The sequence below is a fragment of the Paraburkholderia jirisanensis genome (assembly GCF_054782355.1).
Window position 1 is genome coordinate 1 of the sequence record NZ_BAAGSQ010000001.1, and the last position, 56212, is coordinate 56212.

Here is a 56212-nt window from a genome sequence, read left to right on the forward strand (position 1 = left end):
TCGGATGGCAAGGTCATTCTCAATGCGGCTAAGGAAGTCTGGATTGGCGCGGGCGGCTCCTATATCCAGATCAACGCGAACGGGATCATCAACGGGTCGTCGGGCCCGATCGTAGAGAAGACGCCGCAGTGGAGTAAATCCACTGCCACCACGGCACGTTTGCCGCTGCCTGTCATGCCACTGGCACCGATGGATCAGCAGCCGAACCATCTGTATAGCCAAACCTTTGACGTAAGTACGGTGATTGGAAACAGGGCGACGGGCGCGGTACTGGACGGTCGGCCGTACCGGATATATCTGCCTGACGGTTCGATCCACCAACAAGGCATGCTGGCTGACGGAGCGACGGTTCCTGTCCACACGGAACAATCAGTCAAGGCCAGGTGCGAAATTGGGGATGGCGACTGGAGCGCCATGGAAGACGCGTTTGATCACGATGAAGTTGATCAAGACGATGCGATACATGAATTAGCTGCAACCCCAGAGAACTTAGCCATTAACGAAGAGCGAACATGAACGCCTCCTCCAAGCATTCACCACCAGCGCCGAAAAATCCTTTCGTAAAAGCAACCTTCCTTTTTCGAGATGTGCTGCAGAAGCCTATCGAAGGACTCGCTGTTCAAATAAAGCCGAGTGCTGGGACGCAGGCTGCCGTCGCGTGGATCATCACAGATGTGAACCCTTCAGACATCGCAGATCCGGGCGCTGTAGTGCGGGTGTCTGATAACGCGTCTCCTTCCAATCAGAATATCGTTGAGGTCACCACCGACAAGGATGGTGTCGCGACGACGATTCAGAATGCCGCACGTGGCCAGCCTGTTGATGTGCTGGTGAAGAATCGGCGCGGAGAATACGTCTGGAAGGCGACGGTCACGCCGCAAAAGGATATTAGTGCGTTCACGATCGTCAGCCCGGAATACCACATTGAAGCAACGACAAGGCTCGATTCAAAGGAAGCGCTGGAGCAGAACCTTGATCTTCCTTTGGTAAAGCACGGGGAGGTGATGACGATTGAGCGGTTTTTAAAGGACTTTGGTCCTTATGTGGGATGGTCACATAAGGTGACCGAGCAAGGTCAGGTTATAAAGGACTTTCCTGTCAAGCGCAAAGAAACAATTGAGAATCCACAAAACCATAAAAAGAAAACTCACATCACGGTTGAGCATCATTACCGGGTGATCGACCAAGGGAAGCCCAGAACTATTTTATTCAATATACTTGGCTCCCGGTTGAACTACCCATCGTCCGAGAGTTTTTCAGAAGACCAATTTAAAAATATGGCAAAGCAACTTGATGTCGAAGTTGCAGCCATCAAAGCTATCGTTCAGCAAGAATCGAAAGGACATCCCTTTCTAGAAAATGGTCTACCTCCAATTCTCTACGAGAGAACACACTTTTACGACCTTGCAATGAAAAAGCAGGTTGCCTTGAACAAGTCAGCTGCTCACCAACACGTAGGAAAAAACGAAAAACTCCCAAAGGCGCACGGTATTGAGAACCCATATCCAGGACATCCCGATCTGTGTTTCCCGAAACCGGGAACCTATGGTCCAGCCGGGCTGCATCAATACGAGAAATTAATTCATGCAACGAAACTCGATTCTGAGGTCGCTTTGCAGGCGTGCTCATGGGGAGGATTTCAAATCCTCGGTGAGTATTTTTCGCAATGCAACTGCTCAACAATCCATGAATTCGTCAACAAATCCATGTCAGGTACACCAGGACAGATTGAGATATTTATCGAATTCATGAGGAATATGAAACCGGAGGCAGTTCGTGCATTGAGAAATCGAGAATGGGAGGCTGTGGCAGGATCCTATAACGGACAAAATTGGAGGAATGCAAATCCCAATTACGCTATCAATCTGAGAAAATATTATGACAAATTTAACTAAACTATGCGCAGCAGCGATGATTTTTCACTGCACGTGGGCATGGGCCGGGGAGGCCATTATTTTCGATAGGCCTGGCTTGACTGGATATAGAGAGAATAATGAAATTTCTGGTATGCATGCAATGGAAAATGGAAGATTTTCATGCATATTCTTCTTTTTTGAAGATAAATCTGTACCAAGCACAATACACGAAGATGGATTTTCCGAAACAAAAATAATGACATTTGGCCCAAATGAAAAGTCGTTTTTATTTGAGGATAGAGACAAAATATTTGATATACCCGGAAAGTTGTATGATAAAGACAGGCATTGGATTATAAAGACCGCAACCGCACAGGCGGGCTGCGAGACGTCGGCGGGAGTGTTCACGTTCGACCGCCATAGTCTCAGTGCTAGGACCTATACAATCGCCGACGAGATTCCGGCGATTGGTATTCGACTTGTAAAGAAAAAATCATCTCTTTACAACTATAAAAATGGAAAATATGTGATCAGAAGAGACTACCTAACAAAATGGGATGGCGTTATTCAAATAAAAATCCAAGGTAATTTTTCTTACGTGCGCTTTGTAGATGCGCGCGCAGACGCAAAGACATTTGGAAGGGTTACCACCGGTTGGATTCATTCAACTGATCTCGTCAATCCATTTCCAATGTTCTCGAAAAAATGAAATGCGATCTTACCATTAATCTCCAGGAGGTCTTACCCTAGCACCACAGGTCATAATCCATAAAATATTAATTACTCGGCATATTGATTAACTTTATTTTCAAACGCATTAATTGTATTTAAAGACACTTAAAGTCAAAATTAAATAAATTGTCAAAATCCAGCAAGGTCAGAAAATTTCTCAAGGAGGGAGATTTAATGAAAAATGTAACTTCAATCTGTCTCATATTTTTTATTTTTTTATGGAAAGACACACGCGGAGGTGAAAAATCACCAAGCCCACGATTTGCAATTGAATAATATGCTTCTCGAAAATCAATGTGGATATTCGTTGGATAAAAATTTACTCATGCGAGCGTCGAAGTCATTTTCCGAAATTGACGACAATTCAATATTTGTGAATTTCTATATCAGCCTCACACCCATTCGTAGGGCTATTCAAGGCAAGCTCTCGTTCAGTTGCCTGAAGCGCGGGCTGACTGACCTGCCGCAGGACGCCGCTGAGAAAACAACCGCCGCGGACGAAATCACACTCGAAGACTCAGGAGGTAGATATGCTCGCAATATCGTGTGGCAAAAAAGATATCAAGGGAATGGATGGACGGGAACTATCGCGTACGTAAATTCAGTTTCATGTGATCAGACAAAACTGGTAATTCCAGATTACTTTTTTGTGTGCCCCAATATGAATGGATTAGCATGCTTTTCTTACGAGATCGAAAAAATTCGGCTCAAAAGAAAGGAAAGCGATCAAATTCCGAGCTTATTGCACGAGATCTCACTCATCGCCCCCCAGCACGGCGCCCAATGACTCACAGGTTAGAGATTTAAAATATTTCTTTAGCCGAAAAAATACATACTTCAGCTAACACAAGCAATCACGGCGCCTGAAAGATCGCTTTCACGATGATTTTTCTGCAATGGTACTTATCCGACTTTGTTTGAAAAGTTATATTGCGCGGCCAAAACCGCCACAACCACAAAATGAATTTTGGATTCCACTAAAATGACCAAAGCACCAGTCTGCCACGACGACCCAACCACCACAGGTGGCAAGGTGATCGCAGCTGCATCAACCATGTTCGACGATGGTCGCCGCATCGCGCTCGATCAGGAAACAGCGACGTGTGGAAATTGCCCTGGCGAGCATCCAATCCACGGAACGGGAACGGACATGAACGAAGATGGCCGCGCCTGTGTACTGGATGGCGATCCCGTACAGTGCCCCTGCGGCAGGAACCATGTTCAGGCTAGCCCTGACGCCGGATGCTCGGTGGGTTGACATCAAACGGCCCCCAAATGTCCCCCCGACTTCAAAATCCCCCCGTTCTCGCGCGCTTGTTCGACGAACCGTACCGCTTTGGCTTCTTCCAGGCGGTGCGACTGCTCGAAAACTGGTTCGCTACGCATGGAGGCGCGCGGCCGCGCAATGCCGTACCTCATCACATCGATTTCCGCACTACGCTGGCCACAGCCTTCCCTCCGAGCGAAATCGAGCACGCGTCGCCGATCGATAAAGAAGGCAAGGACCTTAACGATAAAGCGGCCCAATTGCATGCCATCGTAGCAAGCGAGATTTCACGAGCCACCGTAACACCAGCGCTCTTCGGCTTGCTTGGCAGTCAGGGAGCCTTGCCGCTGCGATACACTGAGCAGGTCGCCACCGATGTGCACCTTTACCGCGACCGCGCATCGCAAGCTTTCTTCGATATCTTTTCGAATCGCGCGACCGCGCTGTTTTACGCAGCGTGGAAGAAGTACCGTCTGCCCTTGCATTACGAGCTCGATCGCAACAACCGGTATCGCCCAATACTCCATGCGTTGGCTGGCGTCGCAGACCATAGCTCGAACAAGGCGCTGCACGAGGAACCCGGCGCGCTCGCGGATGACGCAGTGGCCGGGTATAGCGCAGCGGTCCGTCATCGCGCGATGTCAGCCGTGTACCTGCAGCGAGTCTTGTCCGATTACTTTGGCGTGCCCATCCGCGTCGAGCAGTTCATCAGCAAGAAGTACGTGGTTCCGCCGAGCCAGCAATCCAGCACCGGAAGTGCCCATATGGCGCTGGGTTCGACGGCAATCGTCGGTGCGCATGTCTGGCTGCGTCATGCTCGCGTCCGTCTTGTCATTGGCCCACTGTCGGCAGACGAGTACGAAGAATTTTTGCCCAGGTCCAGACGCTCGTCTGCGCTGACCCGTCTTTTGCAGCTACTCGTAGGCGTAACACTTGAATTTGAAGTGCAGCCGGTACTGAGGCGAGAGGAAGTCAAATCGTTTGAGTTGGGCTTGAACGGCCGACTCAACTGCAACGCCTTCCTTGCGACACGTCCGTCCCGGACGGATCGCTCAGACTTGCGTTACACGCTGAACAAACTGTCGATCATCGGATCGGAACAAGACCTTGGTTCTCGCTAAACATAGGTCGCAGCGCTGATACGCTGCGACCTGCTTGAGGGAATGACGCTTCACAGCCCTTGCGCATCGCGTCGCCGTTTCGCTTCTGCAACGAGTTGCCCCCACTCAACTTCACTCGCCCGCTCCTTAACGACCTCGACAATTACATCGGCCAGATTGCCATATCGCTTGGCAACGCTCATTCTTCCTTTGATCGCACGCAGTTCATTCTGAAGACGCGTCACACGCGCTTTACTTCTCTCATGCTCGTACGATCCTGCGCGGAACGTTCTGACAGACCGCTCGGCTGCCGCGAGCGCGCAAACGAGACCTTCGCGCTCGGATTCAAGCGGCCCCGCTTCGCGCGAAGCGGGCGAGGCCTTATCAGCACAAGGAAATGGTGTTTGCTCTGGACGAGCCGAAATAGAACGCATGGTGCAGCCTCCTGTATCAGCGATTCAGTCTCGCTCCCATCGCCAAATGGGTGAGCGGGACGCATAGCAGGGTTGGCGAACCGGAGATACAGGAACCCGGCATACCCGAAGGTATCCCCACCAGCGCCCGCCCATTGAAGACGTACACCAGCAAACGGACAAAAAAAAGCCGCCAAATCGGCGGATGTCCGCCTGTATCTCATCGAGTCGCCAAACCCGGTCCCGGTGTTTCCGGGACCTCGAAAGTATATCGAAAGCAGGGAATCAAATCGAGTCGCCCTCGAAAAAATTCGAGGGCGACTCGTCATCTCCGAGCGTAACCAATGAGATAGAACAGAAACACCAAAACGCTCACAGCAAAGAAGCGCGAAGTGCAACGCCCCACGTCATCGCAACCCTAATCCGCTTCACCTGACCTCCCAGAACAAGATTTGCTCTGACGTGCCAAGATCAGAGTAAAGATTGTCCGACCGCCCTCTGAGCCACGACAACGGGTGGGAAATCTCTGAAAAGCCGAGACGAAAGCGCAAGAACGACTCCGTCGACGGCATAAGAATGTCCTTGTTCCAAAGATCAATATGACCGCCGCTGGCATTGCCTCGGCTTTCGCCGTCACTCGTCCAATAGCTCGAGAATTGAATGATCCCAGTACGTCCCTGAATCTTGCTCTGCCAATCCGCACCGGTGACGTTCTCCGGCGTCGGCAACCCGGCGAACGGTTGCAGTTTCAACCATTGCCCCATTTCGTCGGCACGCGTTGCTGTCGCCTTCCCGTCGAGCAAGATACGTCCAATGCCTGGTTGACCCGACATGGGCTTGATCAGTCTTGCCGAAAATGACGTCATCTCAATCCCGACACGATGAAGCGTCACGCTCATCCGGATTGCGCATTGATTTTCGTAGCCGGGGTTGTCGTATGGATTGCCACGCGGATATTTGGCCCAAAGCTCCGCGAAGGTGACGGCCTTTAGCGCCGCCCTCTTTGTCGAGCGTCGCGTATTGTTCCTCATGACACTGCCCGGCACGGACGTGTCGATTCGATGCCGGCGATCACCGTGCCATGTTCATCAACGGGAACGAACAGCGTCGAACTGCGCGGTTCGCGGTGTGGACTATCGGTGATGACATCCCCGTTATCCAGCCGGCTGCCAACGATCGCGTACGCGACTTTTGGGTTGTCCGCCATGCCTATGCCGGTGACGATGCGCGCGCGACTGCCGTCACGGTATTGCACGAAATCGCCTACGCTTGCCGCATTGCGATTCGCTCCCGGCACAATCCAGTTGCCGGTAGATTTGAGAAGAACTCCGCCCCGCGCAGTTGTTGCCCCGAACACTGCAAGGCGGAAATCCGGATCACATGGAGTCGGTGCAACCCAATTTGCGTCGAATAGCCCTGGAATGCTTTGGCCTTCAACGACAGGGATGCCAAAGAGTAAATTGGACCACGGAGTGCGGATGATCTTGTCGCCATTGCTCAGGCGACTTCCAACGAGTGCGGCGGGCCGATTCTTCAAAAGCGACGCAGCACCCGCGCCGTCCGTGATGACGGCCTCGCTTCCATCCGCATAGGTGACGATATCGCCAACGCACGCAACCGGCAGACCGCAGATCACGAAGCCTGAGCCACTTGTCACGCGACCACCGTATTCGGTGCGCGCACCGACCGTGGCGAAAGGATGGAAGTTTTTGCTTTCTGGTTGTTTCGACATTTTCCGGTTCCTGAGGTAGCGAAAACTGCCGGCCAGTAACGCGACCAGCAACGCGATGGGCGAGATAAATATCGCCCGGATCGCAATCCTCTGTGAACACGGAAACGTGCCGCTATAAGCAAATTCTGAAAAACGCTGATGAGCGAGCTAAGTGCCGTTGACGTGTGAGCATGGGCGCTACACGGCAGTCAGCCTCGCTATTTGATAGGCCGATATCGCTACGATCCAGTGCGGAACGCTCTGACAGAACTGTTCATCAGCCGCAAAAGCACTCAGCGAGCGGCGCCTCCCGAATGTTCTCACCTTGAACGCACGAAAGCGCCTTTGAGAAGCGCGGCCTGATCGAGATCCCAATCCAAACAAAGCGGGAACCTACTGGAAAACAAGGTAGATTCGCCCATCCTTCACATTCCCACTGCAGCACCAATCGCACGCTCAAACAAAAAACGGGAGCCTAAGCCCCCGTTCCCGAAAACCCTCACCTTACCCTTCACAGGGCAAGTGAAACCCTCAAACCTTCCGCTTGCTCCGCCGGAACTGATCGAACAGCACCGCCAGCAACAGAATCCCACCACGAATCAGATACTGATAAAACGTCGGCACATTCAGCAGGCTCATCGCATCCTGCACCGAGCCCATGATCAGCACACCAACCAGCACACCGGAGATCGTCGCCACACCGCCGGTCAGCGACACACCACCCAGCACGCAAGCCGAAATAACACCAAGCTCAAGCCCCACCGACGTCTTCGGATCGCCAAGGCTCATCCGCGATGCGAGCATCACACCCGCAAAGCCAGTCACCAACCCTTGCAGCACGAACACCGTAATCTTGATACGCGTCACCGGCAAACCCGCCAGCAGCGCCGCCTCACCATTACCGCCAACGGCCAGCACATTCTTGCCAAACACCGTCTTACGCAGCAGAAACCCGAACAACACAAACCCAACAATGTTGCTCCAGATCGGAAACGAAATCCCGAGGAACGAGCCACCACCAAGATCAAAGAAGCTCTCTTCCGAGATCATCACCGCGTCGCCATTCGACGTGATATACGCAAGCCCGCGCACCACTTCCATCATCGCCAGCGTAACGATCAGCGAGTTGATCTTGTAGCGCGCCACCAGCACACCATTCACCAGCCCAACAAACCCACCCGCCAGCACACCGGTCGCAACCCCAAGCGTCACACTATGCGTCGCCGTAATCACCGTCGAAGCCGCAACCCCAGCAAACGCGACAATCGACGCCACCGAAAGGTCAACTTCCCCCAACGCCAGCACGAACATCATCGTCACCGAGATCGACCCGATCAACGTAACCGACAGCAACAACCCCTGCATATTTCGGCTAGTCAGAAAATCCGGCACGGCAAACGACAGCACCGCGAACAGGATCACGAACACCATCACGATGCCGGACTTGTTGATCAGATCCCAGGTCCGCGCCGCGTGCGACGCAGCGACCGGCGATGCGGCACGCTGAGCAGAAGTGGTTGGAGTTTGCATGGTCTTTCTCATCCAGTGCGCGCTTAACCGCGCGCGATTGCTTGTCGGCGGCTCACTGCGGCAGAGCCAGTTTGATCAGTTGGTCGGGGGTGGCCTGCGCCTTCGGCAAATCGCCGACGATGCGTCCTTCCTTCATCACCAATATGCGGTCGGCGATGCCGATCACCTCGGCCAGATCGCTCGATACGACCACCACCGTGCGTCCCGCTTCCGCGAGCTCGTACAGCAGTTCGTAAATTTCCGAACGCGCACCGACGTCAATGCCGCGAGTCGGTTCGTCGAGCAGGAACACGTCAATGCGTTCGGCCAGCCAGCGCGACAGGATCACCTTCTGCTGGTTGCCGCCCGACAGCGTGCCGATCGCCGTTTCGGTGTTGCGCGTCTTGATCGACAGCTTGTCGATGTACTCGCGCGCGAGGTCGCGCTCGCGCCGCGCGTTCAACAGAAAGCGCGCCGCGCTGAAATGGCGCCGCGCGCTGATATTCAGATTGTCGGCAACCGAGGCGATCGCCACGATGCCTTCCTGCTTGCGGTCTTCCGGGCATAGCGCAATGCCGGCGCGCACTGCATCGCGCGGCGTCGTGAACTTCATGCGCTTGCCGTTCAGTTCGATATGGCCTTCGCTTGGCATCACCGCGCCGTAGATCAGCTTCATCAGCTCCGAGCGCCCCGCGCCCACCAGCCCGAAGAAGCCAACGATCTCGCCTTTGCGCGCAGCAAACGACACCGGCGCGGACAGCCCCGGACCGAGCAGCCCCTTCACTTCGAGCTGCACGTCGCCGGTCTGCCGCGTGCGATAGCCATACACATCCCGAATCGACCGGCCGACCATGCAACTGATCAGCCGGTCGCGGTCGAGGTCGGCAACCGAGTCGAACGTTTCGATGCGCCGCCCGTCACGGAACACCGTCACGCGGTCGCATAGTTCGTACACTTCATCCATCCGGTGCGTCACGTAAATCACCGCGCGGCCCTGCGCGCGCAACGCATTGATGATCTTGAACAGCTGTTCCGTCTCGCGCGCGGACAATGAACTGGTCGGCTCGTCGAACGCAATCACGCGCGCATCGCGCATCAGCGCCTTGCCGATTTCGATCATCTGCCGCTGTCCGATCGACAGCCGCTTCACCTGCATGTTCGGGTCGATCGATTCGCCAAGCCGCTCGAGCTCGTCGATCGCCCGTTTCACCATTGCCTTTTCGTCGAGCACGCCGAAACGGTTCGGCAATTGCCCGAGCATCAGATTCTCGGCAACCGTCAGTTCCGGGACGAGATGCAACTCCTGGTAGATGATCGCGATGCCGGCCTCGATCGCCGCCTTGGTGGTCGTGAACTTGTGTTCCACACCGGCGAGGCGCAACGCGCCCGAAGCCGGCTGGTTCACGCCCGACAGCACCTTCAGCAGCGTCGATTTGCCCGCGCCGTTCTCGCCCATCAGGCCGTGCACTTCACCGCCGCGCACTTCGAACGACACGTTATCGAGCGCCAGCACGCCCGGAAACGCGACGGAAATCCCGTCGAGTTCCAGGCGCGTGCCGGACCCGGCGCGCGCCGTCTGCGCTTGCGTTTGCGTCGCTTGGGCGGCACTCATTTCATTGACCGTCATCGTGCATGTTTCCCGTGTTGCATCCCGATCCTGCTAAACACCTGCTATAGGTACCGCCCTACCGCTTAAATACCGAGTTCGGTACGCACGTCCTTCCAGTTGTCGCGCGTCATCAGCTTGCCGGTGGTCTGCGTATCGGCGGCCGGCTGCTTGCCGCTCTTGATCCAGTCGACCAGGTTCTGCGTGCTCTGCTTGCCGTGGTTCGTCGAGCTCACCGCGATCGTGCCGTAGAAGCCGGTCGGTTCCTTCTTCTGGAACTCGGCGAACGCTTCGCCCGCGCCGTTGATGCCGACGCCGATCACGTCCGAACCCGGGATATGCAGCTGCTCGGTAGCCCGCACGCCGCCCAGCACGGTTTCTTCGTTCAGCGCGAAGATCACCCACTTCTTGATGTTCGGGTGCTTCGACAGCACCGGCGAAGCTGCGTTGAAGCCGCCTTCGTCGTCGGTGGTCTTTTGCGGCGCGTCGAAAATGTTGTCCTTCTTGAAGCCGTTGGCGAGCAGCGATTCCGTCGCGCCGTCGGTGCGCAGCTTGGCGGTCGGCAGTTCGTAGTCGGTGATGCGGATCGCGCCCACTTCTTCCGGCTTCCAGCCGCGCTTCTTCATTTCATCGGTAATCGCCGTGCCAACCTGGTTGCCGATCTTCAACGCCGACATGCCAAGGTGCGGCACGCCTGCGAGCGGCTTGCCGGTCGAATCGACCAGTTGATCGTCGACCGTCACGAACTTCATGTTGTAGCGCTTGGCGCGTGCCTGAATGGCCGGTCCGAGACGCACGTCCGGCGGGCAGATCACGAAGCCCTGCGCGCCTTGCGCGCCGAGATTGTCGATTGCGGCCAGCACTTTCTCGCCGTCCGGCGTGCCGATGTTGACCACCGAGAAGCCTTCCTTCGCGCCGAGCGCGGTCGCGGCTTTCTGCTCGTTGATGAACCATGCCTGCTCGGGCATCTTCACGAGCATGCCGATTTTCAGCGGCGTGTCGGCGCGTGCGGTCATCTGCAGCGCGAACGGCGCGGCGCACAGCGTCGCGACGAGTGCCGACAAAGTCAGACGACGAAACTGGTTGGTCATGCGTGTCTCCATGGATAAGTCGTTGCCGACCCGGTAGGTGCGGTTACTATCTTGCGGGCTCAAGCGCGCCCAGCGGCGCGCTTTGCCTTCGCGTGGTTTAAGAGTTACATCCCCTGTTGCGCTTTGATATTTCGCTTTGCTGCGTGCATTGAACCGAGCGGCTCAATCCTCGAAGGGCTCGACCGCTTGATGGCTGCCCAGCAGGAACGCATCGGCCACGAGGCGCAGCGGCCGCACGTCGACGTCCTGCTCGCCGTGCTCGATCAGCCACTGGAAGCGCTCGTAAAGCGCCGGATATTCGCGCTCCGGCCCGAGATCCACCGGCTTGCCGGCGAGACTCAGTTTCTTGCCGCCTTCGGTCAGCAGCAGCGTGCCATCCGCGGTCGTCACTTCGATTTCCCACTGTTCGACCGGGCCATAGCGCCAGTCGAACGATGCGTGCACCGGTACGCCGATTTCATCGTTGAAGTCGAGTTCGGCGGCAATCGGCGTTTGCCGGTTGGCCGGCACCGACAGCGTCGCGGACTTCAGCACGACTTCGCGCGGCAGCATGCGCGTGACGATCGACAGCGCATTGATGCCCGGATCGAACACGCCAAGGCCACCCGGCGTCCAGATCCATTCCTGGCCCGGATGCCAGCGGCGCACGTCTTCTTTCCAGCGCACTTCGACATTCTTGATGGCGCGATTCGCGAGCCATTCGCGCGCCGGTTCGACGGCCGGCGAATAGCGCGAATGCCACGTCGCGAACAGCGTGCGGCCGGCAGCGCGGGCCATCTCGCGCAGCACTTCCACTTCGTGCACGCTGGCGCCCGGCGGCTTCTCGAGCATTACGTGCTTGCCGGCGGCGAGTGCCGCGCGCGCCTGATCGAAGCGCACGTGCGGCGTCGCGCACAGCGAGATCGCATCGAGTTCGGGCTCGGCTTCGAGCATCGCTTCGATGGTCGTGTAGTTGCGTACGCCGTCCACTTGCGCGTTGCGGCTTGCGCAAGCGATCAGCTCGAAGCGATCGAGACCGGCGATAGCCGGCAGATGCTGGTCGCGCGCGATCTTGCCGACGCCGACGATACCGATAGTCAGTTTCTTGTTCATATAGGTTGCGTGCTCAACGGCTTGCCGGTTCGCTAGTAGCTTTGCTTAGTGGCCCCAGCGCAGTGCAAGCGGATTCGCTTCGCGCGCCAGTTCCAGCAGTTCGGCGCGCGTCGCGCCCGACAGCGCCTCGAGCGGATGACGCACCGCGTCGCTCTTGATCACCCCGCCTTCCATCATCACGGTCTTGGTCGCGCGCAGGCCGCACTGGCGGTTTTCGTAGTTGATCAGCGGCAGGATCTTCGCGTAGCCGGCGCGCGCTTCGTCGCGTCGTCCAGCGCGGAATGCGTCGAATACCGGACGGATCAGGTCCGGCAGCAGCGCGCTCGACATCGTGCCGGTTGCGCCGGCATCGAGATCGGGCATCAGCGTGATCGCTTCTTCGCCGTCGAACGGGCCTTCGATCGCGTCGCCGCCGGCTGCGATCAATGCGCGCAGCTTGGCCGCGGCGCCCGGCACTTCAATCTTGAAGTAGCGCACCAGCGGCAGTTCGCGCGCGATGCGCGCAAGGAACGGCACGCTCAAACCAACGCCGCTCAACGGCGCGTCCTGGATCATCACCGGCACGCCAGCCGCTTCCGCCACGCGCGCGAAATGCTCGAACATCGCGTTCTCGTCGACCCGCAGCGTCGCGCCGTGATACGGCGGCATCAGCATCACGATGCCGGCACCGGCCGCCACCGCGCGCTTCGCGCGCTCGCTCGCGATCTGCGTGCTGAAGTGGCTGCAGGTTGCCATCACCGGCACGCGGCCTGCGGTGTGCGACAGGCACAGGTCGACCAGCGTGTCGCGCTCCGCGTCGGTCAGCACGAACTGCTCGGAGTAGTTCGCAAGAATGCAGATGCCATCTACCTTCTGATCGACCATGCAGTCGATCACGCGGCGCTGGCCGTCGAGGTCGAGCTCGCCCGACGCGGTGAACGGCGTCGGCGCAACCGGAAACAAACCGGAAAAACGGGGCGAAGTAGCCACTATTTGAGACTCCTTGATCCTGTGCAGCGCGCAACCGCGCATTTTTTGAATAGCCAAACTATATGCGTAGGCAATCCGTCTAGTGATTGGTGTTTTCCCCCATTCTCGGCGCATAAAAAGTCATTCTATTTGTTCGCCACTCCGGGTAAATTCTCGTTATGCGTCCCGTAGCATTGCTGTCATCGTCGTGTGCCTCCTGTATTGGCTCCGACCAAAAGTCTTGCTACAAGTCCCTATAGCGCAGCAAATCGATCCCCCATATAGTCTTACTATATTGACCAAATTCGAACGGAACAACATGACTGACCAACCTCGCAAGCTTCGCTCCGCACAGTGGTTCGGCACCGCCGACAAGAACGGCTTTATGTACCGCAGCTGGATGAAGAATCAGGGCATCCCCGATCACGAATTCGCCGGCAAGCCGATCATCGGTATCTGCAATACGTTCTCGGAGCTCACGCCGTGCAACGCGCACTTCCGCAAGCTCGCCGAGCACGTGAAGCGCGGGGTGTTCGAAGCAGGTGGCTTTCCGGTTGAGTTTCCGGTGTTCTCGAACGGCGAGTCGAACCTGCGCCCGACGGCGATGTTCACGCGCAACCTCGCCAGCATGGACGTCGAGGAATCGATCCGCGGCAATCCGCTCGACGCCGTCGTGCTGCTGGCCGGCTGCGACAAGACCACGCCCGCGTTGCTGATGGGCGCGGCGAGCTGCGACGTGCCCGCCATCATGGTCAGCGGCGGGCCGATGCTGAACGGCAAGCATCACGGGCGCGACATCGGTTCGGGCACCGTCGTGTGGCAGCTGAGCGAGCAGGTGAAGGCCGGCAAGATTTCGATTCATGAGTTCATGTCCGCCGAAGCGGGCATGTCGCGTTCGGCGGGAACCTGCAACACGATGGGCACCGCGTCGACGATGGCTTGCATGGCCGAAGCACTCGGCGTCACGCTGCCGCACAACGCGGCGATTCCGGCGGTCGACTCGCGCCGTTATGTGCTCGCGCATTTGTCCGGCATGCGCATCGTCGAGATGGCGTTGCAGGACGTGCGTCTGTCGAAACTGCTGACGCGCGAAGCATTTGAAAACGCGATCCGTGCGAATGCGGCGATCGGCGGCTCGACCAATGCGGCGATTCACCTGAAGGCGATCGCAGGCCGCATCGGCGTCGACCTCGCACTCGACGACTGGACCCGCGTCGGCCGCGGCACGCCGACGCTGGTCGACCTGCAGCCGTCCGGCCGCTTCCTGATGGAAGAGTTCTATTACGCGGGCGGTCTGCCTGCGGTGCTGCGCCGCCTCGGCGAAGCCGGCCTGCTGCCGCATCCGGACGCGCTGACCGCAAACGGCCACTCGCTGTGGGACAACGTAAAGGAAGCGCCGAACTACAACGACGAAGTGATTCGCCCGCTCGACAAGCCGCTGGTCGCGGACGGTGGCCTGTGTGTGCTGCGCGGCAACCTCGCCCCGAACGGCGCGGTGCTCAAGCCATCAGCGGCCACGCCTGCGTTGCTCAAGCATCGCGGCCGCGCGGTGGTGTTCGAGAATTTCGACGACTACAAGGCACGCATCGCCGATCCGGATCTGGATGTGACCGCCGATTCCGTGCTGGTGCTGAAGAACGCCGGCCCGAAGGGTTACCCCGGCATGGCTGAGGTCGGCAACATGGGCCTGCCGCCGAAGCTGCTGGCGCAAGGCGTGACCGATATGGTGCGCGTGTCCGATGCGCGGATGAGCGGCACCGCGTACGGCACGGTGGTGCTGCACGTCGCGCCGGAAGCGCGCGCCGGCGGCCCGCTCGCGGTGGTGCGCAACGGCGACTGGATCGAGCTCGATTGCGACGCAGGCCGGTTGCACGTGGACATCGACGAGAAGGAAATGACCGCGCGCCTCGCCGTGTGGAAGGAAACGCAGAAGCACAATCCGGCCGATGCAAGCGGTTATCGGAACCTGTATATCGAGCACGTGCTGCAGGCCGACGAAGGTTGCGACTTCGACTTCCTCGTCGGCTGCCGCGGCGCCGAAGTGCCGCCGCATTCACATTGAGGCACTGAGGCACTGAGACGCTGAGCGGTTGCTGGACTGCTCAGCAGGAAAGCCGGCGCGAAGGTTGCGCCGGCAAGCGGTTGCGCGAAACGCGCGGGTTACCGAAAAAGCGGCGGCAGCATGTTGCTGCCGTGACGCCGCTCACTCCAATCCGCGCGCCGCCAGCCCCAAAATCGAATCCGCATCCGCGCGCGCATGTTCCAGTTGCACGAGGCTAGCCTGACGCGCGCCCAACGCGTCCCGACTCTGAATCGCCGTGAGAATCGCCTTATGCCGCGGCAGCGACAGCGCATGCGTATCCGGATGCCGGCTCGTCAGCTTGATCGATTCGGATAACGCCAGCGACAGCATGTTACCGATAAAGGCCAGCATATCGTTATGCGTGGCCGCCATGATCGCGCGGTGAAATTCGAGGTCCGGCGCCAGCAGCCCAGCGGAATTCGTCGCGTGCGCCATCTGGTCGTAAGCGCTGCCGATGCGCGCAAGGTCTTCTTCGGTGGCTGCGCTCGCGGCCAGCGCAGCCGCGGCCGGTTCGATGATGCGCCGCACCGTCATCAGCGAGTTGAAGAATTCGCCTTCGGGAATGCTGTTGAGCGTCCAGTACAGCACGTCCGGATCGAGCATGTGCCACTCTTCGCGCGGCCGCACCACGCTGCCCACACGCGGCTTCGACACCACCAGCCCTTTTGCGACCAGCACGCGCGTCGCTTCGCGCAGCACCGGGCGGCTCACTCCATATGATTCGCACAGCGTGGCTTCGGCCGGTAGCCGTGCACCTGGAGCCAGCCGGCCACTGACGATCTCGATGCCGAGTTCCTGCACGATGCGGGCGTGCAGGCTTTTGCGTTGCTGGAGGTGCCGATAGTCCATTGCCGTCTAATGTTCGAAACCGCGTCTCCCGCGGTGCCCGCGTGTGCCGCGGTGTATTTGCGCGTCGAAACCCGCGGCTGGCTGCCCGCCGGGGCTGTGCAAGCATAGCATGTAGAAAGGCTCGCGCAGACACGCTACTGTGCGTCTGCACGCGTTACCTGCCCATCGGGTTCGGTTCTTGCTGAGCGCAATTCGACGGCGGATCCGCCATTCATTTGCGAGGTCACGAAGATGAAACGCCAATCCTGCGCCCTCCTGCTGATGTTGCTCGCCGCAGCAAGTAGCGCTGCCTTTGCCGATACGCAAGACGATCAGGAAAAGGCCTGCAAAAGCGATGCGTTCCGGCTCTGCTCATCCGACATTCCGAACAAGCAGAAAATCGAAGCGTGCATGAAGCAGCACTACGATCAGCTGTCGCCGCCGTGCAAGAAGATGTTCAAGTCCGGCAACAGCAAGTAGCCGCAGTCGCCGCAGCGCGGCGCGTACCCCGGCACCGCCGGCTGGCCGCGCCCACTTGTTATCTGCTCATTTGACCGAGTTGCGGCAAGATATCGATGGCCGGCGCACCGGGACGCGGGCGGTACAGCACGCGTCCCGGCGCAACGGGTCACGCCGGCGCAGTTCACGAAACCGACCTGGGCTTGTCACGCGGCCGTGCAAACGGTGCGTACGGACCAGGCCCGGCCGGCCGGCGCTATAACCAGCCTTTTAACAACAGCGTTCCACAGGAGAAAGTACATGAAGCTCTCGACCATCCGCCATCTCGCCGCCCTGCTCACCTGCGCTGCCTTCGCAGCCGGCGCCGCCGCGCCTGCGCTGGCACAGAACAATGCGGCAGCCACCGACCCGGGCGCCGCCGCAACCCAGCCGAATGCCGCACCGGCCCCGGCCAGCCAGACCAAGGCGCAAAAGAAGGCCGCACGCAAGCAGGCGCGCAAGGAAGCACGCGCCAAGCGCAATGCGGAACTGAAGAAGCTGGAAGACGCGGGCTACTCGCCGTCGCGCAACGACCCGAACTACCCGACCGACCTGCAAAACGCGCAGAAGAAGGCCGGCATCGGCCAGTAACGGACGCGGGCAGGCAGCCACCGGATAGCGGTCGCGCTGGCCCGTACCGTTGCGTCAGACTCGGCGGCAGCCCGCTTGGCGGGCTGCCGCCGAGCGCATTTGAAGGGTGTCGAAAAGCCACGTGTAAAACACGGTGCGTAAAGCGGCGCGCAACGCGAACCGGCGTGGGCATCGACCGAACCACCTGCCGAACGCCACGCCAGACAACCGCACCCTTGCCTCGCAACGGCCCGCTCGCGCAGCACCAGACGCCCGCCGCGCACACACAGGCAAGGCGTCTATGTGATACTTCGGACGCTTGGCGCCGCGGGCCGGCAGTTCACGCGGATTGCGGCCGCCTGCCGCAAGCGGCGACAATTGCGTGAAACCTCAAGCGCATGCCAGTCAAAAATGCCGACTCGACTAGAACAAATGGACGGGAAGACCGAAAACATGACACCAGTCGCCACCATCGACCAGGCGAACTTCCGGCGCATCATCCGGCGCAACATCGCGCTGCCGCTTTCGGTCGGACTGGCCACGGTCGCGGTGTTCGTCGCGCTGATCGCCTACCTCGTCTCGACGATGAACTGGGTCGAGCATTCGGAACGGGTGATCGGCGATGCGAACGAAATGCTGCGCCTTGCCGTCGACCGCGAAACGGCGTTGCGCGGCTTCCTGATCACCGGCAACGAGACCTTTCTCGCGCCCTACCAGCTGGGCGAGCCGCGCTTCCAGGCCGAACTGTCCGACCTGATCGGCCAGGTAGCCGACAACCCGCCGCAGGTCGAGCAGCTCAAGCGCATCCAGGCCGTGCAGGAACGCTGGAATGCGTTTGCCCAGCAGATGATCGACCTGAAGCGCCGGCAGCTGGACGTCGCAACCGTGATTGCGAGCGGCCGCGGCAAGACCGAGTTCGACGAAACGCGGCGCCTGTTCACGCAGTTTCTCGATGTCGAGCAAGGCCTGCGGCAGCAGCGCTCGAGCGCCGCGCGCAGCCTGACGGGCACCGTCGTCGGCATCTTCATCGCATTCAGCCTGTGCATCAGCGCGCTGCTCGCGTTCCGCGGCCGGCGCGATCTGATGAATCTGTCCGAGAACTACGATTCGGTGCTCAAGCGGCAGGTCGAGCATACGGAGGCGCTGCAGCGCCAGGTATGGCTGCGCTCGGGTCAGCGCCTGCTGGCCGAGAAAGTGGTCGGGCAGTCGACGGCGCCGCTGGTCGGGCGCGCGATTCTCGAATCGGTTGCGCAGTACATCGACGTGGTGGTCGGCGCCCTGTACGTGCGCGACAAGATCAATGGCGAGTTGCGCCGCATCGCAACCTACGGTTTCAGCGCCGAAAGCGAACAGGGCACGCGCAATTTTCACGACGCCGAGAGTCTGGTCGGCCAGGCCGCCGCGTCGCATCGGCCGATCGTGCTGCGCGAAGTGCCGGACAACTATGTGAAGGTCGTATCGGGCACCGGTATCAGCCCGCCGCGCAGCGTGATCGTGCAGCCGATCGAAAACGACGGCGTCGTGAACGGCATCATCGAACTGGGCTTCATGCGGCCGGTCACCCCGCGCGACGAAGAACTGCTGCAGCTGGTGCAGAACAGCATCGGCGATTTCATCGAAGCGGCCCTGTACCGCGAGCGGCTGCAGGACGCGCTCGCTGAAACGCAGCAGCTGAACGAAGAATTGCAGGTGCAGCAGGAAGAGCTGCGCGTGTCGAACGAGGGGCTCGAGGAACGCGGCCGCGCGCTGGTCGAATCGGCGGCGCGGCTTGAAGAACAACAGGCCGAGCTCGAACAGACCAATGTGCAGCTCGAAGAGTACGCGCAGCGCCTCGAACGCCAGAAATCGGATCTGCTCGGCGCGCAGCAGGAACTGTCCGCCAATGCAGCGCGCCTCGAACAGTCGAGCCGCTACAAGTCCGAGTTCCTCGCCAACATGTCGCACGAACTGCGCACGCCGCTGAACAGTTCACTGATTCTCGCGCGGCTGTTGCAGGAGAACCGCACCGGCAACCTGAGCGACGAACAGGTGCGCTATGCGGAAACCATCCACGCGTCGAACAGCGACCTGCTGGTGCTGATCAACGACATTCTCGATCTGTCGAAGGTCGAGGCCGGCCAGATCACGATCGAATCGAGCGTCGTATCGATCGACGCGCTGCTGCAGTCGCTGCGCGAAACCTTCGAGCCGATGGCCGCCGCGAAGCATCTGCAATTCTCGACGGCGCGCGCGCCGGGTGTTCCACAGACGATCGTGTCGGACAGCCAGCGCGTCACGCAGATCCTGCGCAATCTGCTGTCGAATGCGCTGAAGTTCACCGAACACGGCGAAGTCGCGCTCGACGTCGCGCTCGCCGAGCCGGGCACGCTGCGTATCGACGTGCGCGACTCGGGCATCGGCATCGCCGCCGACAAGCTCGAAATGATCTTCGAAGCGTTCCAGCAGGCGGACGGTTCGACCAGCCGGCAATACGGCGGTAGCGGCCTGGGGCTATCGATCTCGCGCGAGTTCGCGCGGCTGTTGGGCGGGCGCATTAGCGTGGTCAGCGAGCCGGGGCGCGGCAGCGTATTCACGCTGTGGCTGCCGAGCGAGTTCTCGGCGCAAGCCGGCGCCGCGCCGGCTTCCATGCAGGCGGACGGCATCGGCGCGCAAGGGCTGCAGGTGCCGGCACAAGGCGCGAGCGCATCTGCCCCGTCTGGCACGTCTGACGTGAGCGCAAGCACGACCGGCACGCTCGTGCCGCGCACCGCACTGCATGCCGCGGACAGCGGCTCCGGTCGCGCCACACTGCCGCCGCGACCGTTGTCGGCACTGACTGGCGCCGCCACAGACGCCAACCCGATCGACGACGACCGCCATCAGCGCAAGCACGAAAACCGCCTGATCCTGGCCATCGAAGACGACCTCGCGTTCGCCGAGATCCTGCGCGACCTCGCGCACGAACTGCAATTCGACTTCGTGCACGCCACCGATGGCGCGAGCGGCGTCACCCTGGTGCGCGACCTGCAGCCGACCGCGGTGCTGCTCGACGTCGGCCTGCCGGACCGCTCCGGCCTGACCGTGCTCGAATGGCTGAAGAACGACCCGGCTACGCGGCACATTCCGATCCACATCGTGTCGGCCACCGATCACGCGGAAAAAGCGCTGCATCTGGGCGCCGTCGGCTACACGCTGAAGCCGACCGCGCGCACCACGCTCGAAGCCGCGATCCGCCGCCTCGAGACGCGTCTGCAGCAGCAGATGAAGCGCGTGCTGGTGATCGAAGACGACCACGCGATGCGCGAAAGCATTCGCGCGCTGTTGCGCAGCAACAGCACCGAGATCGTCGCGGTCGCCACGCTCGCCGAAGCGCTCGAGCAACTGGCCGCGCACCGCTTCGACTGTGTGGTGACCGATCTCGCGCTGCCCGACGGCACGGGCTACGACCTGCTCGAACAGATGGCGGCCAACCCGACGCACCAGACGCTGCCGGTGATCGTCTACACCGGCCGCATGCTGTCCGGCGACGAAGAACACCGGCTACGCCGCTATTCGAAGTCGATCATCATCAAGGGCGCGAAGTCGCCTGAGCGGCTGCTCGACGAAGTGACGCTGTTTCTGCACAGCGTCGAATCGTCGCTCGCGCCGGAGCAGCAGCGCATGCTGCGCACGGTGCGTCAACGCGACAACGCCTTCGAAGGCCGCTCGATCCTTTTGGCCGAAGACGACGTGCGCAACATCTTCGCGTTGTCGCACGTGATCGAACCGCTCGGCGCGCGCCTCGAAATCGCGCGCAACGGCCGCGAAGCACTCGATCTGCTGGAGAGCGGCGTGCATGTCGACCTCGTGCTGATGGACGTGATGATGCCGGAGATGGATGGCCTGACCGCCACCGCGCGGATTCGCGCGAATCCGCGCTTCGCGCACCTGCCGGTCATCGCACTAACCGCGAAGGCAATGGCACACGACCGGGAACGCTGTCTTGAAGCCGGCGCCGACGACTATATTTCGAAGCCGATCGACGTCGACAAGCTGATCTCGCTGTGCCGCGTATGGCTGCATCAGCGATAGCAGGAGGGAGCGCCCCAGCATGAGCCGTCACCCGTCCGACATGTCGCCGCAGCGGCTGCAGGATTTCGACATCGAGCTGAAGCTGCTGCTCGAAGCGATCTACCTGAAATACCAGCACGATTTTCGCCACTACGCGATGACGTCGCTGCGGCGCCGGCTCGCGCAGGCGCTGGAGGAATTCGGACTGCCGACGCTGTCGCAGCTGCAAGACCGCATTCTGCGCAGCGAGACGGATTTTGCGCGGCTGTTCGAGTATCTGACGGTGCAAGTCAGCGACATGTTTCGCGACCCGCAGTACTATCTCGCGCTGCGCGAGCATGTGCTGCCGCTGCTGCAGACCTACCCGTCGATCAAGGTGTGGGTCGCGGGCTGCAGCACCGGCGAGGAATTATGGTCGCTGAAAATCCTGTTCGACGAAGCCGGTTTGACCGAACGCACGCTGTTCTATGCGACCGATATCAACCCGGATGCGCTCGAGCGCGCCGAAGCCGGCATTTATGCGCTCGAACGCATTGCCGGCTTTACGCGCAATTATCTGGCGGCCGGCGGCAAGCATTCGCTGTCTGACTACTATCATGCGGCGTATGGCGGCGCGCGTTTTGCAAGCTCGCTGAAAGATCGTGTGGTGTTCGCGGACCACAGCCTGTCGACCGACGAGGTGTTTCTCGAAGCGCATCTGGTGTCGTGCCGCAACGTGCTGATCTATTTCGACCGCGGCCTGCAGGAACGCGCGCTCGGGCTGTTCGAGCATTCGCTGGTTCGGCGCGGTTTTCTCGGCCTCGGCAGCAAGGAGAGCCTGCGCTTTTCGAAGCATTACGATGGGTTCGAGGAATTCCGCGAACGCGAACGGATTTACCAGAAGCGCTAACCGGCCGCACGATGCCAGCCGGATCGCGCTGTTTTTAACCGGATTTCAACCAGATTTGCAACCGCAGGCGCCCGCCACCTGAGTGCCACGAACCTGACATGCAACCCAGCCACGCTACCGATATCCCGCCCAACGTGCCGCACGTCACGCGCACGTTCGACGCTGTCGCGCTCGGCGGCTCGGCGGGCGGCATCGAGGTGCTCAACGTGCTGCTCGCCGCGCTGCCGTCCACCTTCGCACCGGCACTGCTGGTGGTCACGCATCTGCCGGCCGATATTCCGAGCTATCTGCTCGAAACCTTGCGCTACCGCTGCGCGCTGCCGGTCATCGAGCCGGACGCGGGCGAGCGCATCGCGCCCGGACGCGTGCACGTCGCGCCGCCCAACTATCACATGATGGTGGCCGACGACGGCACGATCGCGCTGTCGGTGGATTCGTCGGTACGCTACTCGCGGCCGTCGATCGACGTGTTGTTCGAATCGGCCGCGTACGCGTACCGCGCGCGGCTGCTCGGCATCCTGCTGTCGGGCGCCAACGAGGACGGCGCGGCAGGACTCGCAACGATCCGCGCGATGGACGGCGTCGCGTGGGTGCAGGAACCGGCCACCGCGCTGTCCGCGACGATGCCGCGCGCCGCGATCGAGCGCGGCGCCGCCGACGATATTCTTTCTCCAACCCTGATGGCGCAGCGGCTCGCCGCGTTGCCCTCTTTCTGATTCGACGCCATGGCGAATCCCTCAGTCAATATCCTGATCGTCGACGACATCGCGCACAACATCACTGCATTGCAGGCGTTGCTGGCGCGGCCGGGGGTCGAACTGCTGGTCGCGAACTCGGGCACTGCGGCGCTCGATCTGCTGCTCAAGCACGAAGCCGCGCTGGCGATTCTCGACGTCAACATGCCGGGCATGAACGGCTTCGAGCTCGCTTCGCTGATGCGCGGCAGCCCGCGCACGTCGCACGTGCCGATCATCTTTCTGACCGCCACCGCCGAAGACGTGTCGCGCACGTTCCGCGGCTATGAAGCAGGCGCGGTCGATTTCCTGCACAAACCGTTCGATCCGCGCATCCTGCGCTCGAAAGTCGACGTGTTCGTGCAGCTCGAACAACACAAGCGGCAGCTCGCCGACCAGTTGCTGACCACGCGGCAATTGCTCGAAGCCAACGAAATGCTGATGGCCGTGCTCGGCCACGACCTGCGCACGCCTCTGGGCACCGTGCTGGCGTCGGCCGAATATCTGGTGCGCAATGCGGCCGACGAGCAGGCGGGCGTGGTGGCGAACCGCATCAAGAACAGTTCGCTGCGCATGGCGCGGATGGTGCATCAGTTGCTGAACCTCGCGCGGCTGCAGGGTGGACGGATCCGGCTCGCGCCGCGCACCACCGATCTGGGCATGCTGTGCCGCGCGGTGATCGAGGAGTTCGCGACTCATGAAGGCGTCGAGCGGATCGCGCTCGACGTGCGCGGCGCCTGCAGCGGCGAGTGGGACCATGACCTGCTGTGGCAGGCGATCTCGAACCTGATCAGCAATGCGCTGCATCACGGCGAGCCGGACGGCAAGGTGACGCTCGGCATCGACGGCAGTCAGGCCACGCGCGTGACGCTGGCGATCGGCAATCGCGGCACGATCGCGCCGGACGTGCTGCCGCATCTGTTCGAAGCGTTCAGTGCGAACAGCGCGCGCCAGCAAGCGCGCGAAGGGCTCGGCCTCGGCCTGCATATCGTGCGCACGATCGCGCAGATGCATGGCGGCACGGTGTGCGCGCAATCCGACCCGCAACAGGGCACCGTTTTCACGATCGAACTGCCCCGCGCCGGCCGCTAACGCTGAAACTGAAGCCAAAGCCACAGCTTTTACCTCGCGGGAGCGAACCGCACTACAATGCTTGCCGTCCGACGTCCGGTATTTCGTCACGTGTCGCGTAGCCTGTTCGCTTCCACCATGCTTATCCGCTCATCCCGAATCGCGCTCGCGCTGCTGCTGCCCGGCCTCGTCGCACTCGCCGCGTGCACCTCGACGACGCCGAAAACCCGGTTCCAGGACGAGCTGTTCAGCAACGAAGCCAGCCCCTACATGCACAACTTCGACGTGCCCAGCACCGAAGCGTGCGAATCGGCACGGCGCGCGCTGTTGAGCCAGGGCTACATGACGACGCTTGCGCGGCCCGATACGATCGATGCGTCGAAGAATTTTCAACCGGCGAGCGATTCGCACTTCGTGGTCGAATTTCACGTGGTGTGCACCGCCGGCGACGATGTCACCAATACCAGCGTCGTGTATGCCAATGCGGTGCAAAACGGCTATGCGCTGAAGAAGAGCGATACGTCGGCCAGCGTGGGCTTAAGCGTGCTCGGCTCGCTATCGCTGCCGATCCGCTCGAACAGCGATGCGATGGTAAAGATTTCGAGCGAAACGATCCAGGCCGGCAAGTTTTATGACCGCTTCTTCGAGCTCGTCGGGCGCTATCTGCAGACCTCCGTGCGCAGCGTGCCGGTGCCGGGCGACACGGTCGACGTGAAGCCGCTGCCGGTCGCGCCGCTGGCGCCCGCCCAGGTGGTGGCGCCGGTGCCCGTGCCGGCCACGGCGCAGGCTCGTGCGGCGGCCGGGCCCGCGCCGGTGGCGATCATGCCCGCCGCTGCGCCGATGCCGACGCCGACGCCGGTGACAATGCCCACACCCGCGGCCCAGCCAACCAACCCGGCAGCAGCCCCCACACCGGATGACGCGCTGGACGCACTCGCGCAACGCGCCGCCGCGGCAACGCCGGCTTCGGCACCAGCGGCGGGTCCCGCACAGCCTTAAGCGCAGGCTCGCTTCGGTTGACCGCACCTCCGCCGCAATTCCGCTGCCCCTGCAACACGCCGCTACGCACCGCCAGCCATCTCTCGCAACAGTTCGATCAACGCACGCAACGCCGGCGGCACATGTCGCCGGCCCGGATAGTAGAGGCACAGCCCCGGAAACGCCGGCGTCCAGTCGGCCAGCACGCGCTGCAGCGTGCCGGCCTGCAGATCGGGATTGACAGTCCACTCGCTCAGATAGGTCAAGCCGATCCCGGCGCGCGCGGCGTTGAGCATCAGCGACGATTCGTCGAGCGTCAGCGGGCCCTGCACGTCCACGCTCAGCGACTCGCCGTGCCGCGCAAACTCCCATTGATACAGCATGCCGCTCGGCATCCGCGTGCGAATGCATCGATGCGCCTTCAGATCGCCTGGCGTGCGCGGCACCGGATGCTGTGCGAAATACGCGGGGCTGCCCACCACCGCAAAGCGCGACGAACCGCCGAACGGCACCGCAATCATGTCTTGCGGCACGCTTTCGGCCAGCCGGATCCCGGCATCGAAGCCTTCGACGACGATGTCGATCAGCCGCCCTTCGGTGACGATGTCGAGCTTGACGTCCGGATAGCGCTGCGCGAATTCGATGAAGACCGGCATCGCGTTGCGCGCGGCGCCCACCGACGTATTGATGCGCAGCGTGCCTGACGGTTTGTCGCGATAGCTGCCCGCCTGTTCGAGCGCGGCACGGATCGACGACAGCGCCGGCGCAATGCTGTCGACGAACTGTGCGCCGGCTTCGGTCAGCGCGACGCTGCGCGTCGTGCGATTGAACAGCCGCACGCCGATGCGCGCCTCGAGCGCAGCGATCGCGTGGCTCAACGCCGACTTCGATACGCCCAGCTCGGTTGCCGCGGCGCGAAAGCTGCGCTGCCGCGCGACCGCCAGCACGGCTTCAAGCTCGCTCAGACCGGAAGTTTCCATTGTCCCAAATTGCTCACCAAGTCGTCTTGGATTATACGGCTAGTCAATCCAACACCCGACGGCTAAGGTGGCAGGCAATGCAGTTTTCAGGAGCAACGATGCAACGAATCGACCAGATTTACATCGACGGCGCGTTTGCGACGCCGCACGGCACGGAAATGTTCGACCTGTTCAATCCCGCCACCGAGCAGGTGATCGGCCAGGTTCGGCTCGCCGACGAGCAGGACGCGCAGCGAGCCATCGCCGCTGCAAAGCGCGCGTTCGCGTCGTATGCGCGCACCGGCAAGAGCGAACGGCTCGATCTGCTGGAGAGCATGGCGAGCGCAGTCGAAGCGCGCGAAGACGACCTGTACGAAGCGATCATCGACGAATATGGTTCGCCGGTTTCGCGCGCGCGCTGGATGGCGAAATATGCTTCGAGCTCGATCCGGGAAGCCGCGAAAGTGCTGCGGCAATACGAGTTCACGCGCCGCATCAACAGCAGCGAGGTGGTGATGCAGCCGATCGGCGTGGCCGGACTGATCACGCCGTGGAACGCGAACGCGCATTTCATCAGCAACAAGCTCGCGACGGCGATGGCCGCCGGCTGCACGGCGGTGATCAAACCCAGTGAGATGAGCGCGATCCAGACGCAGATCATGACCGAGGCGCTGCACGCGGCCGGCGTGCCGAACGGCGTGTTCAACATCGTGACCGGGCGCGGCGATCCGGTTGGCGCCATGATCAGCGCGCATCCGGATGTCGCGAAGATCTCGTTCACGGGATCGACTGCGGTCGGCAAGTCGATCCTGCGCGCGGGCGCGGAGACGCTCAAGCGCATCACGCTGGAACTCGGTGGCAAGTCGCCGTTCATCGTGCTCGACGACGCGGATTTCGCGGAAGCGGTGCCGCTTGCGCTGCAGGCCGGCTTCATGAATAACGGTCAGGCGTGTATCGCGGGCACGCGGATTCTGGTGCCGCAGACGCGGCTTGCCGAATTCGAAGCCCGCATGCGCGAACTGGTCGAGCGCACGCAGTCGGGCGCGCCGCGCGATCCGGCCACCGTGATCGGGCCGATGGTCAGCGAAAAACAATGGCAACGCGTGCAGCGCTACATCCGCATCGGCATCGACGAAGGCGCGCGGCTGTTGACCGGCGGCGAAGGCCGGCCGGATGGCCTGGCGTCCGGCTGGTTCGTGCGGCCGACCGTGTTCAGCGACGTGCGCAACGACATGACGATCGCGCGCGAAGAAATCTTCGGGCCGGTGCTGTCGATCATCGCGTACCGCGATCTGGAAGAAGCGATCGCGATCGCGAACGACACGTCGTATGGGCTGCAAGCCTATGTGGTGTCGGCGAACTATGCACGGGCGCGTGAGGTGGCATCGCGCATCGATGCGGGCCGCGTGATGATCAACGGGCTCACGCACGATCCGGCGGTGCCGTTCGGCGGGTTCAAGCAGTCGGGAATCGGACGGGAGTACGGCACGCAGGGGCTCGAGGCTTATCTGGAGCCGAAGGCGGTGATGGGGGTGGTTTGAGGCGTTGTTTTGAGAAGCGCTGACGGGGAGATCCCACGTGCTTGCTGCAAATTTCGCAATTCGGACTTGAGCCGTTTCAATCATCGTGACAGTGCGGGAGCACTGCCAGCCTTTACAGGATCTGATCAGAACCGCACTGCGTCGATGTGGCCGTCGCTGTACATAACAGCGACGGCTGCACAGCATACGGCGAGCAGGAGGTGAAGGCGAGCGGGTGATTGTGAGCGCTATTTGAGCAAATGCGGCTCTGTTTGCTCGAGCCACGCACCCGTCGCCTCCATATATTTTCGGGCGGTCTCGACAGCATCAGCTACATCGCGCTCACTAGCCGTAAAAAACCCTTGGTACTTGCGGTTACGCCATTCGCGCAGTGCGTCCGCCTCATCGGCCAACGATACCGGCAGAGACATCAGCGCAGCAGTCGCTTCAAGCGCAACCTCATGGTGCCCAGGACGCGAAGTCACACGGACTCCCTGGCTGGCTAGCACGGCAAGAAACTCATCGAGCAATTTCAGCATCAAGATCTCCCAGCAATGTCAAACGCGGTTGCGCCATGACTTCGCTGGCAAAGCCGTCGCCTTGCTCGATCAGATGCCGAAATTGTTCGACCGGGAAGACCGATGCGTTAAACGCCCGGCCATACTTTCGCGACAGTGGGCGGAGCAACGCGTTGGCCTTCAACTCCGACACGTCGCCGAGAATCAGCACATCGATATCGCTATCTGCCTTTTCTTCGTTGCGAGCGAACGAGCCGAAAATAATGGCCGTAGTGACGCCCTCGATCGCGGCCAGCGTATCGTGCAGTTCCGCGACCAGATCGCTGCTTTGCCGGAACAGGGCGACTAGTGGAGCCAAAGCCGGATCGCCGGCGGCGACAAAGTTTGTGGCAGACACCGCGCCTTTCACAACCAGGCCGGCTTCTTCCCAGCGCTTGAGCCAGCGATGCGTGTTGCCACGATCGGTGTGCGCCGCAGCAGCGAGCTCCCGCGAGCTGAACTCCTCGCCGGCGTGCTCGAACAGGTAGCGAAGTGCTCTGTAGCGCCCCCCGCCGCCGAACAATTCCGCGAACATTCTGTCGTTCATGACGGATACGGGCAAACCATTCGGTCTACGCTCGCCCTATGAGCCAGAGAAATCGTGGTGCTGTGCATTGTACAGCGGGCGCTGTCTAATAAACAGCAAACTCTATCGCACGGCAAACTCCAAACCTCCAAAAGCAATCAAAATGGGTAACCATGGTGTTGCTGTATATTAAACAGCAGCCGCTGTCTAATATACAGCAACGGCCGCCATCCTCAAAACCGGTAAGTCACCCCGACCTTGACGATCGGATAAAACCGCAGCTTATCCGCCTTGTCCTGCAATTGCTTCTCTTCCGCGTCGACGTTTTCCTGCCCCGCTTCGGCGACGATGTTCGCCGGCACGTCGAAGTCCACCTTCGGCCGGCCGTACGCCACGCCCGCGTCGAAGAACATCGAGAAGCCCTTCGTCGCGACCGGCGTATGCCCGAAGCCGATGCCGATATACGGCCGCACCGCCGGGAAACGCGCCTTCGCGTGGATCGATTCTCCAAGCGTCGACACCTGCACGCCGTTGATCGTATACGTGCCGCTGGCGCTGGTCGCGTCGGCGTCGATCGTGTCGCTGCCGAGCAGCACCCCAGCCGTCAGCCGGAACGGCACGCTTTGCGGCGCCGGAAAGAAGTCGAAATAAATGCCGCCGTGCAGCAGCTTGGCCTTCGCGTCGTAATTCAGATCGTCGGTCGAAAAGCTATGCGAAAACGCAATCCCGTTGACTTCGCCACGCCCCGTGAAGTGCGTGCCGAGCGGCTCCCCGAAACCCATGCCGACGCCTTCCGTACCCACCTGCCCGTAAATTTCATGCGCCTGTGCCAACGCGGGCGCCGACAACGCGGCCAGCCCTGCGAGGCAGGCGGCCAACAGCCTGTTCATTTTGAGATTCCCTGTGATGAAGCGCGATGGTGTGTAACGCAATCAAGCCGGCTCATTTGCCCGTTTTCCGTCGCATGCGCTGTGCATCGCACGCTGGCCGGCCTTGCTCGTTTACGTCGCGCTCCTCGGAATCTTTAATCGCATAAACTATTTTTCTTCTTAAAAATTAGTGTCATACACGCGCAAACGTTTCAATCAGGTGATGCTGCGTGTGGTGCGGACGATCGCCTGCGGCGGTTGTCTGAACGCGCGCAAAAATGCGCGCCGCATCCGCTCGCGGTCGCCGAAGCCGGTATCGCGTGCCACCGCATCGATGCCGTGCCGGCCGGTTTCGAGCATCAGCCGCGCCGCCTCCACGCGCAACTGCTCGACCGCTTTGGCCGGCGTCTGTCCGGTCTCCGCGCGAAACGCGCGCGTGAATTGCCGCGGGCTCAGATGCGCGGCATTCGCCAGTTCCTCGACCGACAACTCCGCCTTCAGATTCTGCTTCGCGTAATCCAGCGCCGTCTGGATCCGGTCCGACTTCGGCTCCAGCTCGAGCAGCGCCGAGAACTGCGACTGCCCGCCCGCGCGCCGGTGATACAGCACCAGCAGACGCGCCACCTGGCGCGCGACCTCCAACCCCGCATCCTTCTCGACCATCGCCAGCGCGAGATCGATACACGCACTCATGCCCGCCGAGGTCCAGACGTTCTCGTCGCTGATGAAGATCCGGTCTTCTTCCACTTTGATGTCGGGATAGTCGTGCCGCATCTTGCTCGCGAAGGCCCAGTGCGTGGTGGCGCGGCGACCGCCTAGCAGGCCCGCTGCGGCGAGGTTGAACGCACCGGTACAGGTCGAGCCGACCCGCCGCACGCGCGGCCCCATACGCCGCAGATAGTCGATCAGGCCGGGCGTGGACAACTGCGCGTCGTTGTCGCCGACCACCAGCAGCGTATCGAACCCACTTTCGTCGAACGGCAGCGTCGCCACCCCGAAGCCGGACGACCCCACCACCGGCCCGCCGTGCTCAGAAAGCAGCACGGGTTCGTACAGCGGCGTGTCCGCCACTTTGTTGGCGAACTCGAATACCGTCAGCATCGCCAGATTCATCATCTGGAAGCCGGGAAACAACACGATCCCCAAGCGCAACATGGAAACTCTCCGTTGATGTCCTAAAAGGTGGCATATACGACATTGCCGCCATGTGAGTATGCACCTAATCTTCGGGTCATGCAGTCGCGTCTCACCCCTTACACACCGAAGCTCACTGACCCGATTAGGAGAATCACATGTCGAACGCAACTTCCCAAGGCGCCCTCGGAACCGCTGTCATCACCGGCGCATCCACCGGCATCGGCGCGATTTACGCGCAACGTCTCGCGCAACGCGGCTATGACCTGATCGTCGTGGCGCGCAACCGCGGACGCCTCGAAGACCTGGCTCGCCGCATCACCGACGAAACCGGCCGCTCGGTCGAAATCGTCACCGCCGACCTCGGCAAGGACGAAGACCTTCGCCGCGTCGAAGCCGTGCTGCGCACCGACGCGAGCATCACCGCGCTGGTCAACAACGCCGGCTTCGGCGCCGCGCTGCCGCTGCTGAACTCGGACGTCGATACGATGGAAGAAATGATCAAGGTGAACGTGGTCGCGGTGACCCGCCTCACCTATGCGGTGGTGCCAGCTCTGGTGGCGCGCGGCGGCGGCACGATCATCAACATCGCGTCGATCGCGGGTGTGGCGCCGGAAATTCTGAACGGCGTGTATGGCGGCACCAAGTCGTTCGTGGTCGCCCTGACCCAATCGCTGCGCCATGAACTCGCCGACAAGGGCATCCGCGCGCAAGCCGTACTGCCGGGCGCGACGCGCACCGAGTTCTGGGACATCGCCGGCCAACCGGTCAAGAATCTGCCGGAACAGATCGTGATGGAAGCCGCCGACATGGTCGACGCCGCGCTCGCGGGCTTCGATCAGGGCGAAACGATCACGATCCCGGCGCTGCCGGACGTCGAGGACTGGAACCGGTTCGAAGCGGCGCGCAAGGCGCTGATGCCGAACCTGTCGCGCAGCGAGCCGGCGGAACGCTTTCACGTGAAGAGTGTGGCGTAACGCAAGCGGTATGCGCGAGCGGCGTCGGTACGCGGTACTAGCGCGCACCGACGCAAAGCGAAGCGAAGCGAGCCGGCCATCGCGGCGCCCTGCGGTTGAGAGGGCCCGGCGATGGCCGGCTTTTTCGTCTGCGGTTCCTGTCAGCTTCCGAGTACTTCAGAGCATCTCAAGGGGCGCTGGGCCCACCTGATTGCCTCAGATCTACGCTACGCGCGCCGCGCTAGCCCGCCAGCGCTTTCAGTTGCTCGAACAACGAATCGGGAATCTCGATGCCGTCGCGGCTCGCGGCCTCGGCGAGCGCACGCCGGCGTTGCCCCGGCAGCCGCACCTCGGCATCCTGCAGCATGCATTCGACCAGCGCCTCGATACGCGCCAGATACATGTCGTTGCCCGCCAGTGCACCCGGGTCGATTGCCCAGAACAGATGGCCGATGCGCGAACGCTCGCCTTCTTCGGTCAGGAACGAACCGGCTTCGTAACCGAAATTCGCGCCGGCCAGCGCGGCCGCCAGCAACTCGACCATCAGTGCCAGCATCGCGCCCTTCGCACCGCCGAACGGCAGCATCATGCCGTCGAGCGCGGCTTTTGCATCGGTGGTCGGCGCGCCGTCGCGCGTGGTGGCCCAGCCCTCTGGAATCGGCTTGCCCTCGCGTGCCGCCACCATCACCTTGCCGCGCGCCACTTGCGACAGCGACAGGTCGATCAGCAGCGGCTCGGCATCGCGGCGCGGGAACACGGCTGCGATCGGATTGGTGCCGAACAACGCGTGCCGTCCGCCCCATGCAGGCATCGCGGCCGGCGCGTTGCTGAACGCAAGGCCGACCATGCCGGCCGCGCCGATCGCTTCGAGGTGGTACGCGCCGACGCCGAAATGATGGCTGCGCGTCACGCTCGCCACCGCGCTGCCATGCTCGCGCGCCCGGCCGATGATCGTTTCGACCGCCAGCGCGCAAGCCGGAAATGCTAGCCCATCGGCCGCATCGACGAGCACCGCAGCATTGCGCGACGCAACCACCGCGGGCCGCGCCTGCGGATCGACGCGGCCGTTGCGCAATTGCGCGAGATACATCGGCAGGCGCGCGACGCCATGCGACGACAGGCCGCACACGTCCGCATAGATCAGTGCGCGCGCGGTGGCATGCGCCGTTTCATCCAGCGCGCCGGCGCGCTTTATCGCGTTGGTTGCGAGCGCAAGCAGTTCATCGGGCAATACACGCGTCATTACAAAGCTTTCCTTGTTCGGTTACGGCCGGGCGCGGCCAATGCAGTCGTTTGCCCGGTCAATGCGATTGCTCTCGTGCAAATGCGGGTGGCGTACCACGCTCGAGTTCGCCGGCCTGCGCTTGCGGCTCATCTTCATCCGGCACGTCTTTGGGCGGCGCCGCGAGAAACTCCCGCGCGGCGCGCGCATCGAACGCCCCTTCCCAGCGCGCCACCACGATGGTCGCGACCGCATTGCCGATCATGTTGACGATCGCACGAATCTCGTTCAACACGCGATCGATGCCGAGAATCAGCGTGATGCCGGCCACCGGAATGATGTTGTGCGTCGATAGTGTAGCGGTCAACGCGACCAGCGCGGCGCCTGCCACTCCGGCACCGCCCTTCGATGTGATCATCAGCACCGCCAGCAGCCCGAGTTGCTGCAGCAGCGTCAGGTGCGTATTCGTGGCCTGCGCGATGAATAGCGAGGTCATTGTCAGATAGATGGCCGCGCCGTCGAGATTGAACGAGTAGCCGGTCGGCAGCACCAGACCGACCACCGTCTTCGGGCAGCCGAGTCGTTCGAGCTTTTCCATCAGACGCGGCAACACCGATTCGGTGGTCGACGTGCCGAGCACGATCAGCAATTCCTCGCGCAGATACTTGAGCAGCGGCCACAACCCGATGCCGGCCCAGCGGCACACCGAACCGAGCACGATCACGATGAACAGGATGCTTGTCAGGTAGAAGCATGCGATCAGCAGGCCCAGTTGCTGCAGCGTCGCGATGCCGTACTTGCCGACCGTAAACGCCATTGCGCCGAATGCGCCGAGCGGCGCGAGCCGCATGATCATCTCGACGATGCGCATCAGCGCGTCGCCGCTTTGCTCGATCACGCGTGCGAGAAAACGGCTGCGCTGCGAGGTCAGCGAAAGCGCGATGCCGAACAGCACCGAAAACAGCAGCACCTGCAGCAGATCGCCGCGCGCGAACGCACCGACTACCGAGTTCGGCACGATCTGTTCGAGGAAACTGGTCGACGCCTGGTGGTGCACTTCGCTGACATACTGATTGACCGCATGCGGATCGAGCGTTTGCGGATCGATGTTCAGACCCGCACCCGGATGCATCAGATTCGCCACCACGAGGCCGATGACCAGCGCGATCGTCGTCATCGCTTCGAAATAGACGATCGTCTTCAGACCGACGCGCCCAACCTGTTTCAGGTTTTCCATCCGCGCGATGCCGACCGACACGGTGCAGAAGATCACCAGCGTGATCAACATCTTGATCAGGCGGATAAACGTATCGCCGAGCGGTTTCATTTGTACGCCGAAGTCCGGCGCGAAGTGGCCGAGCAGAATGCCGGCCGCAAGTCCGATCAGGACCTGCACGTAGAGATGTTTTAGCACGCGCAAGATGGTGTCTCCTCCACTCGCTGCTGCTGACACAAGAAACGGACAGCGTGACGCGACGCGTGCCGGGCCTGGCCTGGCCTGGCTGGCCCTTGTAAGTGTGAGGAACGACGCGTGACGCGCGCTGTGGCTGATTGATGCGGGCCGAAGCGGCCAAGGTGGTTGCTGGCTTGCCGTCATTCGATAGATCCGGCAAGCCGCATTGCGCCGCGCATCCACTGCGCGGCGCATCAGGTTGCGCGTTACGCGCTTTCGAACAGACGCGTCAGCACGAACTCGCGATGGCCGAGCACTTCGGCCGCTGTCCAGCGGCCATTGATGGTGGCCATCATCGATTCGAGCAGCTTGTCGCCAGCCTGATCGAGGTTCTGCTCGCGCTGCAACAGGCCCGATACGTCGACGTCGACATGCTCGCCCATCGTGCGCACCGTACGCGGATTCGCGCAGATCTTGATGACCGGCACGATCGGATTGCCGATCACGTTGCCCTGGCCGGTCGGGAAGAAGTGCACCGCAAAACCCGACGCCGCGCACAGCGTGACCATTTCGGCCGCCGCCGAAGACGAATCCATAAACCACAGGCCCGCGTGCGTCGGATCTTCCGCCTTGTCGAGCACACCATCGACCATGCACTTCTTGCCGATCTTCTGGATGTTGCCGAGCGCCTTCTCTTCGATGGTCGTCAGGCCGCCGGCGATATTGCCTTTAGTCGGCTGCGATTCGGACAGGTCGTCGGTTTTCCAGCGGTTGATCATGTCCTGATAGCGGTCGAACATGAACTGGAAGCGTTCGCGCACCTGATCGTTCGCGCAGCGTGCGGCCACGATCTGCTCGCCGCCGGTCAGCTCCGAGGTCTCGCCGAACACCAGCGTGGTGCCGAGCCCATACAGCTTGTCGAACGCATTGCCGACCGTCGGGTTCGCGCCGCAGCCTGACGTGGTATCCGATTCGCCGCACTTGGTCGACACCCACAGATCGGCGATCGGGCACTCGACGCGATCGAGCGACGTAGCGTACTGCACCATTTCCCGCGCGGCCTTCGATGCCCGCATGATCGTATCGTGATCGCCGTGCAGTTCGATGCCGAAGCCCATTACCGGCTTGCCGGACTTCGCGATGCCGTCCACCACGCGCTTGGTCCAGCCTTCTTCGATGCCGATCACGACCACCGCCGCGACATTCGGATTGCACCCCGCGCCGATCAGCGTGCGAAAGTGCAGGTCCAGATCCGCGCCGAACTGCAGCCGCCCATACGGATGCGGCAGCGCCATCGTGCCTTTGATGTTGTTTTCGACTGCTAGCGCCGCCGCGTTCGAAAGATCGTCGACCGGCAGGATGATCACATGGTTGCGCACGCCGACGCGGCCATTGTCGCGACGAAAGCCGCGGAAAGTGGTGTTCTGGTCAATCACGCTCATGGGGTGTCTCGCTTGGCTTGGTGTTAGGACAGGGCTATTGGGACGCGGCGGGCCGGCAGCGATGCAAATGCGCTACGTATCTGCGCATCGACAGCTGCGGCCGCGGCTGCTGTTACCAACGCTTGGTCTTGATGTTGTGAACGTGAGCGTGTTCACCCGCGCTGATCGGCGCGACCACCTTGCCGATATCGACGCCGTACTTGAACACCGTGTCGCCCACGGCCATGTCTTTTAGCGCCACCTTGTGGCCAATCGGAATGTCCTGCCTGGCCGACACCGTGATGATTTCGTCGTCGTCCATGATCCATGCGTTGAGCTGCGTGCCGGCCTTGATCCCTTCCACCACTGCGACGCCGACCGTGTCTTTCGCTTCATGCAACACGATGTGAATCGTTTTGCGATCCATTGAATGTCTCCATTGTGGGTACGGTTCGATTCGTTCTCCGTGCGAAGCATCTTAGGTGGCAGGTTTGCGTATGTCAACCATATCATCTATATGTGTTCTATCAACCGCATGAAGTAGAATTCCCGACCAGGGATGCTGTGCAACAAAGGGGTAACAGCCATGAATACGCTGACGATCACGCCGCCGGCCATCGGCGGTACGCGTTACAAGGAAGTGAAGAATGCGATGCTCGCAGCGCTGGCGGCGCACGAATGGAAGGGTGGCGAAACGATTCCGTCGGAAAAGCGCCTCGCGGAACGCTTCGGCGTATCGATCGGCACACTGCGCAAGGCGATCGACGAACTCGTCGCGGACAACATCCTCGTGCGTCATCAGGGGCTCGGCACTTTTGTGGCGCAGCATCAACGCGACCGGCATTTCTTCCGTTTCTTTCGCGTGGTGCGCCAGGACGGCGACAAGACCTACCCGAGCGTCAGCCTGATGTCGTTTCGCAAGGCGCGCGCGACGCGCGAGATCGCGCCGCTGCTCGACATCGAGACCGGCGCGCGCGTCTTCAGCTTTACGAATCGTCTCGCGCTGCACAACGAGAATGTGATGGTCGACAACATCACCGTGCCGGAAGCACGTTTTCCGGGGCTCACGGAGGCCGCGCTGCGCGAGCGGCCAAGCACGCTGTACAACTTCTACCAGGACGCCTTCAACATCAACGTGGTCGGCACGGATGAACGCGTGCGCGTCGCACTTGCCGACAAGGTGGAAAGCAGTTTGCTTGACGTGGAACCCGGCACACCGCTGCTCGAAGTGCGACGCATCGCTTACTCGTATCATCATGTGCCGGTCGAAGTGCGCATCTCGCACGTCAACACCGACCGCTATGAATATGTGGGAGCCCATGCATCGACTGACGAAACATCATGAATCCGCAGCATGCGAACTCAGGGGTTTCGTCAATTTGCAATCGCTTAGGCGATCACCTACACTCGCACTCATACAGATGATGTAAATCATCAAGCGCCAGACACAAGCATCACCGTAGCAAAAGTCGCTGCAGCCATCACCAGCTGTCATAAAAAGCAGGCAAAAGAGTCAGCTGCAATCAGGATCGGCCGCACGGCGCATCGCGCCGGCAGGCCGGCAACCGGAGACCCTCACGATGCACGCTCTGCCGTTTCGCCATCCACGCCCTGCCAGCTGTGCGGCCCGCGCCATGCGCGCAGACCCGGCCGCCAAAAATCCTTAATATTGGCGACTCATACTGCGCCGCTCCATCCCCAGGATTCCTCTCTGTTGATTTGCCGTGCCGTTCCTCTCGCAAGGAGTGTCGAGCAATGAGCTTTCGCAAGGTCGCCGCCGTACTTTCCGCCGTCGTCGCGCTCAGCGCGGCGTTGATCAGCACTACAGCACGCGCCGAGCTGACCGATATCCGGATCGCGCGGCAGTACGGCGTCAGCTATCTGCCGCTGATGCTGATGCAGGATCAGAAGTTGCTCGAAAAACACGCGGCACAACTGGGCATGCCGAATCTGAAGGTGTCGTGGGTCGAATTCGCCGGCGGCAACGTGATGAACGACGCGCTGCTGTCCGATTCGCTGCAGATCGCTTCCGGCGGCGTGGCGCCATTGGTGCTGCTGTGGTCGCGCACGCATGGCACGCCGCTCGAGGTGAAGGCGCTGGCGGCCATCAATTCGATGCCGCTGCTGCTCAATACGACGAACCCCGCGGTCAAGACCGTCAAGGACTTCAGCGAGAAGGACAAGATCGCGTTGCCCGCGGCCAAGGTGTCGATTCAGGCGATTACGCTGCAAATGGCCGCGGAAAAGGCCTTCGGTGCCGGCAACCAGGGCCAGCTCGACAAGTACACCGTATCGCTCGCGCACCCCGACGCGCAACAGGCCTTGTTGTCAGGCAAGAGCGAGGTGACCGCGCATTTCGGCTCGCCGCCGTTTCAGGAACAGGAACTGGCGCGCCCGAACGTGCATACGGTCGTAAATTCGTACGACGTGCTCGGCGGCAAGTCGAGCTTCAATCTGGTGTGGTGTACGTCGAACTTCTATAAGGGCAACCCGAAGCTCGTGCAGGCGTTCATCGCCGCGCTCGACGAAGCCGAAGCGTCGATCAACAAGGACAAGCATGCGGCGGCGCTCGCCTATCTGCGCATCAGCAAGGACAAGAGCAGCGTCGACGAAATCGAGAAGATGATTTCGGCCCCCGAAGTGCAGTTCACCACGGTGCCGCAAAACACCGTGAAATACGCGGACTTCATGGCCCGCACCGGGCTGATCAAAGCGAAACCGGCGTCATGGAAGGACCTGTTCTTTCCGACCGCACAGTCGCTGCAAGGGAGCTGACCATGCATTCGATGCGTAGCAGTAACAGCCATGGCGCGTCGGCCTCTTCCGCGCGCGAATCGGGCGGCGCGCCGCTACTCGACGTCAGCGGCGTGACGCTGCAATACAAAACCCGCAAACACCTCGTGATGGCGACTTACCGGGTCGACTTCAAGGTGTTTCAGGGCGACCGCTTCGTGCTGCTCGGCCCGTCGGGCTGCGGCAAGTCGACGCTGCTGAAGAGCGTCGGCGGTTATCTGCTGCCTACCGAAGGCTCGATCACGCTGAAGGGCAAGCACATCACGAAGCCCGGCCCGGACCGCATGATGGTGTTCCAGGAATTCGACCAGCTGCTGCCGTGGAAAACCGTCAAACAGAACGTGATGTTCCCGCTGCTGTCGTCGCGCCGGCTGGCCGCACGCGAGGCGGAACAGCGCGCGATGCACTACATCGACAAGGTGAATCTGACCAAATTCGCCGACAGCTATCCGCACACGCTGTCCGGCGGCATGAAGCAGCGCGTCGCGATTGCGCGCGGCATGGCGATGGAGCCGGACATCCTGCTGATGGACGAGCCGTTCGCCGCGCTCGATGCGCTGACCCGCCGCAAGATGCAGGATGAACTGCTGATGCTGTGGCAGGAAACACGCTTCACCGTGCTGTTCGTCACGCACTCGATACCGGAGGCGATCAAGGTGGGCAGCCGGATTCTGCTGCTGTCGCCGCATCCGGGCCAGGTGAAGGCCGAACTGAACACCTCCGTATCGGGTGAAGCCGCGGTTGCGCTCGAAAAGCGCATCCAGCACATGCTGTTCGAAGACGAGATCGAAGAGGCCGAGAATGTCTGACGCTACCGTTCGCGGCACCGCATCGCCGGCCCCGGGCACGCCGCCGGAAATCGCTGCACTGGCGCTCGCGCCGCGTGCCGAAATCGTTCGCGAAACCAGCGACACGCAGCAGTTCAGCGTCGTCGAAAAACCGCTGTCTACATTCGAGCGTCTGTACAACCAGAGTTGGCTGCGCAAGCTCGTGATCCTCGCGTTTCTCGCGATTATCTGGGAAGTGTATGGGCGCATGCTCGACAATGCGCTGCTGTTTCCGACCTTCAGTGCAACGGTGGAAGCCTTTGCGAAGAGTATCGCGAGCGGCGAATTGCCCGGCAAGGCATGGGCGTCGATTCACGTGCTGCTGCTTGGCTACGGCTGCGGCGTAGCGCTCGCGGCATTGTTGACAGCAGCGGCAATCACATCGCGCATCGGCACCGATTTTCTCGAAACCATGACGTCGATGCTGAACCCGCTGCCCGCCATTGCGCTGCTGCCGCTCGCACTGATCTGGTTCGGTCTCGGCAACGGCAGCCTGATTTTCGTGCTGGTGCATTCGGTCACGTGGTCGGTCGCGCTCAATACGCACTCAGGGTTTCTGTCGGTCAGCAATACGCTGAAGATGGTCGGCCGCAACTACGGGCTGCGCGGCGGCCGCTACGTCGCGGCGATTCTGGTGCCTGCGACATTTCCGAGCATCCTGACCGGCCTGAAGATCGGCTGGGCTTTCGCATGGCGCACCTTGATCGCCGCGGAACTGGTGTTCGGCGTCAGTTCCGGTTCGGGCGGGTTGGGCTGGTTCATCTACGAGAACAAGAATCTGCTGGATATCGCCAATGTGTTCGCCGGGCTGTTCACCGTGATCCTGATCGGGCTTGCAGTCGAGAACCTGATTTTCCGCACACTCGAACGTCATACGGTGCAGCGCTGGGGTATGCAGCCGTGACACGTGCCGCAGAGCTACGAGTCGCACTGAGCGGCCGAGGCATCCGCGCTGCGGAGCAGCGCCGTTGACGCTGCAGCTCGCGTTGCTGGTGATCGGCGGCAGTGCCATCGCGGGCTTCGTGTCGGGTCTCGCAGGCTTCGCGTTCGGCCTCGTGGCAATGGTGTTCTGGGCATGGACGCTGCCGCCGCAAGCAATCGGCCCGATGCTGGTAGTCGGCTCGCTGGCCGGCCAGTTGCTGACGGTGCACACGGTGCGCGGCCAGATTCGCATCAGGACCATCGCGCCGTTTATCGCCGGCGGCTTCGTCGGTGTACCGATCGGCGCGGCGCTGCTGCCGCATCTGGATGCCACCGCGTTTCGCATCGGCGTGGGTATCCTGCTGATCGTCTATTGCGGCGTGATGCTGGCCGCGAAGAATCTGCCGACAGTGACGGCGGGAGGCGCATGGGCTGATGGCGGTGTCGGCGTAGTGGGCGGCATTCTGGGCGGCATCGCGGGCCTGGTCGGCCCGGCGCCGACCATCTGGTGCATGTTGCGCGGCCACAGCAAGGATCTGCAGCGCGCGATCTGCCAGAGCTTCTTCATTGCGATGCAGGCGCAAACGCTCGTGATGTACTCGCTGACCGGGCTGATCGGCCGGCAGACGCTGACGCTGTTTGCGTGGATGGTGCCGTCGACGCTGATCTTCGCGTGGCTCGGCTCGCGCCTGTATCTGCGCGTGTCCGATACCGCGTTCAAGCGCATCTTGCTGGTGCTGCTGTTCGCGTCGGGGGCGGCGCTGCTCGGCACGTCGCTGCTGCACGCGCTGCGCTAGCGCGCGCCATCTACGGCAGACATGCAGCATACGGAGTGTTCGCGATGAGTGCGATTCGCTATTTCGTCACGTTTCTGTCGGTGGCACGGCACGGCTCGTTCGCCGCCGCTGCCGAAGAAGTGTGTCTGACCCAGGCCGCAGTCAGCCAGCAGATGCGTTCGCTGGAACGCGATCTCGACATGGTGCTGTTCGAACGCACGCCGCGCTCGGTGTCGCTGAGCGAACAGGGCCGCACGATTCTGCCGCTCGCCGAGACGCTGGTCGCGAACTATCGCAAGATTCTCGCCGCTGGCGAGCGCGATGAAGTGGCCGGCGTGGTGCGCGTCGGTGCGCTGGTGTCGTCGTTGATGGGCGCGTTCGCCGATGCGATGCTCAATCTGAAGCGGCGCTATCCACGGCTCGAACTGAAGCTTTTCACCGGACTATCGAGCGATTTCGCTACACGTGTCGAAAGCGGCGAGCTCGATGCGGCAATCGTCACGCAATCGCCGGTGGGCTTTCCTGCGTCGCTCAAATGGACTGCGCTTTATAGCGAACCCATGGTGCTGATTTCGGCAGCCGAAGATCCGCACACCGATGTCGATACGTTGCTGCAGCAACCGTTCATTCGTTTCGACCGGCAAACATGGACCGGCGTGCTGATCGAAGATGCACTGCAAGGCCTCGATGCATCGGTGCGCGACATCATGGAATTGAACTCGATCGAAGCGATCTGCGAAATGGTGAAGCGCGGCTTCGGTGTTTCGGTGGTGCCGCGCCTTGCCAACGCGAACTGGAACCGCGAAGCGGGGCTGCGCGTTACCGAATTGCCTGAACGCATTGCGCCGCGCCGGGTCGGTTTGCTCGAACGCCGCGAGCATGGGCGGGCAGCGTTCACCGACGCGGTGAAGCGTCACTTCACCGGTCAGGCGGACGATCCGGCAACCGTCGATGCAACCGCTGGCGCAGGCGCATCGTCGAGCAGCGACTGACCGGGCCGCACCCGCGTGAATTGCACGCGGCGGCGGCTGGTTTCAAGCTGGCCGTCCTGCATGCGCAGGCACGTGTAATCCGACGTCTCCAGTTCGCCGGCTTCCGGAAAATCCTCACGGAAATGCGCGCCACGCGAGTTTTCGCGCAGCACCGCGGCCTCGGTGATCGCGCGGCTCACCAGCGTCAGATTCTGCAGATTCATCCAGTCGTGCCACGACAGATTGAAGCGCAAATCGCTCGCCTCCACGCCGACCCGCGCGAGCCGCGCCTCGATCTCGACGAGCGCGCTGCGGGCGCGCTGCAGGCCTTGCGCATCGCGCAAAATACCAACGTCGTTCCACATCAGCTCGTAGAGCGTGTCGCGAATCGCTTCGAGCTCGCTGCCGTCTGCCTTGCGCGTGAGCGGCGCGCGACAACGCTCGAGCGCGCGCTCGATCTGCAAGCGGTCCGGCTCTGCATGCTGCCCGTAGCGCGGCACCCACTGCGCGAGGGTCTCGCCGGCAATGCCGCCGAATACCGTCGAATTCGCGACGCCATTGCCGCCCAGCCGGTTCGCGCCGTGCACGCCGCCCGCATCCTCACCCGCGACGAACAGGCCCGGCAGCGTAGTCGAGCAATCCGCTTCGAATATCACACCGCCCATCATGTAATGCGCGGTCGGCACCACTTCGACCTGGCCGCCTGCCAGATCGAAGCCGCAATCGGCGCAGCGCTCGACCATGCCCTTGAAGCGCTGCCGTACCGAATCCGCGCCCAGATGATCCATGCGCAGATACACGCCGCCGTGCGGCGTCGCATTGCCGGCGCGCAGTTCGCGAAAAATGCTGCGCGATACGATATCGCGCGTCGCGCGTTCGCCGCGCGGGTCGTAGCGATGCATGAAGCGCTCGCCATCGCCGCCGAGCAGATAGCCGCCCGCACCGCGCAAGCCTTCTTCGAGCACGGTGCCGGTCATCCGCGTATGCGTGCCGGCCAGCAGGCCGGTTGGATGGAACTGCACCATCTCCATGTCGCGCAGTGTGAGCCCGGCGCGCAAGGCCATGGCCATGCCGTCGCAGCTCTTGTCGCCGCTCGGCGTGTGGTACTTGTACATCGTCGGGCCGCCGCCGGTGGCAAGCAGCACTGCCTTGGCACGCACGAACACGAACTCGCCGCTGCGCATGTCGATCATCAGCACGCCGGCAAGCGCGCCGCCTTCGCGCGTTTCGACGAACTCCACCGCGCGATGTTCTTCGAGCCGCCCGATGCCGCGCGCCCACACCTGTTCCGCCAGCCGGTTGATGATCTCGATGCCGGTCTGATCGCCCTTATGCACGGTGCGGTCGAAGGTCTGGCCGGCAAACGCCTTTTGCTTGAGCGTGCCATCCGGATTGCGGTCGAAAAAGCAGCCCAGCTCGTTTTCCAGTTCGTGGATGCGCTCGACCGCGCGCGTCACCAGCGTCCACGCGAGATCCTGGTTCGATAGCCACTTGCCGCCTTCGATCGTATCCATGAAATGCCGCTCGATCGAATCGCCCTGCGCGAGCGCGACGTTGTAGCCGCCCTGCACCATGCGCGTACAGCCGCATTTTCCTAATAGCCCCTTCACGGCAATCGTGATGCGCAACTGCGGCGCGGCTGCATGCGCATGCAGCGCGGCGAACAGGCCCGCGCCGCCGCTGCCGAGGATCAGGATGTCGGTATCGAACTGCTTCATCGTGGGTCGGCTCCGGAGGCGGTTTTTTAGCGCAGCGCGCTTACGGGCGGATGCCGAGCGATGCCAGCACCTTGTCGCGCTGCGCGTTCGTGTGTTGCTGCACGGCTGTGTAGACGCTGCCGCCGTGGCTATCCATCGCCACCAGCAGCGGGCCGAATTCGCCGATGCGAAAACGCCACAGCGACTCCGGATTCAGGTCGTCGAGGTCGACGTCTTCGATCTGCTCGATCCACGTCGTCTCGAGCGCCGCGGTGCCACCGACGATCGCCAGATACACGCCGCCGTGCGTGACGAACGCATCGCTCGAAGCCTGCGCGAGGCCGCCTTTACCGATCACGATGCGCACGCCGTATTGCGCCATCAACGGCTCGGTAAAGCGCTCCATGCGCATCGACGTGGTGGTGCCGATACAGACCGGCTCGTAACCGGCCGGATGCGCATCCGATGGCGGCACGCGCCGCACGTTCGGCGCCGTGTGAATCACTGCATGGCCATGCAGATCGAAGCGTGTGGTGCGACCGTGATCGAACATATGGATCTGCGTGGCATCGCGAATGCCGAACAACGTGCCGGTCAGCGTAACCATGTCGCCGATGCGCAACGCGCGGATCTGCGCTTCGGTCACCGGGGTTTGCAGCGTGTAGTGCGTCATGTGCGGGGTTCCTTAAGCGTGCCTGTGCATACCTGCGCGTGCTCGTACCTGCGCAGCTGCCGGTCAGTAACCGTACTCGACACCACCACGCGTGATCGTCGCGCGTGCGCGGCGCGCCGAATGGCATTGCATATTCACCGCGACCGGGTTCATCGTGATGTGCGTCGCCGCCAGTTCGACGTGCACCGCGAAGGCGGTCGCGTCGCCGCCCAGGCCTTGCGGGCCGACGCCAAGCTGATTGACCGCTGCGGACAGCTCTTCTTCCAGCGCCGCCGCATGTGCATCGTCGTTGCGTGTGCCGAGTGCGCGCGTCGCTGCGCGTTTGGCAAGCCACACGCACAGATCCGACGTGCCGCCCACGCCGACACCGACGATTGTCGGCGGACAGGTCTTGCCGCCCGCCTCCACCACGCAGTCGATCACGAAGCGCTTGATCGCCGCGACACCGTCAGCTGGCGTCGCCATCTTCAGAAACGAGTTGTTTTCGGAACCACTGCCTTTGGGGACCATTTCGATCACGAGCGTCTCGGCGTTCGAGTCGAAATCGATGTGAATCGCCGGCATCAGCGGGCCGCACGAGGTCTGCTCGTTTTGCCGCGTAAGCGGATGCACGACCGACGAACGCAGCGGATGCTCGCGCGTCGCGCGTTCGCAGCCGCGGCGGATCGCATGCTTCAGCGCGACGCCGTCGAGCGCGACGCCCGCGCCGATCGTCACGTTGTAGATTGGCAGGCCGGTGTCCTGGCACAGCAGGTTGTCGCCGCGCTCCGCAACTTCGATGTTGGTGCGCATCAGGCCGAGCACGCGGCGGGCGGTTTCATTGGATTCGGTATGCTCGAGCCGGGCAATGCCATCTTTCACATCGGGTGGCAATTGCTTTAGCGCGCGGATATACAACTGCTTCGCGACTTCTTCGATCTGCTGCATGTCCATTGAGTAGTCTCCTGCGCGCCTGTTTTTTAGCGCCTGTTTTTCTCGCGTTTTGTCATGGCGCGGTGGATGAGCGGCGCTACCGCGCGCGTCACAACGTCAACGACAACGCAAACGCGAGCCCCGCCACCAGCGCTCCGCCTGCGGTCAACGCAATCAGGTCTTTGCGCAAACCGCTCCACGGCCGGTACTCGATCAGCAAGATTCGCACGCCGCCGATCAGATGCGCGGCCAGCAGTGTAACGAGGCCCCATTCGGCAAAAACAAACGCCGGCCGCTGCGTGACTGAGAGAAACGAATCGAGTGCTGCAGCACCGTGTAGCGCGGTGCCGAGCGCCCAGAAATGCATCGGCAAAAAGATCGCCAATGCCAAACCGGACAGCCGGTGCACAAGAAACGCCCACCACGCCGGATGATTGCGCGCACGCGCATCGGCGCGCCGACCAGGCGTCTTGCGCGGCGCATCCGCGATAACGCTGGCATTGCGCGTGGCGTCGAGTTCGCTCATAGCGGCCCTCCGATCAGCGCATAGACCGCGCGCAAACCGGCCAGCGCAAGCATCAAGCCGATCAGCACGCTTACCGCGAACACACTGGCACCGCGCCAGCCAAGCCATTCCTCCGCGATACGCCGCAAGCCGACCGGCACGTGCGCAGCGGCAGCCAGCACGAACACCGCATAAAACAGGCCCCACGCCGCATTGCCGTGCAGCCGCCCGAGAATCGCGCCCGCACTCAAGCCACCATGCACGACGATGATCATCGTGACCAGATGCACGCTCACGCATAGCGCGAGCACCATCGCCGAAATGCGCTGCACGCGCCAACCGCTCAGCGCGGGCCTCATTCCTGCGCTCCTTGCGGCGCCTTGCCGTTCAGCCGTTTGAGCCCGGCGATACTCGCAGTCGGCGCAAGGGCCTTCGGGCAGCGCTCGGTGCACGAGCCGAGTGTATGGCACGAATGGCAGCCTGCATCGTTTGATACCGCGGCCACACGCGCCTGCTGCTGCGTATCGCGCACATCGTTGACGAGCGTCCACGCGCGATTGAGCGCAGCCGGCCCCAGATAATCCGGGTTCCACGCAACCACATCGCAACTCGCATAGCACACACCACAGCCGATACATTCGATACCTGCATCGACCGCCTTGCGCGCCGCGGACGCGGGGTCAACACGTGCCGCCGGCTCGTGGCGCGTATGCGCGCCCGCAAAATAGCCCTTGGCATCGCGCCATTTATCGAAGAAGCCGGACATATCGGCAGCGAGATCCTTGATCACCGGCAGATGATTCAGCGGTGCGATCTCGAGCACATCGCCGCCATGCCTGAGCACTTTGGTTACGTGCGTGCGGCAGGTCCAGCGCGCGCGGCCGTTGACCGTCATCGCGCACGAGCCGCACATGCCGACGCGGCATGCAAAGCGATACGACAAGGTCGCATCGAGATGCCGCTGGATATGAATGACGACGTCGAGAACCGTCTGGCTCTCCATGCGCGGCACGTGAAAGCGCTGGAATTCGCCTTCGTCCGCGCCTCGCCAGACGTCGACCTGCAAAGTTGTGGGGCTTGCCGTTGGCATCCTGACCCTTCAGGGTTCGCTTGATTGCGAAGCCAGTCTAAGATGCGCGCGCAACGATCGAAAGCCAAAGATTTTTGCGGCGAGCCAAACAAATTTTTTCGCTCGCCGCCGCCCCTCAAGCCTGCCGGTAATAGAGATTTTGCGGATGCCGCGCTTCGGCGAAGAAGAACCAGCGCTCGGCGACCAACCCCGCATACTGGATCGCGCACGCCGCGCATAGCAACCAGACCGATACCCCAAAAGATCCCACGCTGCCGCCCAGCGCAATCAGCACGAACGGCACCGCAAACGCAGCAATCAGAAAGGTCCACTTGATGCGTTGCAGCGTCTGCGGCGTTTTGCCGTGGAAGAACTCACGCAGATTGAATGCGCCCGCGGTAAAGCCGCGCGACGTCTGCGCGACCTTCGCGGCGCGAATACCGGTCGCGCTTTGCACCGTCGATTTCGGCCGCAAACGCGCATTGCGCCGCAACGAGACAAGCCGTGCCGCACACGCAGCCAGCGTCAGCACGCAGGCGCATACCGCGAGGCCCGGCAACAGCGACGGCGCAAACCACGCGGCGCTGGCGGTGGCCAGAGTACAGCCCGACGCACAACCGAGCAGCACGAAGTTGATCATGGTCAGCGGTGTCGCCCATTCTTGCAGAAAGCGCAGGCACGCATAGATCATCGACGTGCAGACAAACAGCGCCGCACTCGCCAGCACCGCGAGCGCGCCGACTGCAAGCGAATAAGCGAGGCCAAGTGCATGCACAACGCCGTACGCGAATGCGCATGCCAGAAACAGCGGCAACGCGAGGCACTCACGCGACAGCCATGAGGTGCGCCACATCGCGATTGCGCGCCACGCCCGCTCAGGGTGCCCCAGGTGAAAAAACGACGCGAACAGCCCGAGCGTACCGAGCACGACCGACAGCACCGCGCCCGCAATAAAGAACGCTTGCGGCGGCATCGCGATGAAGCCGAGCTGTGCCGCGCATTCGACGCCCACCAACGCAATCAGCAGGCCTTGCCCCGCACCGCTTAGCGTGGTCAGAAATACGACTGAAAATGCCGGATTCATGTTTTGAGTCTCCCCTTATACGCGCGTCGCCAGCGCTGCAAGATCGAGCTGGCTGTGTTCGAGTGGCATATCGTGAGCGCTATCGAGCGCGGCGTCAGCCTGCGACGATCCGCACGAGCACGCACCGCTGCCGCAGGCGGTGGTCGTCTGGCGCGGCAAATAGTGATTCGCGGGCCGCGTACCCCATTCGGGCATCAGCTGATAGCCGCCGCGCTCGCGGATCGCCTGCGACACCACCGAATCCGGATCGTGGATATCGCCGAACAGCCGCGCAGAAGTCGGACAGGCGAGTACGCAGGCCGGCTTGCGGTCGCGTTCCTCAAGCGCATCGTTGTTAATGCGGTCGACGCACAGCGTGCACTTGGTCATTTCCTTGCGCGTCTCGTCGAGTTCGCGCGCGCCGTACGGGCACGCCCACGCGCAATACTTGCAGCCGATACAGCGGTCGTAATCGACCAGCACCAAACCGTCTTCCTTGCGCTTGTAGCTGGCGCCGGTCGGACAGACCGGCACGCACGGCGGGTCTTCGCAGTGCAGACACGACTTCGGAAAGTGGATCGTATCGGCCAGCGGATACTCGCCGGCTTCGAAGGTCTGCACACGGTTGAAAAACGTACCGGACGGATCGGCGTCGTAAGGGCGCGCATCGGCCAGACTGCCTGCCTCACCCGACGTGTTCCACTCCTTGCAGCTCGTCACGCATGCGTGGCATCCCACGCAGACGTTCAGATCGATCACGAGCGCCATCTGGGTCATTGCATGCTCCCTTGTCAATCGCGTTTAACGGTGTTGCGCAGGCGCGCGGCGAATTCGCCGCGCCCCGCGAAATAGGTTTGCACGATGCGCCGGACCACCCCTACTGAACCGGGCATCGGCTGCATCGGCGCGAATTGCGGCAGCGTATGGTCCGCGTCCGCTTCGGCTGGATAGATACGCACGCGTACGTCGTACCACGCGGCCTGGCCGGTGATCGGATCCGAGTTCGACATGCGCGGCTGGCGCGATGCCATCGCATTCGTGGTGGGCAGTTCGTCGGTGATCAGGTGGTTCAGCAGGAAGCCGCGCTGCGATTCGTTGGCGTCCGGCCCGAGGTTCCATGCCCCCGCGGCCTTGCCGATCGCGTTCCACGTCCACACGGTGCCCGGCTCGACCGCTTCGCTGTAGCGCGCCATGCAGCGCACCTTGCCCCACTGCGATTCGACGTAGATCCAGCCGCCGTCCTCGATACCCTGTTCGCGCGCCATCAGCGGATTCATGAACAGATAGTTCTCGCCGTGAATCTGCCGCAGCCACGCGTTCTGCGAATCCCACGAGTGATACATCGCCATCGGCCGCTGCGTGACTGCGGCGAGTGGATAGCGCGCGAGATCCGTGCTGTCGCGTTCGAGCGGCTCATACCAGTACGGCAGCGGATCGAAGTAACGTGCCACACGTTCGCGCAAATGCTCGGGCGGCTGACGCCCGGTGGTCTTGCCCTGCGCGGCGAGGCGGAATTTCTGCATCACGTCCGAATACAGATGGATCACGATCGGCTCGCCGAATTTGCGGAAGCCCTTCTCGACCGCAAACTTCAGATACGGGCCGTTGGTGCCGCGCATGTACTGCATCGTCTCGGGCAACGTGTAGTGATACACGCAGTTGTTTTTCGCGTACTGGTCCCACTGGTTCGGGTTCGCTTCACCGACCAGCGCCTCGGTGCCATCCTTGCCGCGCCAGCCGATCAGAAAGCCCACGCCCGAACCCGGCGCGGTTTCGTGATTGACGATGAACTCCGGATAGCCACGATACTTGCGCGTGCCGTCCGGCTTCGTGAAGGCCGGAAATTTCAGGCGGCTCGCCAGTTCGATCAGCACTTCCTGAAACGGCTTGCATTCGCCGGTGGGCGGCACGACCGGCACGCGCACCGAATCGACCGGACCGTCGAATTCGGAAATCGGCCGGTCGAGCATCGACATCGCGTCGTGGCGTTCGAGGTACGTGGTGTCCGGCAAGATCAGATCCGCGAACGCGGTCATCTCCGACTGGAACGCGTCGCATACGACGATGAACGGGATCTTGTACTGCCCGTCCTCGCGTTTGTCCGCGAGCATCTTGCGAACCTCGACGGTGTTCATCGACGAATTCCACGCCATGTTGGCCATGAAGATCATCAGCGTATCGATCGGATACGGGTCGCCACGCCACGCGTTGGTGATCACGCTATGCATCAGGCCGTGCACGGCGAGCGGGTATTCCCACGAAAATGCCTTGTCGATGCGCACCGGTCCGCCGCTATCGTCGACGAACAGATCTTCCGGCGCCGCGGGCCAGCCGAGCGGTCCCGCCGAGAGCGGCGTGTTCGGCTTCACGTCGTTCGGATGGTTCGGCGGTTTCGCCGAAGGCGGCACCGCGCGCGGATACGGCGATTTGTGCCGGAAGCCGCCGGGCCGGTCGATCGTGCCGAGTAGCGACATCAGCACCGCCAGCGCGCGAATCGACTGGAAGCCGTTCGAATGCGCGGCGAGGCCGCGCATCGCGTGAAACGCGATCGGATTGCCGGTCACCGTTTCGTGCGTTTCGCCCCATGCGTCGGTCCATTGAATCGGCAGCGTGATCTTGTGATCGCGCGCGGTATCGGCCATTTCACGGGCGAGACGGCGAATCGTCGCGGCATCGATGCCGGTGATCTGCGCGGCCCATTCCGGCGTGCATTCGGCCGCGCGCTCGCGCAGCAACGCAAACGAAGGCGTGACCGGCGTGCCGTCCGCTAACGTGTATTGACCCGACAGCGCCGGCTTCACGCCACGCGTGTGATGCAATACGGCGCGCTGCGCTTCGGCATCCCACCACAGATGATTCTGCGGAAACAGCGGATTGCTTTCCGCCGCGTCCGGGTCGCGCACGAACAGACCGAACTCGTTGCTGCTGTCGTTCATGTTGAGCAGCTCAGCGGCATTCGTATAGCGCGTCACGAAGTCGTGATCGAAGCTGTCGGTTTCGAGCAGCTCATGAATCAGCGCCATGAACAGCGCGCCATCGGTGCCGGGACGAATCGGCACCCACTCATCGGCAATCGCTGCGTAGCCGGTGCGAATCGGGTTGATCGCGATAAAGCGTCCGCCCGCGCGCTTGAACTTCGAAATGGCAATCTTGAGCGGGTTCGAATGATGGTCTTCGGCGGTGCCGATCATCAGGAACAGCTTTGCGCGGTCGAGGTCCGGGCCGCCGAATTCCCAGAACGAGCCGCCGATCGTATAGATCATGCCGGCCGCCATATTCGACGAACAGAAGCCGCCGTGCGCCGCGTAATTGGGCGTGCCGAACTGCTTGGCAAACAGGCCTGTCAGCGCCTGCATCTGGTCGCGGCCGGTGAACAGCGCGAACTGCTTCGGGTCGGTCGCGCGCAAATGTGCGAGACGTTTTTCGAGCATGTCGAACGCGACGTCCCACGACACCGGTTCGAACTGCGCGGTGCCGCGTTCCGCATTCGCCTTGCGCAGCAGCGGCTGCGTCAGACGCGCGGGCGAATACTGCTTCATGATGCCGGACGAGCCCTTCGCGCAGATCACCCCCTGGTTAAGCGGGTGCTCGGGGTTGCCGTCGATGTAGCGCACCTCTCCATCGCGCAGGTGCACGCGAATGCCGCAACGGCAAGCGCACATGTAGCACGTGGTGGTTTTGACTTCGAGCTTCTCGTTCTGGGTACGGGCGTGATGTTCCATTGCTCCTGCCTCATTGACGTCGGCGAACGTCGTCCCAGATAGCGGGCGACCTTCGCTTTATCGTAGAGGCGATATAAGCAAATGAAAAATCGTTATTTCGAATCGGTTCTATCCACAAGCCCGATACTTTTCATTTGGGTAACGCTGCGCCGCGCAAACCGATGCATCCGCAACCGCCTCATGCACTGAGCAAAGGCCCGCTGCGTACCGGTTGCGTGCCGGTCACGCGGCCCAGCGCCGCGCCGGCCGTGACGAAGCGCACCGCGCGCCGCATATAGAACACGCCATCGGATTTGCTAACAATGGTGGTGGTCTGGTCGGTCAGCGGATCGACGATATCGAATAGCGGATCGCCGGTGCGCACGCGTGCACCCACTTGCGCGCGATGCACGAGAATGCCGCTCGCCGGCGCATACAGTTGTTCGCTGCCGGCCAGCGGCGTGGCAGGCATCGGCAGTTCGGGCAGCGCACGCGCGGTGCCGCGAATCGACTGGCGCAAGGTCAGGTAGTCGATCACTGCATCGGCATCCTGTTGCGCAATTTCATACGACACGTCGCGTTGGCCGCGGCACTCGACCGTCACCGAGAAGGTACCGGCGGCAAGCGGTCGGTTTGCCGGCAGCGCCTGCTGTAGTTGCCACCACAACAAGCTATGCGCTTCGTCGAACGACTGGCCGCCGGAGTCGGTCGCCAGCAGCGAAGCTTCGGCGCCGAGATAGCACGCGAGCGGCTCGAACTCGGGCCAGCCGGCTTCGCTCGTGTACAGATGCATCGCTGCTTCCTGCGAGCAATGCAGATCGACGACGATGTCGGCATCGTATGACAGCTTCAGCAGTTCGAGTTGCAGCGAATCGAATTCAGTAAGCGGCGTATGCCGGTCGAGTTCGTTGCGAATCAGTTGCCGCACGATACGGCGATTTTCGAGCGGGTCGGCGCCGAGCGCGTCTTTCGCATGGTCGACCAGCGACGCGAGCGGCAGAAAATGGCGATTGAAGTTCTTGCCGCTGTTCAGTTCGAAGCGCCCGACGAACTGTCCGAGCACAGATTGCGCAAGCCCGATCGGATTGGCGGCAGGCACCAGCACGATGCGCGCGGCCAGCGCGTGGTTCGCTTCCAGCTCCAGCAGGCGGCGTTTGAGCAACACCGCGGCGAGCATCGCCGGCGTCTCGTCTGCATGCAGCGACGCCTGAATGAAAATTTTCTGCTCGCTATCCGCAGGACCGAAATGAAAGGCCACCAGTTCGCGGTGCGTGCCGATCGCGGGAGAAACGAGCGGAATCGATTGTGTATTCATGGGAAGGCGCCCAAAGCCGGGAGATTCGGCGTCATGCTACGGCGCTTTGGCGCTTTCGTCACGAGCCTGTGCAGGCGCCTTTACCAACGCACCACACTATTCTTTCGACACCGCGCGCATCAGGCATTCAGAAAGTTTGTCGAAGTGCCGTAATGCAGCTTGGGTCAGTTCGATCTGCTTGCGCCGCGTGTCTTCGGTATCGCTCAACATGATCCAGCCTTTGTCGCGCATCGACTTGAGCCGCGCATGCAGGGTAGCCGGCGAGCCGAGCTCGCTTTTGCCCATCATGTCGCGCACCGAGAGCCGTTCTTTTTTCTGGCCGGCGCGCGCCACGAGTTCGAGGATGCGTTCTTCGAGCGGATCGAGCGACGGCAGCGAAGGCAGGCCGCGCAAAGCTTCGGCCAGTTGCAGGAAACGCAGGTAGATGTCGGCGGGACGCGTCATTGCAGAAGGGTCGGGTGGCGCGCGGGCTGCGTCAGGGGATGAGCGATCATCGCGGTGGTAGGTCTACGCAAGAAACGGGATTTTACGCTGGTGTCCAGGTTAGGTATGCGCGTTGGGTCGGCAATCGGCACCGCGGTCGTGTTCGTCATTGCACTCTGGACGAACGAGCATCTGTTCAGTCACTCGCAGTTCGCACGCGGTGTGAACTGGATTTATCTGCCCGCAGGCGTTCGCCTGCTCGCTACGCTGCTGCTCGGTGCCGACGGCGCGCTCGGCTTGCTACTGGCAAGCTGGCTCGTCGACTGCTGCTACTTCTTTCCACACGATCTGCTGCGGGCTTTTACCGGCGGCATTCTATCCACCGCCGCGCCGTATGCGGTCTATCGTCTTGCTCGCGAGCGTTACGGCCTCGAAGCATCGCTCAGGAATCTCACTGCCAAACGTTTGCTCGCGCTTGCGCTGGCTTATGCGTTTGCCAATGCGTTGCTGCATTACCTGTGGTTTGCGCTGCGCGGCGGTATGCATCACCTCACCCTGCGCTTCGTTGCGATACTGGTCGGCGACCTGTCGGGCACGCTGCTGGTGCTTTACGCATTGAAGATCGCGCTGGCACTGCTTGGGCTACTGGGGCTGACTGCGCGCCGCACCCGCGGCGCGCCCGACTGAAACCGGAGCGTACCGCGCGTGCCGTGGCTGTACTACGGCCGCTGCTCTTCGAGTGCCTGCAGGCGCTCGACGAAACGCGGCCAATCGACTGCGAGCAACGGTATTGTGAGGTCGCCACGCGACCGGTATGTGAAAAAACGCATCCACCCGTCGAGAAACACCGCGCCGCCCGGCGACACGAGGCAAGGCGGCCGTGGCGCGTCCGGGTAACGTGGCGCGGATATCTGCGCGGCGAGTTCGTCGAGTTGCGCGGTCAGGTCCGCGGCCTGCGTCGCAGCGCCGTCAGCCTGCTCGCCGAGATAGTGCCGCACCACCGCTTCGACGCTATGCGTAGGCAGTTCCACGTACGACGCGCCGATGTCATTGAGCAGCGGAGCGATCGTTTCGTAATCGCGCGGCTCGCCGATCACGCGCCTGAACGCGGCCAGCTTCACGGCGAACGGCAACGCACCGAAGCACGTGCTGCCTTGTGCGAGTGCCTGCTGAAAGAGCGGATAGCATGCGAGCCAGTCAGATGGAACGCGACTGTCCGTATGGTTGGAGTCCAGCTTTCGATAGGGGACAGCGCGTTCCGGCCGAGTCATCTCTCTCAGGTTCATCGGTATAAAAATTATAACAATATTGAGATAGAGCGCAACGGAATCTGAGCGGGCCATGGCCCGTACTTCCCGTTACAGAAACCAGAGCGGTCTGGTTGCCCGTATCCATGCCTTACAAAGCATTAACGGTAAGCAGCGCAAGAACTTGAGCGCGCCGCCCTGCAATTAATTAGAGCTTGAGTTCAAAGATGCTGTCGATCTCGACCGGAATGCCCATCGGCAGCGTATGCACACCCAGCGCGCTGCGCGCCGGCAGCTTGTCGCGGCCGAACAGTTCGAGCAGCAGGTCGCTGGCGCCGTTGGCCACTTGCGGATGCTGCGTAAATGACGCTGCGGCGCGCACGTAGACCGTCAGCCGGCTGCAGCGGTCGATCCGCTCAAGACCGTACGCATCGTCGACGCAGGAGAGAATCATCAGCATCGTCAGCTGCGCGGCGCGCTGCGCCGCTTCGAGCGTCAGGTCGGCGCCGACCACGCCGACGATCGGCTTGCCGTGTTCGAACGGGCCGAGACCCGACACATACAACTGATTGCCCGAAACCGATACCGTCCGGTAAGAGCCGAGCGGCTGGATCGGCGGCGGCAGTTCGAGTCCGAGTTGCGCGAGGCGGGCTTTCAGGGTCATCGTCGGGCTCCAGGATGTTGGACAGCCATGCCGCACCGTGTGGGCGTATATCGGCAGGAACACCGGCTGGGGGTGCTTTATTCCATCGCTCGAAAAAAATTTTGCGATTGGACGTGGCGACCTGTGCGGCAGCGTGCCTTGGCGCGCATAGACCGTCGAATGTAGATGTAAGAATCCAAGGGTTTCCACGGGGCCGCGCGCGTGCGTGGCCGGCAACATTTACCAGGGACCCGTGTGATGAAAAAACTTGCGATCGCACTCTGCCTGAGCGCGGCCTGTGCGGGTGCGCTGGCCGCTGAATCCGCTACGTCCGGCGGCGTCGACGCGCTCGGCACCGACAAATTCATCGACACGATCGGCATCAACATCCACGTGAACTACACGGACGGCGCCTACGCGGACGTCGGCAAGGTCGGCGAGCGCCTGCAATGGCTCGGCGTGAAGCACGTGCGCGACAACACGCCGGGCACGTCCGCGCCGCTGTCGGCATACATCCATCTTGCGAAACTCGGCATGCGCTACACGTTCATCACCGACGGCGATTTCAAGCGTTCGCTCGAGTTGTTCAGGCAGATCGACGCGGCCGCGCCGGGCAGCATCGCGGCGATCGAAGGGTACAACGAGATCAACAACTGGCCAGTCACCTATGCGGGCTTGAGCGGCCAGCAAGCGGGTTTTGCCGGGCAAAGCGCGTTGTACCAGCTGGTGCGCAGCAAACCCTGGCTCACGAACGTGCCGGTCTACGACCTCACCGGCTTCGATCCAAAAATCGTCAACTCGCGCACCGGCTCGGCAGACTTCGCGAACAACCACGCGTATCCGCAAAACGGCCAGCAGCCGAACTACGACAAGTGGGGCAGCGTGTGGATCGACTGGGCATTCGGCGACCTGCGCAAATTCAAGCTGCCGATGGTGATGACCGAGTTCGGTTATTTCACGGTGCCGCAAAGCGGCTGGAACGTGATCGGTGTCGACGAGGCGACGCAGGCCAAAGGCACGCTGAACGGTGTGCTCGATGCGGTCAATACCGGTATTTCGCGCACCTATATCTACGAACTGCTCGACGAGAAGCCGGACCCGAAGCATCTCGATG

The 56212-nt window shown here is 61.8% G+C and carries 54 protein-coding genes and 1 pseudogene (1 of these 55 cut by a window edge); 24 read left to right on the plus strand and 31 right to left on the minus strand.

Annotation, left to right across the window (positions count from 1 at the left end; all coding sequences use genetic code 11):
- From ACYVNQ_RS00005 to tssG, 6 genes and pseudogenes are all read left to right on the plus strand, one after another.
- Positions 1 to 516 (plus strand): annotated as a pseudogene (locus ACYVNQ_RS00005) (hypothetical protein); the annotation flags it as partial.
- Positions 513 to 1895, plus strand: coding sequence for an N-acetylmuramidase family protein (locus ACYVNQ_RS00010; protein ID WP_460900084.1), 1383 nt, complete (start codon positions 513 to 515; stop codon positions 1893 to 1895). The pseudogene ACYVNQ_RS00005 and the gene ACYVNQ_RS00010, both read left to right, overlap by 4 nt.
- Positions 1879 to 2565, plus strand: a complete 687-nt coding sequence (locus ACYVNQ_RS00015; protein WP_460900085.1) for a hypothetical protein — start codon at positions 1879 to 1881, stop codon at positions 2563 to 2565. Before ACYVNQ_RS00010 ends, ACYVNQ_RS00015 begins: the two co-directional genes overlap by 17 nt.
- Positions 2566 to 2856: 291 nt before the next feature.
- A complete protein-coding gene (locus ACYVNQ_RS00020) occupies positions 2857 to 3375 on the plus strand; it encodes a hypothetical protein (RefSeq protein WP_460900086.1) in 519 nt (172 codons plus the stop codon).
- Positions 3376 to 3570: 195 nt separating this feature from the next.
- On the plus strand, positions 3571 to 3846 hold the full coding sequence (locus tag ACYVNQ_RS00025; RefSeq protein WP_460900087.1) for a PAAR domain-containing protein: 276 nt from the start codon (positions 3571 to 3573) through the stop codon (positions 3844 to 3846).
- On the plus strand, positions 3831 to 4976 hold the full coding sequence (gene tssG, locus ACYVNQ_RS00030) for a type VI secretion system baseplate subunit TssG (protein WP_460900088.1): 1146 nt from the start codon (positions 3831 to 3833) through the stop codon (positions 4974 to 4976). The genes ACYVNQ_RS00025 and tssG overlap by 16 nt, the downstream gene beginning before the upstream one ends.
- Before the next feature lie 50 nt (positions 4977 to 5026).
- On the opposite strand, the gene ACYVNQ_RS00035 is transcribed toward tssG, so the two are convergent.
- The 8 genes from ACYVNQ_RS00035 to ACYVNQ_RS00070 all read right to left on the minus strand — a co-directional run bounded on the left by ACYVNQ_RS00035 (position 5027) and on the right by ACYVNQ_RS00070 (position 13346).
- Entirely contained in the window at positions 5027 to 5389 is a 363-nt protein-coding gene (locus tag ACYVNQ_RS00035) for a hypothetical protein (RefSeq protein WP_460900089.1), read from the minus strand.
- A 407-nt stretch (positions 5390 to 5796) separates the two neighbouring features.
- Positions 5797 to 6399 (minus strand): type VI secretion system amidase effector protein Tae4, encoded by a 603-nt coding sequence (locus tag ACYVNQ_RS00040; RefSeq protein ID WP_460900090.1) that lies wholly within the window; start codon positions 6397 to 6399, stop codon positions 5797 to 5799.
- A complete protein-coding gene (locus tag ACYVNQ_RS00045) occupies positions 6396 to 7100 on the minus strand; it encodes a PAAR domain-containing protein (protein ID WP_460900091.1) in 705 nt (234 codons plus the stop codon). The genes ACYVNQ_RS00040 and ACYVNQ_RS00045 overlap by 4 nt, the downstream gene beginning before the upstream one ends.
- A gap of 510 nt (positions 7101 to 7610) precedes the next feature.
- Entirely contained in the window at positions 7611 to 8609 is a 999-nt protein-coding gene (gene araH / locus ACYVNQ_RS00050) for an L-arabinose ABC transporter permease AraH (protein ID WP_460900092.1), read from the minus strand.
- Between the two features lie 52 nt (positions 8610 to 8661).
- On the minus strand, positions 8662 to 10200 hold the full coding sequence (araG, locus tag ACYVNQ_RS00055) for an L-arabinose ABC transporter ATP-binding protein AraG (RefSeq protein WP_460900093.1): 1539 nt from the start codon (positions 10198 to 10200) through the stop codon (positions 8662 to 8664).
- Between the two features lie 80 nt (positions 10201 to 10280).
- Positions 10281 to 11285: an arabinose ABC transporter substrate-binding protein gene (locus tag ACYVNQ_RS00060; protein WP_460900094.1), complete on the minus strand. Its 1005-nt coding sequence runs from the start codon at positions 11283 to 11285 to the stop codon at positions 10281 to 10283.
- 162 nt (positions 11286 to 11447) lie between these two features.
- Entirely contained in the window at positions 11448 to 12377 is a 930-nt protein-coding gene (locus tag ACYVNQ_RS00065) for a Gfo/Idh/MocA family protein (protein WP_460900095.1), read from the minus strand.
- A 45-nt stretch (positions 12378 to 12422) separates the two neighbouring features.
- On the minus strand, positions 12423 to 13346 hold the full coding sequence (locus ACYVNQ_RS00070) for a dihydrodipicolinate synthase family protein (protein WP_460900096.1): 924 nt from the start codon (positions 13344 to 13346) through the stop codon (positions 12423 to 12425).
- Positions 13347 to 13644: 298 nt separating this feature from the next.
- Here ACYVNQ_RS00070 and ACYVNQ_RS00075 point away from each other — a divergent pair, with 298 nt between their 5' ends.
- The gene (locus ACYVNQ_RS00075; protein ID WP_460900097.1) at positions 13645 to 15387 is read left to right on the plus strand and encodes an IlvD/Edd family dehydratase; all 1743 of its coding nucleotides are present in this window, start codon (positions 13645 to 13647) and stop codon (positions 15385 to 15387) included.
- Positions 15388 to 15528: 141 nt separating this feature from the next.
- Here the strand turns inward: ACYVNQ_RS00075 and ACYVNQ_RS00080 are convergent, their stop codons facing one another.
- Positions 15529 to 16257, minus strand: a complete 729-nt coding sequence (locus ACYVNQ_RS00080) for a FadR/GntR family transcriptional regulator (RefSeq protein ID WP_460900098.1) — start codon at positions 16255 to 16257, stop codon at positions 15529 to 15531.
- A gap of 231 nt (positions 16258 to 16488) precedes the next feature.
- Here ACYVNQ_RS00080 and ACYVNQ_RS00085 point away from each other — a divergent pair, with 231 nt between their 5' ends.
- From ACYVNQ_RS00085 to ACYVNQ_RS00115, 7 genes are all read left to right on the plus strand, one after another.
- Positions 16489 to 16716: a hypothetical protein gene (locus ACYVNQ_RS00085; protein ID WP_460900099.1), complete on the plus strand. Its 228-nt coding sequence runs from the start codon at positions 16489 to 16491 to the stop codon at positions 16714 to 16716.
- Between the two features lie 279 nt (positions 16717 to 16995).
- The gene (locus ACYVNQ_RS00090; protein ID WP_460900100.1) at positions 16996 to 17325 is read left to right on the plus strand and encodes a DUF4148 domain-containing protein; all 330 of its coding nucleotides are present in this window, start codon (positions 16996 to 16998) and stop codon (positions 17323 to 17325) included.
- Between the two features lie 411 nt (positions 17326 to 17736).
- Positions 17737 to 21354, plus strand: a complete 3618-nt coding sequence (locus ACYVNQ_RS00095; RefSeq protein ID WP_460900101.1) for a response regulator — start codon at positions 17737 to 17739, stop codon at positions 21352 to 21354.
- A 19-nt stretch (positions 21355 to 21373) separates the two neighbouring features.
- The gene (locus ACYVNQ_RS00100) at positions 21374 to 22222 is read left to right on the plus strand and encodes a CheR family methyltransferase (RefSeq protein ID WP_460900102.1); all 849 of its coding nucleotides are present in this window, start codon (positions 21374 to 21376) and stop codon (positions 22220 to 22222) included.
- Between the two features lie 98 nt (positions 22223 to 22320).
- Positions 22321 to 22938: a chemotaxis protein CheB gene (locus tag ACYVNQ_RS00105; RefSeq protein ID WP_460900103.1), complete on the plus strand. Its 618-nt coding sequence runs from the start codon at positions 22321 to 22323 to the stop codon at positions 22936 to 22938.
- Positions 22939 to 22947: 9 nt separating this feature from the next.
- Positions 22948 to 24048, plus strand: coding sequence for a hybrid sensor histidine kinase/response regulator (locus ACYVNQ_RS00110; RefSeq protein WP_460900104.1), 1101 nt, complete (start codon positions 22948 to 22950; stop codon positions 24046 to 24048).
- Between the two features lie 117 nt (positions 24049 to 24165).
- Positions 24166 to 25026: a DUF2242 domain-containing protein gene (locus ACYVNQ_RS00115; protein ID WP_460900105.1), complete on the plus strand. Its 861-nt coding sequence runs from the start codon at positions 24166 to 24168 to the stop codon at positions 25024 to 25026.
- A gap of 62 nt (positions 25027 to 25088) precedes the next feature.
- Here ACYVNQ_RS00115 and ACYVNQ_RS00120 read toward each other — a convergent pair whose 3' ends face one another.
- Positions 25089 to 25985, minus strand: coding sequence for a LysR family transcriptional regulator (locus ACYVNQ_RS00120; protein WP_460900106.1), 897 nt, complete (start codon positions 25983 to 25985; stop codon positions 25089 to 25091).
- Positions 25986 to 26083: 98 nt separating this feature from the next.
- Here ACYVNQ_RS00120 and ACYVNQ_RS00125 point away from each other — a divergent pair, with 98 nt between their 5' ends.
- A complete protein-coding gene (locus tag ACYVNQ_RS00125; protein ID WP_460900107.1) occupies positions 26084 to 27505 on the plus strand; it encodes an aldehyde dehydrogenase family protein in 1422 nt (473 codons plus the stop codon).
- A gap of 227 nt (positions 27506 to 27732) precedes the next feature.
- On the opposite strand, the gene ACYVNQ_RS00130 is transcribed toward ACYVNQ_RS00125, so the two are convergent.
- From ACYVNQ_RS00130 to ACYVNQ_RS00145, 4 genes are all read right to left on the minus strand, one after another.
- Positions 27733 to 28023, minus strand: coding sequence for a hypothetical protein (locus tag ACYVNQ_RS00130; RefSeq protein ID WP_460900108.1), 291 nt, complete (start codon positions 28021 to 28023; stop codon positions 27733 to 27735).
- The gene (locus ACYVNQ_RS00135) at positions 28004 to 28588 is read right to left on the minus strand and encodes a nucleotidyltransferase domain-containing protein (protein WP_460900109.1); all 585 of its coding nucleotides are present in this window, start codon (positions 28586 to 28588) and stop codon (positions 28004 to 28006) included. The genes ACYVNQ_RS00130 and ACYVNQ_RS00135 overlap by 20 nt, the downstream gene beginning before the upstream one ends.
- A 212-nt stretch (positions 28589 to 28800) precedes the next feature.
- A complete protein-coding gene (locus tag ACYVNQ_RS00140) occupies positions 28801 to 29457 on the minus strand; it encodes a hypothetical protein (protein WP_460900110.1) in 657 nt (218 codons plus the stop codon).
- Positions 29458 to 29652: 195 nt separating this feature from the next.
- Positions 29653 to 30591 (minus strand): GlxA family transcriptional regulator, encoded by a 939-nt coding sequence (locus ACYVNQ_RS00145; protein ID WP_460900111.1) that lies wholly within the window; start codon positions 30589 to 30591, stop codon positions 29653 to 29655.
- 137 nt (positions 30592 to 30728) lie between these two features.
- On the opposite strand from ACYVNQ_RS00145, the gene ACYVNQ_RS00150 reads away from it, so the two are divergent.
- On the plus strand, positions 30729 to 31547 hold the full coding sequence (locus ACYVNQ_RS00150) for an SDR family NAD(P)-dependent oxidoreductase (RefSeq protein WP_460900112.1): 819 nt from the start codon (positions 30729 to 30731) through the stop codon (positions 31545 to 31547).
- A 220-nt stretch (positions 31548 to 31767) separates the two neighbouring features.
- Here the strand turns inward: ACYVNQ_RS00150 and ACYVNQ_RS00155 are convergent, their stop codons facing one another.
- The 4 genes from ACYVNQ_RS00155 to ACYVNQ_RS00170 all read right to left on the minus strand — a co-directional run bounded on the left by ACYVNQ_RS00155 (position 31768) and on the right by ACYVNQ_RS00170 (position 35989).
- Positions 31768 to 32769: an Ldh family oxidoreductase gene (locus ACYVNQ_RS00155; protein WP_460900113.1), complete on the minus strand. Its 1002-nt coding sequence runs from the start codon at positions 32767 to 32769 to the stop codon at positions 31768 to 31770.
- Between the two features lie 58 nt (positions 32770 to 32827).
- Complete coding sequence (gene dctA, locus ACYVNQ_RS00160) at positions 32828 to 34168, minus strand: C4-dicarboxylate transporter DctA (protein WP_460900114.1); 1341 nt, start codon at positions 34166 to 34168, stop codon at positions 32828 to 32830.
- 239 nt (positions 34169 to 34407) lie between these two features.
- Complete coding sequence (locus tag ACYVNQ_RS00165) at positions 34408 to 35583, minus strand: UxaA family hydrolase (RefSeq protein WP_460900115.1); 1176 nt, start codon at positions 35581 to 35583, stop codon at positions 34408 to 34410.
- Positions 35584 to 35695: 112 nt separating this feature from the next.
- Complete coding sequence (locus ACYVNQ_RS00170; RefSeq protein ID WP_460900116.1) at positions 35696 to 35989, minus strand: UxaA family hydrolase; 294 nt, start codon at positions 35987 to 35989, stop codon at positions 35696 to 35698.
- 159 nt (positions 35990 to 36148) lie between these two features.
- On the opposite strand from ACYVNQ_RS00170, the gene ACYVNQ_RS00175 reads away from it, so the two are divergent.
- From ACYVNQ_RS00175 to ACYVNQ_RS00200, 6 genes are all read left to right on the plus strand, one after another.
- Positions 36149 to 36907 carry a GntR family transcriptional regulator gene (locus tag ACYVNQ_RS00175; RefSeq protein ID WP_460900117.1) on the plus strand — a complete coding sequence of 253 codons (759 nt, stop codon included), beginning with the start codon at positions 36149 to 36151 and terminating at the stop codon, positions 36905 to 36907.
- 410 nt (positions 36908 to 37317) lie between these two features.
- Entirely contained in the window at positions 37318 to 38337 is a 1020-nt protein-coding gene (locus ACYVNQ_RS00180; protein WP_460900118.1) for an ABC transporter substrate-binding protein, read from the plus strand.
- 11 nt (positions 38338 to 38348) lie between these two features.
- A complete protein-coding gene (locus ACYVNQ_RS00185) occupies positions 38349 to 39164 on the plus strand; it encodes an ABC transporter ATP-binding protein (protein WP_460900166.1) in 816 nt (271 codons plus the stop codon).
- Positions 39157 to 40086 (plus strand): ABC transporter permease, encoded by a 930-nt coding sequence (locus ACYVNQ_RS00190; protein WP_460900119.1) that lies wholly within the window; start codon positions 39157 to 39159, stop codon positions 40084 to 40086. Before ACYVNQ_RS00185 ends, ACYVNQ_RS00190 begins: the two co-directional genes overlap by 8 nt.
- Positions 40087 to 40150: 64 nt before the next feature.
- Complete coding sequence (locus ACYVNQ_RS00195) at positions 40151 to 40900, plus strand: sulfite exporter TauE/SafE family protein (protein WP_460900120.1); 750 nt, start codon at positions 40151 to 40153, stop codon at positions 40898 to 40900.
- A 44-nt stretch (positions 40901 to 40944) separates the two neighbouring features.
- Positions 40945 to 41871 (plus strand): LysR substrate-binding domain-containing protein, encoded by a 927-nt coding sequence (locus ACYVNQ_RS00200; protein WP_460900121.1) that lies wholly within the window; start codon positions 40945 to 40947, stop codon positions 41869 to 41871.
- On the opposite strand, the gene ACYVNQ_RS00205 is transcribed toward ACYVNQ_RS00200, so the two are convergent.
- The 11 genes from ACYVNQ_RS00205 to ACYVNQ_RS00255 form a co-directional block, all read right to left on the minus strand.
- Positions 41805 to 43568 carry an L-aspartate oxidase gene (locus tag ACYVNQ_RS00205; protein ID WP_460900122.1) on the minus strand — a complete coding sequence of 588 codons (1764 nt, stop codon included), beginning with the start codon at positions 43566 to 43568 and terminating at the stop codon, positions 41805 to 41807. The two genes, ACYVNQ_RS00200 and ACYVNQ_RS00205, sit on opposite strands and share 67 nt — an antisense overlap.
- A 40-nt stretch (positions 43569 to 43608) precedes the next feature.
- Positions 43609 to 44220 carry a fumarate hydratase C-terminal domain-containing protein gene (locus ACYVNQ_RS00210; protein ID WP_460900123.1) on the minus strand — a complete coding sequence of 204 codons (612 nt, stop codon included), beginning with the start codon at positions 44218 to 44220 and terminating at the stop codon, positions 43609 to 43611.
- 63 nt (positions 44221 to 44283) lie between these two features.
- Positions 44284 to 45153 (minus strand): fumarate hydratase, encoded by an 870-nt coding sequence (locus ACYVNQ_RS00215; RefSeq protein ID WP_460900125.1) that lies wholly within the window; start codon positions 45151 to 45153, stop codon positions 44284 to 44286.
- A gap of 88 nt (positions 45154 to 45241) precedes the next feature.
- On the minus strand, positions 45242 to 45658 hold the full coding sequence (locus ACYVNQ_RS00220; protein ID WP_460900126.1) for a succinate dehydrogenase/fumarate reductase transmembrane subunit: 417 nt from the start codon (positions 45656 to 45658) through the stop codon (positions 45242 to 45244).
- Positions 45655 to 45996, minus strand: coding sequence for a succinate dehydrogenase/fumarate reductase transmembrane subunit (locus ACYVNQ_RS00225; protein ID WP_460900127.1), 342 nt, complete (start codon positions 45994 to 45996; stop codon positions 45655 to 45657). The genes ACYVNQ_RS00220 and ACYVNQ_RS00225 overlap by 4 nt, the downstream gene beginning before the upstream one ends.
- Positions 45993 to 46727: a succinate dehydrogenase/fumarate reductase iron-sulfur subunit gene (locus tag ACYVNQ_RS00230; protein ID WP_460900128.1), complete on the minus strand. Its 735-nt coding sequence runs from the start codon at positions 46725 to 46727 to the stop codon at positions 45993 to 45995. Before ACYVNQ_RS00230 ends, ACYVNQ_RS00225 begins: the two co-directional genes overlap by 4 nt.
- Before the next feature lie 115 nt (positions 46728 to 46842).
- Entirely contained in the window at positions 46843 to 47790 is a 948-nt protein-coding gene (locus ACYVNQ_RS00235) for a dimethyl sulfoxide reductase anchor subunit family protein (RefSeq protein ID WP_460900129.1), read from the minus strand.
- Positions 47791 to 47805: 15 nt separating this feature from the next.
- Positions 47806 to 48546 (minus strand): 4Fe-4S dicluster domain-containing protein, encoded by a 741-nt coding sequence (locus ACYVNQ_RS00240; RefSeq protein ID WP_460900130.1) that lies wholly within the window; start codon positions 48544 to 48546, stop codon positions 47806 to 47808.
- Positions 48547 to 48560: 14 nt separating this feature from the next.
- Positions 48561 to 51491, minus strand: coding sequence for a molybdopterin oxidoreductase family protein (locus ACYVNQ_RS00245; RefSeq protein ID WP_460900131.1), 2931 nt, complete (start codon positions 51489 to 51491; stop codon positions 48561 to 48563).
- Positions 51492 to 51669: 178 nt separating this feature from the next.
- Positions 51670 to 52785, minus strand: coding sequence for a succinylglutamate desuccinylase/aspartoacylase family protein (locus ACYVNQ_RS00250; RefSeq protein WP_460900132.1), 1116 nt, complete (start codon positions 52783 to 52785; stop codon positions 51670 to 51672).
- A 96-nt stretch (positions 52786 to 52881) separates the two neighbouring features.
- Positions 52882 to 53229 (minus strand): winged helix-turn-helix domain-containing protein, encoded by a 348-nt coding sequence (locus ACYVNQ_RS00255; protein ID WP_460900133.1) that lies wholly within the window; start codon positions 53227 to 53229, stop codon positions 52882 to 52884.
- A gap of 90 nt (positions 53230 to 53319) precedes the next feature.
- Between ACYVNQ_RS00255 and ACYVNQ_RS00260 the strand changes: the two genes are divergently transcribed.
- Positions 53320 to 53895, plus strand: a complete 576-nt coding sequence (locus ACYVNQ_RS00260) for a hypothetical protein (protein ID WP_460900134.1) — start codon at positions 53320 to 53322, stop codon at positions 53893 to 53895.
- Positions 53896 to 53927: 32 nt separating this feature from the next.
- On the opposite strand, the gene ACYVNQ_RS00265 is transcribed toward ACYVNQ_RS00260, so the two are convergent.
- Both ACYVNQ_RS00265 and ACYVNQ_RS00270 read right to left on the minus strand, forming a co-directional pair.
- Complete coding sequence (locus ACYVNQ_RS00265) at positions 53928 to 54479, minus strand: hypothetical protein (RefSeq protein WP_460900135.1); 552 nt, start codon at positions 54477 to 54479, stop codon at positions 53928 to 53930.
- Positions 54480 to 54663: 184 nt separating this feature from the next.
- Positions 54664 to 55119 carry a RidA family protein gene (locus ACYVNQ_RS00270; protein WP_460900136.1) on the minus strand — a complete coding sequence of 152 codons (456 nt, stop codon included), beginning with the start codon at positions 55117 to 55119 and terminating at the stop codon, positions 54664 to 54666.
- A gap of 237 nt (positions 55120 to 55356) precedes the next feature.
- Here ACYVNQ_RS00270 and ACYVNQ_RS00275 point away from each other — a divergent pair, with 237 nt between their 5' ends.
- Positions 55357 to 56212 carry the 5' portion of a calcium-binding protein gene (locus ACYVNQ_RS00275; RefSeq protein ID WP_460900137.1) on the plus strand. Its footprint extends 428 nt past the window's final position, so 856 of the gene's 1284 nt are visible here — the first part of the coding sequence; its start codon is at positions 55357 to 55359; the stop codon falls past the right edge of the window.

Excerpts from the sequence above, each read along its gene's own strand:
- ACYVNQ_RS00210 (WP_460900123.1), bottom strand. The coding sequence starts at position 44,220 with ATGACGCACTACACGCTGCAAACCCCGGTGACCGAAGCGCAGATCCGC.
- ACYVNQ_RS00085 (WP_460900099.1), top strand. The coding sequence starts at position 16,489 with ATGAAACGCCAATCCTGCGCCCTCCTGCTGATGTTGCTCGCCGCAGCA.
- ACYVNQ_RS00130 (WP_460900108.1), bottom strand. The coding sequence starts at position 28,023 with ATGCTGAAATTGCTCGATGAGTTTCTTGCCGTGCTAGCCAGCCAGGGA.
- ACYVNQ_RS00075 (WP_460900097.1), top strand. The coding sequence starts at position 13,645 with ATGACTGACCAACCTCGCAAGCTTCGCTCCGCACAGTGGTTCGGCACC.
- tssG (WP_460900088.1), top strand. The coding sequence starts at position 3,831 with ATGCTCGGTGGGTTGACATCAAACGGCCCCCAAATGTCCCCCCGACTT.
- ACYVNQ_RS00010 (WP_460900084.1), top strand. The coding sequence starts at position 513 with ATGAACGCCTCCTCCAAGCATTCACCACCAGCGCCGAAAAATCCTTTC.
- ACYVNQ_RS00150 (WP_460900112.1), top strand. The coding sequence starts at position 30,729 with ATGTCGAACGCAACTTCCCAAGGCGCCCTCGGAACCGCTGTCATCACC.
- ACYVNQ_RS00115 (WP_460900105.1), top strand. The coding sequence starts at position 24,166 with ATGCTTATCCGCTCATCCCGAATCGCGCTCGCGCTGCTGCTGCCCGGC.
- ACYVNQ_RS00065 (WP_460900095.1), bottom strand. The coding sequence starts at position 12,377 with ATGAACAAGAAACTGACTATCGGTATCGTCGGCGTCGGCAAGATCGCG.
- ACYVNQ_RS00225 (WP_460900127.1), bottom strand. The coding sequence starts at position 45,996 with ATGAGGCCCGCGCTGAGCGGTTGGCGCGTGCAGCGCATTTCGGCGATG.
- araH (WP_460900092.1), bottom strand. The coding sequence starts at position 8,609 with ATGCAAACTCCAACCACTTCTGCTCAGCGTGCCGCATCGCCGGTCGCT.
- ACYVNQ_RS00175 (WP_460900117.1), top strand. The coding sequence starts at position 36,149 with ATGAATACGCTGACGATCACGCCGCCGGCCATCGGCGGTACGCGTTAC.
- ACYVNQ_RS00035 (WP_460900089.1), bottom strand. The coding sequence starts at position 5,389 with ATGCGTTCTATTTCGGCTCGTCCAGAGCAAACACCATTTCCTTGTGCT.
- ACYVNQ_RS00095 (WP_460900101.1), top strand. The coding sequence starts at position 17,737 with ATGGACGGGAAGACCGAAAACATGACACCAGTCGCCACCATCGACCAG.
- ACYVNQ_RS00025 (WP_460900087.1), top strand. The coding sequence starts at position 3,571 with ATGACCAAAGCACCAGTCTGCCACGACGACCCAACCACCACAGGTGGC.
- ACYVNQ_RS00140 (WP_460900110.1), bottom strand. The coding sequence starts at position 29,457 with ATGAACAGGCTGTTGGCCGCCTGCCTCGCAGGGCTGGCCGCGTTGTCG.
- ACYVNQ_RS00080 (WP_460900098.1), bottom strand. The coding sequence starts at position 16,257 with ATGGACTATCGGCACCTCCAGCAACGCAAAAGCCTGCACGCCCGCATC.
- ACYVNQ_RS00165 (WP_460900115.1), bottom strand. The coding sequence starts at position 35,583 with ATGAGCGTGATTGACCAGAACACCACTTTCCGCGGCTTTCGTCGCGAC.
- ACYVNQ_RS00060 (WP_460900094.1), bottom strand. The coding sequence starts at position 11,285 with ATGACCAACCAGTTTCGTCGTCTGACTTTGTCGGCACTCGTCGCGACG.
- ACYVNQ_RS00100 (WP_460900102.1), top strand. The coding sequence starts at position 21,374 with ATGAGCCGTCACCCGTCCGACATGTCGCCGCAGCGGCTGCAGGATTTC.
- ACYVNQ_RS00110 (WP_460900104.1), top strand. The coding sequence starts at position 22,948 with ATGGCGAATCCCTCAGTCAATATCCTGATCGTCGACGACATCGCGCAC.
- ACYVNQ_RS00090 (WP_460900100.1), top strand. The coding sequence starts at position 16,996 with ATGAAGCTCTCGACCATCCGCCATCTCGCCGCCCTGCTCACCTGCGCT.
- ACYVNQ_RS00125 (WP_460900107.1), top strand. The coding sequence starts at position 26,084 with ATGCAACGAATCGACCAGATTTACATCGACGGCGCGTTTGCGACGCCG.
- ACYVNQ_RS00200 (WP_460900121.1), top strand. The coding sequence starts at position 40,945 with ATGAGTGCGATTCGCTATTTCGTCACGTTTCTGTCGGTGGCACGGCAC.
- ACYVNQ_RS00250 (WP_460900132.1), bottom strand. The coding sequence starts at position 52,785 with ATGAATACACAATCGATTCCGCTCGTTTCTCCCGCGATCGGCACGCAC.
- ACYVNQ_RS00170 (WP_460900116.1), bottom strand. The coding sequence starts at position 35,989 with ATGGATCGCAAAACGATTCACATCGTGTTGCATGAAGCGAAAGACACG.
- ACYVNQ_RS00215 (WP_460900125.1), bottom strand. The coding sequence starts at position 45,153 with ATGGACATGCAGCAGATCGAAGAAGTCGCGAAGCAGTTGTATATCCGC.
- ACYVNQ_RS00135 (WP_460900109.1), bottom strand. The coding sequence starts at position 28,588 with ATGAACGACAGAATGTTCGCGGAATTGTTCGGCGGCGGGGGGCGCTAC.
- ACYVNQ_RS00245 (WP_460900131.1), bottom strand. The coding sequence starts at position 51,491 with ATGGAACATCACGCCCGTACCCAGAACGAGAAGCTCGAAGTCAAAACC.
- ACYVNQ_RS00120 (WP_460900106.1), bottom strand. The coding sequence starts at position 25,985 with ATGGAAACTTCCGGTCTGAGCGAGCTTGAAGCCGTGCTGGCGGTCGCG.
- ACYVNQ_RS00155 (WP_460900113.1), bottom strand. The coding sequence starts at position 32,769 with ATGACGCGTGTATTGCCCGATGAACTGCTTGCGCTCGCAACCAACGCG.
- ACYVNQ_RS00240 (WP_460900130.1), bottom strand. The coding sequence starts at position 48,546 with ATGACCCAGATGGCGCTCGTGATCGATCTGAACGTCTGCGTGGGATGC.
- ACYVNQ_RS00040 (WP_460900090.1), bottom strand. The coding sequence starts at position 6,399 with ATGAGGAACAATACGCGACGCTCGACAAAGAGGGCGGCGCTAAAGGCC.
- ACYVNQ_RS00190 (WP_460900119.1), top strand. The coding sequence starts at position 39,157 with ATGTCTGACGCTACCGTTCGCGGCACCGCATCGCCGGCCCCGGGCACG.
- ACYVNQ_RS00185 (WP_460900166.1), top strand. The coding sequence starts at position 38,349 with ATGCGTAGCAGTAACAGCCATGGCGCGTCGGCCTCTTCCGCGCGCGAA.
- ACYVNQ_RS00205 (WP_460900122.1), bottom strand. The coding sequence starts at position 43,568 with ATGAAGCAGTTCGATACCGACATCCTGATCCTCGGCAGCGGCGGCGCG.
- ACYVNQ_RS00235 (WP_460900129.1), bottom strand. The coding sequence starts at position 47,790 with ATGAATCCGGCATTTTCAGTCGTATTTCTGACCACGCTAAGCGGTGCG.
- ACYVNQ_RS00255 (WP_460900133.1), bottom strand. The coding sequence starts at position 53,229 with ATGACGCGTCCCGCCGACATCTACCTGCGTTTCCTGCAACTGGCCGAA.
- ACYVNQ_RS00180 (WP_460900118.1), top strand. The coding sequence starts at position 37,318 with ATGAGCTTTCGCAAGGTCGCCGCCGTACTTTCCGCCGTCGTCGCGCTC.
- ACYVNQ_RS00015 (WP_460900085.1), top strand. The coding sequence starts at position 1,879 with ATGACAAATTTAACTAAACTATGCGCAGCAGCGATGATTTTTCACTGC.
- ACYVNQ_RS00045 (WP_460900091.1), bottom strand. The coding sequence starts at position 7,100 with ATGTCGAAACAACCAGAAAGCAAAAACTTCCATCCTTTCGCCACGGTC.
- ACYVNQ_RS00105 (WP_460900103.1), top strand. The coding sequence starts at position 22,321 with ATGCAACCCAGCCACGCTACCGATATCCCGCCCAACGTGCCGCACGTC.
- ACYVNQ_RS00270 (WP_460900136.1), bottom strand. The coding sequence starts at position 55,119 with ATGACCCTGAAAGCCCGCCTCGCGCAACTCGGACTCGAACTGCCGCCG.
- ACYVNQ_RS00220 (WP_460900126.1), bottom strand. The coding sequence starts at position 45,658 with ATGAGCGAACTCGACGCCACGCGCAATGCCAGCGTTATCGCGGATGCG.
- araG (WP_460900093.1), bottom strand. The coding sequence starts at position 10,200 with ATGAGTGCCGCCCAAGCGACGCAAACGCAAGCGCAGACGGCGCGCGCC.
- ACYVNQ_RS00265 (WP_460900135.1), bottom strand. The coding sequence starts at position 54,479 with ATGACTCGGCCGGAACGCGCTGTCCCCTATCGAAAGCTGGACTCCAAC.
- ACYVNQ_RS00230 (WP_460900128.1), bottom strand. The coding sequence starts at position 46,727 with ATGCCAACGGCAAGCCCCACAACTTTGCAGGTCGACGTCTGGCGAGGC.
- ACYVNQ_RS00145 (WP_460900111.1), bottom strand. The coding sequence starts at position 30,591 with ATGTTGCGCTTGGGGATCGTGTTGTTTCCCGGCTTCCAGATGATGAAT.